Here is a 46,996-nt window from a genome sequence, read left to right as displayed (position 1 = left end):
TCGGCGTTGGCTGGATACCAAGCGCTTCCAACTGACACGCTTTCTCCGCTTCATCCGGCGCGAACTGGAAGCGATCTATGACGTAGTCAACGTCATTCACTCTACCGTCGCCCCGCGCTTATAAATTTTGGATCTACTGAGGCTAGTAAGATGACGAAAACGACGGAAAACCGCCCAAGGAGAAGGAATTGGTGACACAATTCTTTCCCATTCGGCTGAAGTCATTGTGCGGCGCTGCTGAATTAACATTCGTTTTCGCCAGTGGACATGCCATTCTCTCAGACCGTCAACGCGTCCTAATATATGACTTGATTCACCGCGTGTACACAAGGCATAAAGAGACATCATAAGATCATAGGCGATAATGAATGGGGCATACCACCATAGTTGCGGAGACGGATAGTTTTTCAAGATCATTGCAATCTTGTTGCGCCCAAGGAGGCGCCATTTCCCCGAGATAGCATCTCTCGTCGAACTTGAGTGGTAGTGATAGACCACCGCAGTTGGGACATATCGGCAATGCCATCCCCTCAAGCGTCCCCGCCATGCTAGGTCTACGTCGTCATGGTATGCGAAGAAATCTTCATCGAATAGTCCAACATCTTCAAGCATATCGCGACTGTAGAGCGCGGCACCTCCGCATGGACCAAAAACTTCAAATGGTTCGGATCCATTCGCCCGATCTTCATCGCCGCCCATACGGTCCCAAGCTATTCCGCATTTATCTATAGAGATGCCGGTCGAATTGATGATCTTTCTTTGTTCAGCGAAGATCATCTTTGATGCCCACATGCCAATATACGGTTCCTTTTGGGCTGTTCTCATTAGACATTCCAACCAATCGGTGGCAACTTCCGTGTCATTATTTAGTGTGACGACATAGGGAGAGCAGGTTGAGATAATTCCTTGATTGGTGGCACGGCCAAAGCCGAAATTGCACGGATTACAAATGACCCGAACGCTTGGGAAATTAGCAGATATCCATTCAGTCGTTCCATCTGTGGACCCATTGTCAACGACAACCGTCTCGAATTCCCGAAAGGTCTGGGCACACACAGTTGGCAAGCATTTCTGGAGCCATTTCTTGCCATTCCAAGTTGGAATAACAATGGAAACTAGGGTGTTGTTTGGCAAGCATTTGCCTTTTTGGCACGTGGTCATGGATCATCGCTTGTGGGGTTACCACAAAGCCATCACGGTCAGCGAGCAGTGTTCTACGCATTAGGCCGTGAGGTGAAGTTCCGGCGTGGATTGCTTAAGCCGAAAATGCTTTTAGCAAATCCAGTATGGATTTGAGATAATGTGGCAATCCACTACGTACGGAAGGCCGCAATATCATTTCGCGCACAGCCAGCTTATCGGATTCTAGAACAAACGAAGCATGTAGCCGAAGCCAACTTCCGTGGCGGCAACAACATCATAACATCATACGCGTGCGCAACGAGTTGAAGAGAATCTGGTAACCTGTAGTACGAAATTTAATGATGAATGTCCATTCACTTTCCGTAAAGTTTATCCCAAGAAAATATCCCAAATTGTGGGCGAGGCAGGGCTCGAACCCGCGACCTTCTGAATGTAAGTCAGACGCTCTGACCAGCTGAGCTACTCGCCCGAATGATTCACCAGAGCTATTATAGCAAAGATTGGCGCGCCGCGTAGTTTCGGCGCATGGCTGCCCACTCGCCTCGCCACCAAGGCGTAACGCCCCCGCCTGTGCAGCCTTGGCGGTGTGAGGCTACCTGGTCTGGGGCACGCCCATCCGTGCGCAATCGCAACGCGCCTTCCCCGCGCGCACGTTTCCGGGGATTCCAGCCAACGTGCGCCTGTCCGCACATGCCGTTTCGGCAAAACGGCGCCGGCGCGCTCGCAAAGTCAGCGGGGCACGTTCACTCCGCCATTCGCCAGCATGCGTGCGGCTGGCTATAATCGAAGGACATGTTGTGACAATCCACCGGCTGAACACAGGAAACCCATGAACACACATTCCTTTGCGGCTGAATCGTCCGCGCCCGGCCTGCCCGGAGCTGAACGACACGCGCAGCTTCTCGCGGCGTGTCCGCGCCTGGAGCCAATCTTCCGGCGCTACGCCGAGCGCCAGCAAATGCCTGGTGTCGCGTATGGCGTGATCGTGGATGGCGAGCTCGTCTTCACGCACGGCTTCGGCGTGCGCGACGTGACCACGCCGGCGCCGCCGGATGCGGACAGCGTGTATCGCATTGCCTCGATGACCAAGAGCTTCGCGGCGCTGGCGATCATCAAGCTGCGCGACGCGGGGTCGCTGCAACTCGCCGCGCCGGCGGCGACCTATGTGCCGGAACTTGCCAGCCTGCGCTATCCCACGGCCGACTCGGCACCACTCACTGTGCAACAACTGTTGACGATGTCGGCCGGTTGGCCGCAAGACGACCCGTGGGCGGACCGGCAATTGTACATTGGCGACGATGATCTCAGCCGGCTCTTCCGCGACGGTGTGACGTTTTCCAATCCGCCGGGCGTCGTCTTTGAGTACTCCAACTACGCCTACATTGTGCTGGGGCGCATCATCGCCAACGTCGCCGGCGTGTCCGCGCTGGACTACATCACACGCGAGATCCTCCAGCCGCTCGGCATGACGGCGACCACATGGCAGCCGGCCACGGTGCCGGCCGCGCACCGGGCGCCCGGCTATCGCTGGGAAGATGAACAGTGGAAGGCCGAGCCGTTGCTACCATCCGGCGGCGATGTCGCCGCGTTTGCGGGCATCAGCAGCTCGGTGCGCGATCTGGCGCGCTGGGTCGCGCTGTTCCAGTCCGCCTGGCCCGCGCGCGACGAGCCGGAAACGGGCCTTGTGCGGCGCAGTTCGCTGCGCGAGATGCAGCAGGTCTGGCGCATGTACCGGCCGGTGATCACGGAGCGCGAGCTTGGCGTGTCGTCGCTGTTCAGTGCGGGCGGCTATGGCTATGGTCTTTCAATCGCGCACAACGGGCGCTATGAGAGCGTGGGGCACGGGGGCGGGGTGCCGGGCTTCGGCTCGCATATGCGCTGGGCGCCTGCCTACGGCGTCGGCATCGTCGCGCTTGCCAATGTTACCTACGCCAATGTCCACGCGGCATGTGCCGACGCGCTCGACGAGTTGCTGCAGGCTAGCCAGGCGCAACCACGCCCGCCTCATCCGAGTGACGCACTGCTTGAAGCGCACGCGCAGGTCATCTGCTTGTTGACGGCATGGGATGACGGGCTGGCCGACACGCTCTTCGCCGGCAATTTCTTCCTTGATAGCGACCGGCCGCACTGGCAGCGCCGGTTGGACGAATTGCGGCGCGACCATGGCGCACTGCACCCCGACGGCGTATTCGAAGTCGAGAACAGCCTGCGCGGACGCTGGCGGATGGCCGGTGAGCGCGGCTGGTGCTGGGTGTTCATCACCCTGTCGCCCACCGTGCCGCCGCGCGTGCAGCACTTGCAGCTCACATCCACCCTGCCGCCGTCGCCGGCCATGCAGTCGGCCGCCGCGCGGCTGGCTGCGCTGGTCAGCAAACCGACGCGCAGCGCATGGCAGCGCCTGGTGGCGCGCGACGCCAACCGCGAGGCGTTATGGGAGCGGGTGCGCCTGGCACACGTGGTGTGCGGCGCCTGCACGGCGGGCGAACTACTGGCCGGTGATGGCGCGGCCTCGGCTACGTTTCGCTTTGTGGGCGAGAAATGCATGTCGGAGGTCGAGTTGACGCTGGATGCAGAAAGTAGCAGGCTGCGCGACGCCGTTTTCCGTGCAGGCCGTTGAACGGGAACGGGAAGGCACGCATACAGAGATATTGGCGCGTCCCCGTCCTTTAGCGCCTTTCGGACACCGATATGCCGGACATTTCCGTGCGCAGACTAATCGATGCCGACCGCGCCGCAGTGTGCGATCTCATCACGCGGCGCTGGGGCGCGGAGACCGTCGTGGCGCACGGGCGCACATACCGCCCGCATATGCTCGACGGCTTCGCGGCTGTGCTTGCCGGTGAAATCGTCGGGCTGCTGACGTTCACTGTGGACGGTGACGCCTGTGAGATCGTCACGCTCGACAGCCTGCGCCAGGGCGCGGGCGTCGGCACAGCGCTCATCGCGGCCATGCGAGACGAAGCGCAACGGCGCGGCTGCCGCCGGCTGTGGCTGATCACGACCAATGATAACCTGCGCGCGCTCCGCTTCTACCAGAAGCGCGGCTTCGTGCTGGCCGTCCTGCACCGCGATGCCGTGACGGCGGCGCGGCGGCTGAAGCCGGAGATCCCGCTGCTCGGCAACGACGGCATCCCGCTCCGCGACGAAATCGAGCTCGAACTCATCCTCGTGTAAAATCAGCGCATGGTCAAACGGAATCCGGCCGACGAAAAGAAGCGCGTGCAGGCGATCCTGCGCCGCCTCCGCAAAGCGTATCCCGACGCGCAGTGCGCGCTGAACCATCGCAGCGCGTTTGAACTGCTCGTCGCGACGATCCTCTCCGCGCAGTGCACCGACGCGACGGTGAACAAGGTGACGCCCGCGCTCTTTGCGCACTGCCCGACGCCGGCCGCGTTGGCCGCCGCGCCGCGCGCGGATGTGGAGGCGCTGGTCAGATCAACCGGGTTCTTCCGCAATAAGGCCAGGAACATCCAGGGCGCGGCTCACGTACTCGTGGAGGAGTTCGGCGGCGAGGTGCCGCAGGGCATGGACGACCTGCTCAGCCTGCCGGGCGTGGCGCGCAAGACTGCCAACGTCGTGCGCGGCGTCTGCTTCGGCCTGGCCGATGGCGTCGTGGTGGACACGCATGTGCGCCGTATCAGCCAGCGGCTTGGTCTCACGAAGCAAGAAGATCCGGTCAAGATCGAGCAGGATTTGATGACCGTCCTACCGAAAACGCGCTGGATCGCGTTCAGCCACGAAGTCATCTGGCACGGACGGCGCATCTGCGATGCGAGGAAGCCGCTCTGCGAGCAGTGCTCACTCTTTGACCTGTGTCCGAGCGGGACGAAACTGCTGAAGGCACGAAGGTAACGCAGCGCGCGTGGAACGAAAGAACAATGGCGGCATCTCAAGGCGAGATGCCGCCGTTATCTGTATTTCGTAGTCCAGACCGCGGCTCAGCGCCGCCTGCCACGCCCGAATATGGCTACCACGGCGAGCGCCGCCAGGGCCAGCGCCGCGCCGCCCTTATCGTCGAGGCCGGTGAAGCCCGCCGGTTGCTGTTGCGCCGGCGCCGAGACGGCGCTGAACGACTCCAGCGTGACCGCTGTGGGCAGCGACCCGGCGAAGACCTGTGCGTTCTCCGTCGCCGTTGGAATCACGACGCCGTTGCGATTGGACAGCGTGACCGCCGTCAGCGTGAGCGGGATCAGTCCCGTGGTGCGCACCCGGAAGTTGATGTGCGCCAGCACCCCGGAACCGCTGACCGGGAGCGACGGGTTGAATTGCGTGACCGCAAACCGGACGGTGCCGGCGCTATTGTCCGCGCGGTTCACGATCACAAAACTGCCGCCCGCGCCGGAGGTCAGCAGCGGGCCGGGCGTGATGCTCGTGATCGTCAGGCTCGTGTCTTCGACCGCGACCGACGCCGGCGGGAAGGTCAGCGTAAAGTCCGCGCCGTACAGATCCACCACATCGTCAATCCGCACATCGACGCTGAACGCACCCGTCGTCACGATTTGGCGCGCCGGGGAGACGCGCGTCGTGGTCGCGGCCTGGGCGGCCGCCGGCCGCGCCTGCGCGGCCAGCAGGCCGCTCAGGCCCGCCGCCAGGAGCGCGCCAAGGCACAGCCACGCCAGCGCGCGCCGTACCGGCCTCATCGCACGCGAGCCAAGCGACCGCCAACGAGTCTCGTTCGTATGTTTCGTCATCGTATGCCACCTCGCTAATGGTTCTACCACGGTTGCGGCGCCGCGCGCCCGTAGTTGCCGCCGGCCAGCACCAGGTCGAAAATGTTGACCACGCCGTCTGCATTGATGTCGCTGCTGCCATCAGCCCCGCAGACGGTCGGCGGCCCGCCGTAGGCCCCGCCCATGCAGGCGAGGTCCAGGATGCTAACCAGGCCGTCGTTGGTGGCGTCGCCGGCGTCGAGCGTCGTCGCGCCGGTCGTGTAGACGCCGCCGGCCGCCACGGCGATGCCGCTGCCGGGTACGGCCGCGCCCAGTTGGTGCGACAGGTACAGCGCGTGCGCGGCGACCAGGCGGTAGACCGAGCCGCCCGTGTCCACCGGCACGACCGCCGTGAATACGCCGGTCAGCGCGTCGAACGGCGTAACGGTCGGCGCAAACACACCGGCGTTGTCGATCAGCGTGACCGTGCCGGTTGTGATCGGCGTCGCGCGCCCCTGCAGGGCTACCACGCCGCCCACGATAGCCGTGCCCTCGACGGTCGTCACTACGCCGCCGCTGCTGAGATGCGCGATCGCAAAGCCGTTGCGGTCGCTCAGGTAGTCAGCGGCATAGGTCAGCGGCACAACCCCGCGTGCCAGCCCGGTGAACGTAATGCGCGCCACAGCGCCGCCGCCGCTGACGGGGGCCGCCGGCGACAGGCGGGTGACCGCGAAGCGGCACTGGCCGCCCGTGCAGGCCGCGTGCCAGCCGCCCGGCACAAACGCCTGGCTCGTGGTGTCCACGAACTCGTTGACAAACGCGCCTTCGGCGCTAACTTTCGAGGCGTCGTAGCCGACCGCCAGTTGGTAGCCGTACAAGTTGCTAATGTCATTTAACGTGATCGTCACGACAGCCGTCGAGCCGACCTGGACTGTTTGTGCGGCCGGCGCGAGCAACAGATGCGCGCCGGTCGCTGCTCCGGCAGGCCGGCCCGGCTGCACGGCGATGGCCAGCGCCAGCGCCGCGCCGAGCAGGCTGCCGAGCGCCATGCGTAGCGCTCTGCGAGCACGACTCCCGGTGGAATACCCCTGCTGTTTCATGGCATTCATAGCCGCGGCCGCCGCAAGATAACGACCCCCGCACCCGCGATCGCCAGCGCCCCAACCACCCCGGCCACAGCGATGCCGACCAGTGCCGAATCGTCGGATAGTTGGGCGGCAGGCGTGCTCTGAGCGACGACTGTCGCTGCTGGCGTCACGCCAGCGGTGGTCACCGCGGCGCGCGGGGGCGTCGGCGAAGGCACAGACGAGGGTGCGGCGGTCGGCGTGGCCGTCGCTTGTGCCGTGGGCGTCGGCGTTGGCGGTTTGGGCTGCACCACGACGATATTGCCCGCCTGCCCGCGCACCGGCAGTTTGCGCCCGGTGCGGTCGGCGATTTCGACAAAGCTGATGGTGAACGCCGTTTGCTTGCCCAGCGCTTTGCCCCGCACCAGCACGCTCACCACGATGCCGCGCCCGCTGACTGGCGGCGACGGGTTCACCTGTGTCGTGACGTACTGCAGGGTGCCCGTCACGTTCTCCGCAGTGTTGCGCACGAGGAAGTCCGGCTTGATGAACGTGCCCGGCGTCATCTGGACGCCGTCTTTCGATGGATCGGCATCCACCACCTCGATGACCGCCGGGTCGAACTTGGCGCGCACATCGATGCCGTAGACGTCCTGCGCGTCTTCCAGCACGATGTTCAGCGTTTCCTGCTGCCCCAGCCCCACCTCCAGCGTCGGCGGGTCGGGGCGCGCCGTCGCGCCGCCCTGCGCCTGCATCGGTGCGACGGTGGCCAGCGCGATCAGCGCGGCCGCCAGCATGAGCCAGAAACTCCGATACCTTTGCAATGTCGTCCCTCGGACTGCCGGGATAGCGGCGCCGCCGGCCGGCGGCGCCGCACTACCACGCCCTATGATACCATCACGATCTGCCTACCACGGCTGCGGCGCGGCCAGGCCGTAGTTGCCGCCCGCCAGCACCAGGTCCAGAATATTGACGACGCCATCGGCGTTAATGTCGCTGCTGCCGGTTGTGCCGCACAGCGTCGGCGCGCCGCCAAATGCGCCGCCGATGCACGTCAGATCCGTCACATCAATCGCACCGTCGTTGGTCGCGTCGCCGCCCTTGAGCAGCGTCGCGGCGACTGTGGCGCTCCCGCCCGGCGTGACCATCGGTCCGCCGGCGGTCAACGTGTTGTGCAGGTACAGGCTGTGGTTGGCCGCCAGGTTGTACGTCGTGCCGCCGGCCTGCGCGGGCACCGTGACCGTGTAGTTGCCGGTCAACGGCCCGTAGGTGGCGACGACCGGCGGGAAGAACGCCGAGGCGTCGGTGAGCGTCACGGTGCCCGTCGCGTCAAGCGGCGCCGCGCGCCCCTGCAGGTTCACCATGCCGTACACCGTGCCGTAGCCGTACACGATCAGGGTCGCGCCGGTGCTGCTGTGCGCTATCGCATTGCCGTTCTTGTCGGACAGGATATCTCCGCTGAACGCCAGCGGCACGGTGCCCGGCGTCAGGCCCGTATAAGTGACGGACGCCAGCATGCCCGAACCGGTGCGCGCCAACTGCGGATCGACGTGCGAAACGGCGAACTTGCAGGCCGTGCCGCTGGAGCAGTCCTTGTTCCATGCGGTCGGGATAAACGCCGGGGGCAGCGTCGTGAAGAAGCCGTTGTAGAACGCCGCCACGGCCGACACATTGGCCGTATGGCTTGTCGAGAACTGGTAGCCGTACAGGTTGTTGATCGATGCAACGTTCAAGCCAAACGTCGCCGTGCCGCCGACCGGGATGGCCGTCGCGCTCGGCGACATGTAGAGGCCGGCGTTGGAAGACGATTCAAAGTCGTAGGTTGTCTCGGCGCCGCTGACGCCGATGATCAGCTTATCGGCATAGCCCTCAAAGCCGGGCGCCGGGCCGCCCGCCTTCAGATGCGTGTAGCCGCCGGCGCGGATGCCGCCGTTCGGGAAGTTCGACAGTACCTGCGCCCAGGTGCATGGCGAAGCTTGCAGGCAGGGCGCGGCGGCCGCGTTGCTGCCCCACCACTTACCTGTCATAGCGTCCCACGTCTGCCAGGTGTTTTGCAGCACCGTGCCGCCGGCCGCCATGTACGGCTCAAAGACCATGCGCCCCTTCCAGCCGGTGTCCAGATCGTCCAGGTTATTGTCGAAGTCGAATTGAAGCGCGACGGCCAGGTTGTTGCCCGCATCGACCGACGCGCGATAGGTCGCGTATTGCAGCGTCGTAAGCGTGCTGAACTTCGTGTTAGCATACGCCATCGTACTGATCGTCTCGCGCGCGGTCGCGTCGAGCACGAAGTGCACGCTGCCCGCGCCCGATGGCGGCGTGCCGGGGCCAATCATGAAGTTGGCCACGCCAACACCGGCAACCCCGTCGTCGCTGAAGACCCACCCGTTCATCGCCGCGGGTGAGACAGTGATGGTGGTCGCCGCGTGCGCCACTGGCGGCGTGCTGAATGACGCCAGCAATACCAGCAGCACGAGCATACTGGCCGCCACGGTGAATTTCTTATTGGGTCGCATAGGTCTCCTCATACGCTGGTGTCGGTGGGTGGGCCCCCTGCCAAAGGCCCACCCCGATCATCACTCCGGCAAACTACCACGCCTGGTTCGACGTCTTGCCGTAGTTGCCGCCCGCCAGCACCAGGTCCAGAATGTTGACGAGCCCGTCCGCATTGATGTCGCTGCTGCCCTGCCCGCTGCACGTCCCCGGCGCGGCGCCGAAGTCGCCGCCGATGCACGTCAGGTCGGCCAAGCCAATCGCGCCGTCATTGGTCGCGTCGCCGCCCCACAGCGTGGTCGTCGCCTGCGGGAAGCTGCCGCCCGCCGTCAACGCCACGCCAGTATTGAGATTGCTCAAGTACAGACCGTGCGACGCGACGGCGTCAAACGCTGAACTGCCCGCGTAGAACAGCACCGGGGTGGACCACGCGCCCGTAGCGGCATCGAACGCCACCGTCACCGGCGGCGCGTAGCCCTGCTGGTCGTAGAGCGTGACCGTGCCCGCGTCGGTCGGCGTGGTGCGGCCCTGCAACTGCACGACGCCGCTCACCGTCGCGCTGTTCATGACCGTGATGAAGCCGGTGTTAGCGCTGTGCATGATCGGCGTCGCGCCGTAGTCCGAGAGGATGTCGCTGCCGAACGTCAGCGGCACCTCACCGCCCGCCACGCCGGTGAAAACGATCTTGGCCAGCGCGCCCGAACCGCTGACCGCCGCGTGCGGGCTAATGCCTGCGACCGCGAACTTGCAGACGCCCGCCGCGCACGCAGCGCTCCATGTGGGCGGAATTGAGGCGTTCGTCGCTGTATCGTACAAGTCGTTCTCAAACGATCCGACCGCGGAGACTTTGGCCGAGTCGTAGTTCACCGTGAACTGGTACCCCGCCAGGTTCGTCACCGCGCTGATGTCGATGTACACGGTAACATTGCTGCTAACGGCGACGCTCGTCGCCAACTGCCGGAAGGTCAACTGCGCCTGATTGGTCAGCGTAGCCAGCCCGATCGCGTAGCTGCCGCCCGCCGAGTAAAACACTTTCCAGGTGCCATCAAGCACAGCGGCGGCGTAGTCGGTCGAGTCGTAACCCGCCTCCCAGCCGGTCGCCGATGGGCTGATGATCGCGTTGGCGTCCTTGGTCCACGGTCCGGTGGTACCAGCGGCGGTGGCGTGTCCAATCAGCCAGCGCCCGCCGTTGTTGCCGGAGTAGAACATCTCGTACGCGCCGCCGTTCTGCACGACGTAGGGCGCATACACCTCGTTCTGGTCCCACAGGCCAGCGGTGCCGACCATGGCCGGGCCGGCATCCTTCGTCCACGTGAAGCCGTCGGGCGACGTGGCGTGCCCGATGCGGAAGTACGGCCAGCGCGCGGTGCCGGAGTACCACATGTGGTACGTGCCGCCGACGTTCAGCACCGACGGATCGCGCACGTACTGCGAATCCCACGCCGACGGGCTGCCCTTGGTCAGCACGGGGTTGCTGGCATACTTGGTCCACGTCAGCCCGTCGGTCGAGGTCGCGTAGCCGATCGAGTTGGTGCCGGCGGCGTTGCGGCCCATGTACCACATCCGGTAGTCGGACGCGCCGTTCTTCACCACGCTGGCCGTGACCGCGCGCGCGTCATCCCACGCGCTGGCCGTGCCGCGCGCCAGCACCGGCGCGCCGCCGTTGCCGCACGCCCACGTCAGGCCGCCATCGGTGGTTGTCGCGACGTAAATATCCGAGCCGTTGGCGCGGCCGCTGAAGTACATCTTATAGTTGCCCGCGCTCTCAACCACGATGGCGGGTTTGAAATGTTCGCCGGTATAGCACAGCGTCCCATTTACCACTGGGCCGGTCCCGTATTTCACCCACGATAGGTTGGCCGGAAGCGCAGCACTGACGCCGGAAGCGGAGATCAGCAGGCTCGCCAGCAGGGCGAATGCAAGTGCGCCAATCAATCGAGATTTCATGCTTTTGCCTTTCCAGGCTCTTCGGGTCTTCTAAACCCGAAGGGTCTGACACATTGGGTTTGTCGCTGACGCTACGGTGTCCAGGTCGAGGCGGTTAGCCCGTAGTTGCCGCCCGCCAGCACCAGGTCGAAGACGTTGACGAAGCCGTCGCCGTTGACGTCCGCGCCGGTGTCCGGCGTGATGCTCGTGCCGAATGCGCCGCCGATGGCGGCCAGGTCCGCGATGTCGATCTTGTCGTCGCCATTCACATCGCCGCCGGCCAGCGTTGGCGCCGTGCCGAGCGCGTTGATGGTGAGCGTGCCGGCCACGACGACGGCGCCGGCTTTGGTCGCCGGCAGGTACGCGCGCCGGTAGGCCGTGGCGCTGTACGTCCCGTTCGGGATGCCGCTGCCGGGCGTCGTCTTGAGCCGCACGTAATGACCGTTGACGTCGGTCGCCAGCCCGATGGGACCATAAGCCATGCACGCGCCGCCCGTGCAGGTCAGCACGACGGTCGCGTCGTTCCAGCCGGCGGGCGCGGTCGCGCCCTGCACGCGCCCTTGCAGTTTCAGGTAACCGTCCACCGCGCTGGTCGCCGCCGTGCAGGTCACCAGATCGCCGGTCAGCCCGGCGACAATTTCAAAGCCGTTGACGTCCGACAGTTTGGCGCCGGTGCCGGCCGTGTAGTCATAGCCCAATCCGCCGGTGCCCGCTGCGACGCACGTGTACTTCCAGGTGGCGATGCTCTGACCCGTAAGCGTTGCCGCCGTGGGATGGTTGTACGGCGCGCCCGCCAGCATCGTGCCCGCCAGCATCGTCTGATTAGGCGTCGGATGCGAGAAGCTCGCCGCGCGGAAATCCCAGAACCACCCGCCGGTACTGTTGTAACTCGAACCGGCCGGCGTGAACGTCATCAGACTGCTGGCGTGATTGACGACCAACTGCGCGCCATACAGCCCGGCTGCCGTCACCTGCGTGTCCAGCGTCGCGACCTCGCCGATTTCGTGTGTCGAGGCGGTGGCGCTCGACGCCAGCGCAAGGGCATACGGTGCGGTCGTCACGACGCCGCTGATGCCGTTGTTGCCGCCGCCCGGCCCGGCCGCGCTGCCCCACCAGTTGCGCGCCGCATCGACCGTCGCGCCGGCGGCGTTGTCGATACCTGTCGTCGTGTTGCCGGAGATATTGTTGTAGCGCAGGCTGAGGCTGACCGTCTTGCCGTTCTTCTGCTCGGTCTGCACGCCCACCGCATTATTGACGATCGCGTTGTTGTAGAGGAAAGCGCTATTCGTCCCGTCGCCGTAGCCGACCTGATCGGTCGTGATGAAGACGCCGACGCTGCCCGCCAGGCCCTGCCCGTCCACCGTGTTGTTGGTGAACGTGGTCGGCACGGCGGGACCGGCCGTGAAGCTGGAACTGTTGCCGAACGACGCCAGCCCGACGGCGCAGTTCACAATCTTGTTCGATTCGATCACCGGCGCGATGTAGGCGACGAAATCCCAGATGCCGTAGCCGTTCGCCATGCAGTTGCTGACCGTGTTGCCACTGATGCGGTCGGCCGTGCCGCCGCCGTCGCCGGCATTGTCGCTGTGCACGCCGCTGGCCGAGTTGACGACGACGTTGCCGAGGAACTGCGTGCCCTTCGAATGATTGGCGGCAATCGCGTCGTTAGCATCGACAACGATGTTGCGCTCGTAGATGCCCGCGCCGCCGAAGTTGAACATGCCGATCGAGGCCGGATCGGCCTGCACGTTCTGCACAATGTTGTCGCGGAAGTTAAATGTGCCGCCGCTCGAGGCGTACATGCCGCGCAGGTAGATGTTCTTGACCGTGACGTTCGACACGACCAGGTTGGTATACACCCCTAACGCGTGATTGGTGATGATGCCGTTGCGCGCATCGAGGTCGGCGCCGCCGGCCATGATCCCGCTGGCCAGCGCCGGGTTGTCGCCGTCGAGTGTGAAGCCGTTAATCGTGACGTTGTCGGCCTGCACGAGGATGATGTTGCTGGCTGCGCCGCCGCACAGCGAACTGCCGGCGCACGGGTTCGCGGCGGAGAGCGCCGGCTTGATAATCGACACGCCCTGGCCGGCGCCGTTGATGGTCAGCGGCTTGGTGATCGTCAGGTTCTCGATGAACGTGCCGGGCCGGGCCACAATCGTGTCGCCGCTGCTTGCGGCGTCGATCGCCGCCTGGATCGTCCGGCACAGGCGCAGTGTCGCGCACTGCGTGTTGTCGGGCAGGGCAGGATTGACCGTGTAGGTCGAAGCGGCCTGCACCGGCGCGGCCGTCGCCAGCAGGAGCAAAAACGCGCCGATGAGCCAGATTCGCGTGGGACGCATGCCAGATTCCTTTCGCCATGGCGGCGGGACGGCTCGGCATGGCCGGGCCGTCCCGCCGTGTAGTCCGGGTCGAAGCTTACGGCCAAACCGATGCCGTGCTGCCGTAGTTGCCGCCGGCCAGCACGAGGTCGAAGACGTTGACGAAGCCGTCGCCGTTGACGTCGGCGCCGGTGTCCGGCGTGACGCTCGTGCCGAACGCGCCGCCCAGCGCGGTCAGGTCGGCGATGTCGACGAGGTTGTCGCTCGTCACGTCGCCGCCGAGCAGCGTCGGCACGGGCGCGGTGCTGACGACGTTTGCGCCGGCGACGATCGTGACCGCCGCCTTCGTCGCGGGCAGGTAGGCGCGCCGCACGACGCTGGCGCTGTACGTGCCGAGCGCGACGCCGGTGCCGGGACCGGCCTTGACGATCGCGTACGCGCCGTTGATATCGGTCGCCGGGAAGTAGTACGGCCCGGAGCCGATGCACGCGCCGCCGGTGCAGGTCAGCGCCACGACCGCCCCGTTCCAGCCGGCGGGCGTGGCCGTGCCCTGCACGCGCCCTTGCAGGGCGATGCTGCCGCTGGTCGAGTCGGCTGTCGCGGCAACGCAGGTGACCGAGTCGCCAATCAGCGCAGACGGTAGACTCAAGCCGTTGATGTCGGACAGCAAGGTGCCGGTGCCGGCCGTGTTGTCGTACATCAGCGTGCCGGTGCCGGCTGCGGCGCAGGCGTACTTCCAGGTGGCGATGCTCTGCCCGCTCAGATTCGCGCCGACCGTGTGCAGCATGTCGCGCCGCATCGTGCCGGACAGCGCCGTCTGGTTCACGGTCGGGTGGCTGAAGTTCTGGGCCAGGAAGTCCCAGAACCAGCCGCCGACGTTGTTTGCGCTGGAGCCTGCCGCGAATGTCATCAAGCTGTTGTCGTGATTGACGACCAACTGCGCGCCGTACAGGCCGTTGGCCGTGACATTGCTGTCCAGCGTACCCGTCTCACCCAGTTCATGTGTCGAGGCGGTCGTGGACGCGGAGAGCGCCTTCGCGAACGGGAGGGTGGTGACCGGGCCGTTCACGCCGTTGTTGGTTCCACCGGGGCCCGTGTCGCTGCCCCACCAGTTGGTAGTCGCGTTGACCGGAGTAGCGGTGTTGTTGTTCACGCCGAACGCGCTGTTGCCGGAAATGTTGCTGTAGTTGACGGACGCCGTGCCGCCACTGACGGCCAATCCGGTGCCGTTGCCTGTCAACTGGGTATACAGGATCGATGCAGAGCCTGCCATGACACTGACGCCCGTGCCAAAGCCCGTGATGAAGTTGCTGCCAGCCGGCGTGCCGACTGTGGACACCGAGGCGCTCCGCATCTCGATGCCTTCACCCCCGCCGACGCCGCTCAAGCGGTTGTTGATGAACGTGTAATTCTCGTTCAAGCCGAGCTTAAAGCCGCGGAACACGCTGGTCAACACGTTGTGCTTCATCAGCAAGGGCTGGACGCCGCTAACGTCCATCGGCCCAAAGCCCAGTCCCGCGCCCTGCACCGTGTTGTTGCTGTACGTCACGGTCGTCGAGCCGCTGGAATGCGAGGTCGGACGGAAGGCGATCTGGCGGTTCAGGGCCGGATCGTTGCCGCCCGCCAGGTTGATAAACTGGTTGTTGCTGACGGTGATGTTGCTGCTGTGCGCGTGCCCGTTTTCCCAGATGCCGATGATGCGCGACGGGTTGGCCGACTGCGCGTTCAGCACGCGGATCGTGTTGCGATCGATGAGCAGACCGTCATAGACGTTACCGCCGCTCGTGTTGGACTGCATGGCGATGTTGGACGAGAACAGCGAGCCGCCCGCCAGGCCATAGGTCCACCAATCAGCCGGCGCGCCGGAATCGCTGACGCCGTTGCCGGGGATGTCGATCGTGTTGTACGCAATCGTCTGATTGGCACCGAACGAGTAATGGATGCCGATGTTCTGGTTGATGTCGGCCGGCGCATCCACCGAATTCAGGTCGGTCGCGATGCGGATATAGTTGTGCTTGATCTTGACGCCGTTGAAGGCCGTCGTGCCGCCCGCGCCGTAGAACATGCCGATGCTCAGATCGAAGTCCAGGATGCGCAGATTGGAGATCGTCCAGTTCTGGTTAGGCCCGCCTTCGAAGTCGAGGAAGCCTTCCAGGTTGACGGCCGGTAGATCGCCCGGACCCTGGATGGTTGCGGCGCCGAGGTAATCGGCAGTCAGCACGACGTTGTTGCGACCGGCCGGCACGACGATCTCGTAGTCGTCAGCATTGCTGGCGATACCATCGCTGCCCTTGGCCCACGACGCCGCGGCGTTGACTTCGGTCCAATCAAATGTGCCGATCAATTTAATCGTGTCGCCATTGGCCACGGACTGGATAGCGTTGTTGATGCGCGTGTAGTCGTTGTCGGCGGCGCTCGGCGCGCCGCCCGTCTCGCTGAAGGCGCGCACGACGATCAGCGGTCCAGCGGCGCGCGCCGATTGCGGCGCGGCCAGCGAACCGGCCATCAGCGTCACAAACAATGCGAGACCGACCAGCGTAAGAATCTTGTGTGTCATGAATGGCTCCTTGTCACGAGTTGCAACATTGGCGATGAAATGGAACGTTCGTGGAGGTGTGCAGCGTGATCTCCTTTCGTTATGTGCCGCTGCGGTTGCGGCGGCGCACGGCAAACAGCAGGAACGCAAGCGCGCCGAGGAACGCCAATGCGCCCACGCCCGCGGCCAGCATCGCCGTCGATGGGCCGGTCGAGGCCGGGCTGGCCGCCGGCGCGGCGGGCGCGTTGGCGGGGGCGCTGCCCGTCGCCGGTTGCGCGACGACCGGCGCCTTGACCTCCGGCGCTTTCGCGTCGGCCGATACGCCGATCGCGCCGTCGCCGGCCAGCGCCTTGATCTCTTTCGCCTCGCGCGTGGCCAAAATCACCTTGTCCCACGCCAGCGCGCTGGTCCCGTTCGCCTTGGCGCGAAACGTGATGGTCGCCAGCACGCCGCCCCCGCTGAGCGGCGGCGCCGGATTCAGCAGCGTCACGGCGTAGTCCACTTTGCCCGCCGAGTTGTCGGCCCGGTTGGCGGCGACAAAACTATCCTTCAGCCAGTCGCCGGGCTTGATCTGCACGTCGGCTTTGGACGGGTCGGCGTCCACCACTTCCACCACCGCGGGATCAAAGCGCAGGTGCAACTCTGCACCGTATAGGTTTTCTACATTCTCGGCGCGGATGGCCAGCGTCGCCTGCTCGCCGACGCGCATGCCGACCGACGGCGGGTCAGTGCGCACCGTGGCCTGCCCGTCGGCGGCGCGCGCGCTGGTCGGGCCCCAGCTCAACGCGGCCCAGAGCGCGAGCGCCCACAGGGCTTGCTTCAGCATTTGCCTATGATTCCAGTGCACAAACACCTCCAGTTGAGAAGTCAATCGCCCCATGGTTGCACTACGGGCTTGCCGATATTGCCGCTGATCAGTATCAGGTCGAGGATATTCACCTCGCCGTCGCCGTTCACGTCGGCGCGCGGGTCGAACCCGCTGGCGCGTCCGACCTGCCCGGCCACCAGTGCCACGTCGGCGAGCGAGAGCGTCCCCGATCCGCTGATGGCGCCGCGCAGCAGCTTGACCGGCGGCAGTTGTGTATCCTGGCCGGGGCGCACCACGACGCCGGTCCGCTGTGCGCCGTAAAAACCGCTGGTGCGCGCCGTCAGCGTGTACGTGCCGGGCGGTAAGGCCAGTTGGAAATCACCGGCGTTCGTGACGGTAGCGCTGAAGCCCCCCGGCGCCGCCGACAGGCTGATGGCGCTTGCCGCTCTCCAGCCTTGCAGCGCAATCCGCCCGCTGACCGTGCCGCCTGGTTCAACGGTGCTGGCCGGCGTGGGTGTCGCTGCCGGCAGCGGCGACCTGGTGGCGGCAGCCGGCGTGAATAGCGTGGCCGGAGGCACAGGCGTAGCCGTGAGCGTGACGACGGGTGATGGCGCGGATCCCGGCTCGGTCACGATCGGCGACGGCCTGGCGCGCGCCGTCAAGCTGGGGAGCGGCGCACTCCATGAGTCGGTGATAACCGCCGCCACCCGCACGCCGGCGCCAGTGGGTCCCGGCGTGCCGGCCGCGCGCACGTCCACCCGCAGCGCCAGCCACAGCAGGCACGCTGCCGCCAATCCGAGCAGCGCCAGCCAGCTCCGGCGCGCGTATCGCCTATCGCGTGCGTTGTGAATTGTCTGCATGGCGACCTGTCTGCGGGTGTGTGCGCCTGAAGCGCAACTACGTTCGCGCGTCGGTTCGTTGACCGTTGCGGTAACGTGTGCTGACCATTTGCCATCGCTCATGCCCATCGCCCTGTCCGCACTGCCCCACGCTGAGCCGCTCGGCCGGGCCAGGTCAAGACGTCGAGTTGCGCGGCCACCGCTTGCCCGTCGAACGGTTGCAGGTAGCACGCATCGACGCCCGTTTCGATCACCCGCTGGCGGTCGGCTTCGCGCACCGAGTTGGCCAGCGCGATGATCGGCACACTCGAGAGGCTACGCAGCGCCTGCAGCGATGCCGCCCATTCGTTGGCCTGCGGATTGTCCACCACCATCAACACGGCATCGGGCTGCAAGTCATAAGCCTGGCGGATAGCGCTTCGGGGATCGGGAGTGGCAAACAACTCGTAGTCTTGCGGGCCTAGTTGACTGAATACATCGAGCATTAGTGATGGTTCATGACAGATGAGCAATACCCTGCGCCGGGATGCCATGTCTTGCCTCCGTGCAGCCATTGATCAGTTTGTGTGCCGGACATCGTGCTGACTATGAGCAATTGGCGAGTGGTACCTTTGTGCTATTGACGCCCGCCGAGGTACGGTCACACCATATCATGGAACCTGGTTAAGGATCAAGAAGATGTTGGTTAACGTAAGGTTAATCGTAATATTCGTGCTGGAACGGGTGTTGAAAAACAAATCGCCGGTCAGCGATTCCTGCTGACCGGCGGGAATGGACAGTCGGAGGCTATCTATCGGCGAGGTGTGAGTCCGGTGCGGGCATAAACGAATAACCGTAGGCGCGATGCGTTACCACGTATTGTGGATGAGTTGGATCAACCTCGATTTTGTCGCGCAGATGGTGGATATATACCTTGAGGAGAGCACCTTGGTCTATGTAGTCAAGACCCAGCCCCTCAATCAGCAGGCGCTTGTGAGACACAGTCTCACCCGTATGGTGCACGAGGCATGCTAAAACGCTGAACTCGTTATGCGGCAGCCTAAATAGCTCGCCTTTGCAGCGTACGGTACGATTTTGCAGGTCGATCTGGAGGTAGCCGTCGCCATAATCCGGCATATTACGGACCACTTTGTCGGATTCGCGCAGGTGCGAACGTATGCGTGCAAGCAACTCGAGCCCGCTGAGCGGTTTGACCATGTAGTCGTCCGCGCCGAGGTCGAGCCCCTTGACTTTGTCCAGTTCGCCATCGCGTCCGGTCAGCATGATGATGGTGCCATCATAAAAGTCGCGCAATTTGCGGCAGACTTCCCATCCGTCCAGTGTGGGCATATTGATGTCCAGCAGGACGACGTCGGGACGAAACTCGAACGCCCTGCGCAGAGACTCGCTGCTATCCAGCACCGACGCGACTGCATAGCCCTCGGCTTGCAGAAGGTCCGTAACGAGTTTCACGATTTCGGCATCGTCATCAATTAAGAGAACCCGTGTCATGCTCGCTCTCCATGGACACCTAGTACGGCAACGCACGATGGTAACGGTTCAGGCATCAGATTGCCAAACGTGTCCGTGAACATAATTTCCGATAGACACTGCAGAAGAACTGGCTTCAACACAACCATGAATGACCAAGACTGTTTCAGTTCGATTATGTCCCCATACCTGGTGGTAAGTGCGGTTGTCGCCCCCTCATCCCCTGGCCCCTTCTCCCCCGCGCGCGGGGGAGAAGGGGAAAAGGTGATTGGGGCGAGGGCGGCGATTGCTATACAGTGCTGACGCATACAACAATCGCTTGGGGACATACTCATCACAAAACGGTATAATCCATACCGGCTGGCATCAATTCGGCCGGCCAGTCACATCGTCTGGGGTGCACGGTCTTGAACTGCTGCACGAGCCGGTCCGCCAAGCGCCGGATCGGATAACGAAACTGGAAGAACGGTTCAACCAGACCTCTCAGGCGGCGATCTCCGGGTGTGTCAACCGGCTGATCGCCGATTCAATCTGCCGCCCATCGTAAGGCCGCATCACATACAATGTGGCGCCATGCGCCAGCGCCCAATCGGCATCGCTCTGACGGCTGACCAGCGCCGCGATCGGCACGGCGGATACGGCGTGCAGCGAGTCCAGTGCCGCGTGCCAGTCGCCGGGCGGCGCATCCTGGGCGGCGATCAGCACGGCGTCAGGGCGCAGTTCGTACGCCTGGCGGCTGGTCGCGGAATAGTCCGGGGTGGCAAACACATCATACGCGCGCGGCGCGCCAAACGCGTGCACATCCAGCAACAATCGTGGGTCGTGACTGACCAACAGCACCCGTAGCCGGCTCATAGGTCCCCATCGGCAAGCGGTTCTGCCACGTCTCGCGAGATCGATCGCTACCCTCGCCTACCAATCTACTCCGAAAAGACGTTACAAATCAAGAGCGGAATTGTTAACGCCACATTACAGTTGCATAGTGCAATAGTGGGGCTGGGTGGTAGATGGGAAGCAAAAAACGCCCAAACGGGCGTTTAGAGTGGTGACATAACGCGACTTCTTAACCGTTGACTGGTGGTCCAAATGAGTACCCGGCATAACGGTGAGTTAGCACATAATGTGGGTGCGCCGGGTCGTCTTCCAGCCGTTCGCGCAGGCGGTGTACATACACGCGCAGGTAGTCATACTGGCCGGCATAATCCGCGCCCCACGCATCCAGCAACAGGCGATCCCGCGTGACCACCTCGCCGCGATGTCGCACCAGGCAGGTCAGCAGGTCGAACTCGCTCGTAGACAGGGTCAGCCGCGCCCCGTTACGCAACACGATGCGTCGCTGCAGGTCGATGATAAGCGCGGCGTCCTGGTAGTCCATCGAATTGAGCGGCGTGCGCGCGGCGCTGCGCAGGCGGGCACGAATGCGCGCTCGCAGTTCGTCGCGGCTGAACGGCTTGACCATGTAGTCGTCCGCGCCGAGGTCCAGTCCTTTCACTTTGTCCGTCTCGCTGTCGCGCGCGGTCAACATCACGATGACGCCGTCGTAGTACTCGCGCAGCGTCTTGCAGACGTCCCAGCCATCCATACCCGGCATGCCGATATCCAGCAGCACGAGATCGGGGCGATACTCGAATGCAGCCCGCAGCGCCTGGCGGCCGTTGGTGGCCGTGATGACCTCGTAGCTGCTGTCAAGCAGGTAGTCGGATATCAGCCGCACGATATCCGCATCGTCGTCAACGACCAGGATTCGCGTCATGTTCGCCCTCCGCCAGCGTGTACGCCGGCAGCGTGAAGAAGAATGCCGACCCGACGCCTTCCTCGCTCTCCACCCAGATGCGGCCGCCGTGCGCCTCGACCAGCCCGCGCGTGATGTACAGGCCCAGTCCGGAGCCGTAGGTCGGCCGCGTGTTTTCGCGCGGCACGCGGTAGAAGCGGTCAAAGATGCGCTCGCGGGCGACCGCGGGTATACCCTCCCCGCGGTCGCTGATGCCGACCAGCGCGCAGCCGTCGGCCTGTGCGCCCATGCGAATCGTGAGCGGCGAACCCGGCGGCGAGTACTGGATGGCGTTGTTGACCAGGTTGGTGAGGACTTCGTGCATGCGAAACGAGTCTGCGTACACGAGCGGCGTGTCGGCCGCCAGCTCCAGCGCAAACCGCTCGGCCTGGCCGGTCTCGCGCGCAACCTGGCGCGCGAGCGGCGGCAACGCCACCGGCTGGCGCTGCAACACCAGGCGGCCGCCCTGGATGCGCGCCGCTTGCAGGATGTTGGCGATCAGCTGCTCGAGTAGCGTGACGTCGGCGATAATGGCGTGGAAGTCGTCCCGGTCGTGCATCGGTCCGGCCGCTGAGCCGGCGACCTTTTCGACGCGCAGCCGTATGCGTGTGAGCGGCGTACGCAGTTCGTGCGACACGCTGCTGACGATGTCGGAGCGCAAGTTGTCGACCTGTGCGCGCTCGGTCACGTCCCACAACGCGATCAGCACACTGCGCGCCTCGCCGGAGGGCGTGCCGGCCAGCGGCGCCAGCGACACGGTCAATGTCCGGTTCGCCGGGAGCGCATGCCGCAGCGACAGCCACTGCTCGCCCGGCGACAGGTTCTGCCGCCGCTCGGCGGCGCGTGCCACGAGCGCGGCCAGCGAACCGCCGCCCTGCACGACCAGAAAGTCGTCGCATGAGCGCCCCGCCATCGCGGCCGGGTCGGTGGCGAGCAGTACCGAGGCTTTGGCGTTGAGCGACAGGATGCGCCCGCCGCAATCCACGGCGATCACGCCATCGGCGATCTGCTCGAGCGCATTGGACAGTTGCCGCTGCTCGCTCTTCAGTTGCTCGAACAACTGCGCGTTCTGGATGATAGCCGCCAGTTGCACCGCCAGCGCCTCGGCCAGCGCGATGTCGTTGGCATCGAATGCGCGCAACTCGCGCCGCTCCAGGTTCAGCGCCCCGATCACCCGCTCGCCCAGTAGAATCGGCACGGCCAGCTCCGACGCCGTCGGGAAGCGGCCGTAGGCCGGGCGGTAATATGGATCGACGCTCGTATCGGGCGCGTAGTAGGCGCTGCGTGTGAGCACGGCGTGGGTGGTGATGCGTTGCTCATCCAGCGGCAGCCGAAAGCCGAAGGTTTGCAGTACGTATCCCGGCTGGTCGCTGCTGCTGGCCCGGTAGCTCAACGAGGCGTCGTCGACCAACGCGATATCCACATAGGGATAGCCGAACGCCTGGCGGATCTGGTCGGCGACGGCCTGCAGCTTTTCATCGAGCGAACCGTCGATCTTCAGGCTATGGTTTACCTCATCAAAGAAACGCAACTGGCGCAGGATCTGGCTCGCCTTGACGTACAGCTTGTTGTTCTGCTCCGCCTTGTCGCGCGCCTCGCGGAACAGGCGGGCGTTGGCAATGGCGACGGCGGCCTGGTTCGCAAACAACGACAGCAGTTGGGCGTCGGCATCGGTGAACAGGCCGACCTGCTCGTTGTGCGACAGGGTCATCACGCCAATCAACTCCTGCCGGAAGATCAGCGGGACAGAGATGATCGAGCGCAATCCGGACGATTCAAAAATCGCGGAACGGCCGGGCCACGCCTGGTAATCGGCAACCATCAGCGGCTGGCCCGTCTGGAAGACGACTCCTGATGCGCCTTCGCCAGGCTTCAACTGGGCGCCGATATTTCGCGGGCTCGCCGCGGATTCCAGTCGCAGCACTTCCGCGTCGGCATCCCACAGGTAGATGCCGCCGCTGGTTCCGCCCAGTAACTGCATTGAGCGCGTGACCAATTGCCTCAGCAGCACAGGCAATTCCAGTTCGCCCGCGACCTCGGCGCTCGTATGCTGGATCGCTTCCAGTTGCGCCAGGCTGCGCTGCGCGATTTCATGCGCCTGCGCATTGCGTACCATCGTGCCGGCGTACGGCGCCGCCGCTTCCAGCAATTGCACATCGGCCGCGCTAAAGAAAGCGGGTTGGTCGCCCAGCGCTGTGATGGCGCCCACGACCTGCCCGCCCGCAATCAGCGGCACGACCGCTTCGGATCGAATCAATGGCAGCAAGGGTGAAGGCGTATGCAGCGGATCCTGGGATACGTCGGGGACGGCGAGGATGCGGCGCTGGCGAACGGCGCGCGCCATCAGGCTCGGTCCGTCCAGCCGGTGCCGGCGTTGCGCGAGGAAGGTATCGTCCCAGAAGCCGTATGGCGTGTCGCTGGCATGGAAGGCCAGTTCGGCGCCGCTCACGAGCGCAATGCTGACCGCGTAACAGTGGAGCGCGGCGCGCAATTCCTGCGCAATCGTCTTAAGCCTGGCGCGCAGGTCGAGCGACGATGCGACCAGCAGCGCGAGGCGATTGACCAACTCCAGCCGCTCAATGTACGCGCGGTCGGGCATCGGTGCCGAAAGGTCGGGGTTATTCATGCGTTTGCCTGGTTCGGACACGGGCGATATTTTTCGTACGCGTTGGCGGCTCGGCACGCCCGCCGGGCGGATGCAGACGAGCCGGCAGTCAGCGCCGGCTCGGGTGAGTATCGCCTGCGGGGCGGCGACTGCGCGGCGCTACATCTGATCGGGCGCGTCCATGCCGAGCAGATGCAGGGTGCGCGCCAGCACCTGTTTGGCCGCCTTCACCAGCTTCATACGCGCTTTGCTCAGTGCCTCGTCCACCGACTCACCGGGCAGCACGCGGCACTGCTTGTAGAACGAGTGGAAGGTCGCGGCCAGGTCCTGCGCGTAGTGCGTCAGCAGGTGCGGCGTCAGGTTGCGCGCCGCCAATTCGATCTGCTCCGGCAGTTCCAGCATCTTGCGGATCAGCGCCTGCTCGGCCGGGTGCGACAGCCGCGCCGTGTCGCCGTCGTCGAACAACTGGCCGCGTTCGGCGGCCGTGCGCAGGATGCTGGCGATGCGCGCATGCGCGTACTGCACGTAGTAGACCGGGTTCTGGTCCGACTGCTCGACCGCCAGTGCCAGGTCGAACTCGATGACGTTGTCGGCGCTGCGCGTCAGCAGCATGAAGCGCATGGCGTCCTTGCCGACGTCGCGCAGCACGTCCTTCAGCGCGACGAAGTCGCCCTTGCGCTTAGACATGCGCACCTGCTCGCCGCTCTTCATGATGTTGACGAACTGGTAGATGATAATGTCGATTTCGCCGGGAATGCCGAGCGCGCGCTTGGCCGCCTTCACGCGCGGCACATCGGCGTGATGGTCGCTGCCCCAGACGTACACGACCTTGTCGAACTGGCGTTCGACAAACTTGTTCCACATGTACGCGATGTCCGACGCAAAGTAGGTCGGCCGCTCGCTCGGCTCCGCGACGACGCTCGCAGAGCGGACGATCACGGCGTCTTTGTCCTCGCCGAACTCCTGCGCCGCGAACCAGATGGCGCCGTCCTTCTCCAACAGCAGGGCGCGCGTCTCCAGCAGCTTGTAGATCGTGTCGAAGGTGCCGTTGGTATACAAGCTGCGCTCTGAAAACCAGACATTGAAGCGCACGCCCATCTCCGCCAGCGTGCGGCGCGCCTCCGCGATCACCGCGTCCGTGCCGAGTTGGCCGAGCGCGCGCGTGGCCTCGTCGGGCGGCATCTGCAGGTACTTCTCGCCGTCGCGCGCGATGATCTCTTTGACGTAGTCTTTGATGTACTCGCCCTGGTAGCCGCCTTCGGGAAACGGCACGTCGAACCCGAGCGCCTGCTGGTAGCGCGCGTACATCGTGCCGCCGAACTTGCGGATCTGCGACCCGGCGTCGTTGACGTAGAACTCGCGCTCGACGTCGTAGCCGGCGGCTGCCAGAATCGAGGCGACGGTGTCGCCGATGACCGCGTTGCGCGCGCCGCCCATGTGCAGCGGTCCGGTCGGGTTGGCGCTGACGAACTCGACTTGCGCGCGCTTGCCGCCGCCGAGTGTGATGTTGCCGAACGTTTCGCCGGCCTGCAGGATGCCGTCCACCTGTCGCGCCAGGAACGCCGCGTCGAGGTGCATATTAAGGAAGCCGGGCGCGACCGCCTCTGACCGGGCGATCATGCTGCCGGACGGCACGTGGGCCGCGATCGCCTGCGCGATCTTGAGCGGCGCCATCCGGGCCTCTTTGGCAAGTTTCATGGCGACCGTCGTCGAGTAGTCGCCGTGGCCCGCTTCGCGCGGGCGCTCGACGTCGACGACCGGCATGGCAAATGCCGGCAGCGCGCCGGCCGCCTGCGCCGCCGCAATGGACTGGGCTATGACTTGTGCGAGTTCGTGTTTGAGCATGAGCAGAGTTTACCACAAGTGGTCACACTGCATGGATTTAATCTCTCTGCGAACATCTCGTACCTCTTGAAACGTGCTTGACAGGTTGACAGATTGGTCTATACTGGCTGCAAGCGCTTCGAATCCACATCGCAACCTTGGGCCAGGTGCCCCGAATCAGCAGCCATCTTGGAACGAAAGATCACCAGCGGAGGATGAGTGAATGCCAAAACCACAAGTAGTTGAAGAACATGGACTGCCAAGCTTGTCACTTGTGTTCGGCTATATTGCTGTTAAGGAACTTCAACGGCTAGATGACCGTGTGCGTGTCTTAGCTAGACTCGGCTATGGCAATGCTGAGATTGCCACGATTTGCAGCACTACGCCAGCTGCCGTAAGAACACTCAAGTCTGTAGCGAAACGGAAAACCAACAAGAAGCCCACCGGGAGAAAAACGTGAACGAAGACACTACTATTCGCTTAATGTTAGGGTATCTGTGCATTGCCAGCGAAGCGGAAGCAAGCTTAGTGCGGAAAATCCAGATACTGGACCGCTTCGAATTGAAGGATGCAGAGATCTCAAAGATAGCCGATTGCTCCGTTCAGTCCGTTCGCGACGCTCGATTCAAGGGCAAGAAGAAGTCAAATGCCAAAAAGAAGTCAGCATAAACGAATTGTTAAGATACCCGTTGCCTACATGGAGGCGATTGATTTAGGCAACGTGCTTTTTCCATCGTTGTATCAGTTTGAGAATGGCTTAAGACTTGCAGTTCATAGCCATCTCACAACCTGTTACGGGATTGATTGGTGGGAAATATCGCTCAAAACACAGCTTCCTACGATATGGAGCTACGCCGATCAGCAGAACAAACGGCGCGATGCCATGCCGTGGATTGGCGATTCCCGACGAGTTCAAGTCCTCCCGGTACACCTCGTGACATTAGGACATCTGGAGGAGATCGTCAAGAAATACAGGTCGGATTGTATTCCGCAACTCTTTCCAACAATTGAGTTTTTTCTCGGGCACATGGAGGTAGTGAAGAGGGTTCGAAATCTCTATACGCATATGTTCCCGTGCATTACGAAAAATGACTGCGATGTGGCAAAAAGGGAAATCCTTACTCTTGCGAGCCACATAAACGCCCGGCTATGAATCCACTACGACATCGCCCATCAAAATCGCCAGCTTAAGCCAGTCTTCAGAATTCTGCACCAGCCCTATCCAACAAGCTGCATCGATATCTCTTTCGGTGCCTTGTAAGTGCGTGTCATTGATCTACTTGGCACCAGTGCATCATCCGCGCACGTGATTACCGTCTAACACCCCGCACCCTTGATGCTCGTCGTCAGCGTGGGCGCGCTGAAGATGCCGCGCACCGCGGCGCGGATCGCGTTCACGTCCGGCGCGATGATCCACCACTTCTGCGGCGAATAGGTCACGCGCCCGAACCGTTCGTTGACTGCCAACCCGTGCGCGTCGCTCAGCTTGAGTTCGGTGCCGAGCTTCGCCAGCGCCGGAATCAGCGAAAGCGGCAGGTCGGTGCTCACGAGCGTGCGCGTCTGGTCCCACAGCGCCGGGATGCGCGGGAACGTCTCCGGCGACAGCAGTTTCTCGCGCACGCCGAGCATCACCTTCATCTGCCGCTTCATGCGGTCGCTGACGCTGGAGCTCAGCCGCGAGCGCGCGTAGTCGAGCGCCATCTGGCCGGTGAACTTCACGCGCCCGGCCGGTACCTTCAGCGTGCGCACGCCGCCGGGGATACTGCTGTCCTGGTAATACTCGGTGAACGGGCAGTCCACGTCCAGCGTGACGCCGCCCAGTGTGTCGATCGCCTTGACCACGCCGCCGAACTCGATCCGCACATAGTAGTCGATCGGCACGCCGAGCAGGCTCCCGACGACCTGCTTGAGCGTGGCGGTGCCCGCACCGTAGTCGACCGTGTTGATCTTGGTCGCGCCCTTTGGCGTGTTGACCCACAGATCGCGGTGAATGCTGACGACGCCCGCCTGCTTGCTCTGCGGGTCGAGCATGACGACCATGATCGTGTCGGTGCGCCAGTTGGTCTGCGTTGGCCGCCGGTCGCTGCCGAGCAGCATGATATTGACTGTCTTGGGCAGTGGCGCAACGACTGCCGCGGCGGCCGGTGTAGCGACTGGCGTTGGCCGGGGCGTGGCCGTTGCCAGGGGACGTGGCGTTGGGACGGCAGTGGCGTCAGGCTGCGCCAGTGGGATAGTCGTGGCAACTGGCTGCAACGCCTCGGCAGTCGCAGTCGTCGTCGCGGCGGGCGCGACCGGTTCGGCGGGCGCGGGCGTCAGCACGTCGCCGGGCGGCATCTCGTCATCGGGGTCGTCCGGCACACCAGCCATCGGGGGTGTGTTCTCGTCGGCGGCCACATCGGCAACATCGCCGACGGAATACGAATTGACGGCGCGGACCGGCACCGGCAGCGTGACAGCGGCGGCAATGAGAATCGATAGCCCAAGCGCGGCGCTGAGCAGGGCGGCCAGCAGGAGGATATGGAGTCTCATAACATGGCGAGAGGGCTCTGGTGCGCGGCCAGGAACTCCAGCACGATCCGATTGAACGCGTCCGGCGCTTCCATCGGCGACATGTGCCCCACGCCGGGGATGATGATCTTGCGCGCATGCCCACGCGTGGCCAGCAGATCCGCGATGGTGTGGAAGTCCGGCAGGTCGCGCTCGCCGAGCACCATCAGGGCCGGCATGCTGATCGCTTCCAGCCGCTTGAACGCATGGCTTGAGCGCCCACCGTCGTCGTGCAGAAAGTGAAAGCCGGAGTAGTCGGCGACCATCTGCGCCAGCGCAGCGGCGACCGCCGGCTGTTCGTTGGCCGGCGCAAACAGCGGGTGCGCCAGCCAGAGCCGCTTGGCGGCGTTCACGTTGCCCGTCGCCTCCATCGCCTGCCAACGCGCCCGCCAGTCATCCGACCAGCGATAGCCGCTCAATGCCGAGTCAACGGCGATTAGCGTCTGTGTCGCCTGCGGGTAATCCAGCGCGAAATCGACCGCCAGCATGCCGCCCATCGACAGGCCGAGGATATGCGCGCGCGCGATGCCGAGGTAAGCCATCAGCGCCATCTGGTCGTCGGTACGCGCATACGGCGACCCGTCCGGCGCAGCCGAGCGGCCGTAGCCGCGCACATCGTAGCGCACGACGCGGTAGCGCTGCGCGAAGACCGCGAATTGCGCGTCCCACATGCGCGTGTCGAGCGAGAGGCCGTGCACCAGCAGCAGCGGCTCGCCGTGCCCGGCGGCCTCGTAATACAGTCGCGTGCCGTTGACGGCGGCGAGACCAGACTCGATGTTCATTGCTTCTTCTTAATCCTCGCGAGCGTTTTATCGGCCGTCAGTTCGCGCAGGGCATCTGAGGCAATCCAGTGTGCCGCTTTGGAATCCATCCGGGCCATCTCGCGCGCGGCGGCGACCGCGGCTTTGTTCAGCCGCGCGTTGCGCTTGCCGATGTTCCGCAGCGCCCAGTTGACCGCCTTCTTCACGAAGTTGCGATCATCGGTCGCCGCCGCCTTGATCAGCGGCAGCAGTGCGAGGAACGCCGCGTCGGTCGCCTGCTTGTCATGTACTGCCAGTCCGGCGATGAGCGCGAACGCGCCGCGTCGCATGTATTCTTCCTTGCGCGAACTCCACTGGCGCGCCTTGTCGTAGGCAAACGGGGTGAGGTCGAACAGCCCGGTGCAGCACCCGTCGCAGATGTCCCACGAGTCGAACTCCCTGGCCCACTGATCCATCTGCCGCGCGGTCACCTGCGCCGGGTCGTCAATGATCGCGGCGAGCATGCGCGCCTCGTGGACGCCGGACTTCCACAGCGCGAGCGCCAGCGCGTGGTCTTTGCGGTACGGCCGGCCCAGCTTGCGCAGCGTCGTCACGGATACGCCCAGCGCGTGCGCGGTGTTGATCCCGAAGCGCGCCATGCCGGCGCGGTTGGCTTCGCTCGAAAGCGCGCGGAGTTCGTTCATGACGTCTGCGACGTGCGTCATCAGCGGCCTCGTTCGGATTCCAGCACTTTCTCAGCCAGCCAGACATTGATGAGCGTTTCAGTCGACACGCCCTGCTGTCGCGCACGGGCGGCGATCTTCTTGGCCAGTTGCGGTTCGAGCGCGGCAAGGTATTTGCGTCGCTTGATATCTACGTCAATCTGCGCTTCGTTGGTCTGGTCCCAATAGTCAGCCAGATCATGGCTATCCCAAAACTCGGACGCCTCCGCGATGGTTGCGAACTGCTCGGGGATAGCATCTTTTTTCTTACTTGCCATGTCGCCTTTATCCGTCAATTGACTGGTAGGGACGGGTCTCTGACCCGTCCGCGCGGACAGGTCAAAGACTTGTCCCTACGCTTCCGCCATCGCAGTGCTCACGCATCCTCCAACTCATCCCAGCTTGGCCCGGCCTTCACCTCGACCTCCAGCGGCACATCGAGCTCGTATGCGCCCGACATGATCTCGCGCGCCAGCGCGGCGACCGCCTTCACCTCTTTGTCCGGCGCCTCGAAGACCAGTTCATCGTGTACCTGCAAGATCATGCGGCTCTTCAGCTTGCGCTTGGCCAGGGCGTCGGCGATCCGCAGCATCGCGATCTTCATGATGTCGGCGCTGGTGCCCTGCACCGGCGCGTTGATCGCCATGCGCTCGGCGGCGGCGCGCATGTTGTAGTTGCCCGCGCGTGATTGCAGTTCCGGGAAGTAGCGGCGGCGGCCCAGCAGCGTCTCAACGTAGCCGATCGTGCGCGCCTTCTCCTTGGTGTCGTCCAGGTACTGCTTGACGCCCGGGTACTTCTCGAAGTAGCTGCGGATGAACTGGTCGGCCTCTTTCTGCGAGAGGTCGGTCTGCGCCGCCAACCCGAACGCGCTGATGCCATACACGATCGCATAGTTGGTCGTCTTGGCGATCGCGCGCATGTTCTTGGTCACTTCGCCGACCGGCACGCCGAAGATCGCGGCGGCTGTGGCGATGTGCACGTCTTCCTGGTTCTGGAACGCCTCCAGCAGGCGCGGGTCGCGCGACATGTGCGCCAGAATGCGCAGCTCGACCTGCGAGTAGTCGGCCTTGATCAGCTTGTGCCCCTTCGGCGCGATGAACGCGCGGCGCACCTTGCGCCCCAGTTCCGTGCGAATTGGGATGTTCTGCAGGTTTGGGTCGCTGCTGCTGATGCGGCCGGTGACCGCGCCGGTTTGGTTGTACGAGGTGTGCAGACGGCCGTCCTTCTGGCTGACCAGCACAGGCAGCGCCTCGACATACGTGGACTGCAACTTGTCCAGTTGCCGGTACTCCAGCAGCAGATCGACGACCGCGTGCGCGCCGCGCAGTTGCTCCAGCACTTCGACGGCGGTCGAGTAGCCGCCCTGCTTGGTCTTGCGCGAGCCGCTCGCGTCGAGTTGCAACTCCTCGAACAGCACCTTGCCGAGTTGCTGGGTCGAGTTCAGGTTGAACTCGTGCCCGACGCTGCGGTAGATGTCGCGCTGGATCTGGTCGAGCCGCTTTTCGAGCTCGTCCTTCATCGCCGCCAGGTACGCCGTGTCGAGCGTGACGCCTGCGCGCTCCATGGCGATCAGCACCGGCACCAGCGGCATCTCCAGCGTTGTAAACAGTTCCCAGGCGTTGCGCGCTTTCAGGTCGGGCGTCAGCCGGTTGACGAGCGCATACGTCACGTTGGCGTCATCGCAGGCATAAGTCGCGACCTGGCTGATCGGCACCGCGCCGATGGTGATCTGCTCTTTGCCCTTGCCGATCAGCGTCGTGATCTCGGTCATCTCGCGGCCGAGCCGGTTGAAGCCGAGCGCCTTGAGGCCGAGTTGCCGCGAACCGGGGTCGATCAGGAACGCGGCGACCATCGTGTCGTACGCGATGCCGTCGAGCGGCAGGCCCGCTTCGGCCAGCACGAGCGCGTCGAAGTTGATGTTGTGCCCGTACTTCTTGATCTTCGGGTCGGCGAAGACCGGCCCCAATAGTTCGCGCGCCTCGTCGAGCGGCATGTTGCGAAAATCGTCATCGCTTTCGCCATCCAGCGTGAGCAATTCCTGCTGCGGCCGCGCGTGCCCGACCGGGATGTACCATGCCTGCCCCTCGCGGACGGAGAGCGAGATGCCGACCAGTTCGCACTCGAACGCGTTGGGGCTGGTCGTCTCAGTGTCAATTGCGAACGCCTTCGCTTTCTTCAGTTGCGTGACGACCTTCTTCAGCGTTTTCGCATCGCGCACGGTGGCATAGTCGTTCGCCGCCGGCATCGCCCCCGGCGTCGTCGCCATCTCCGCTTCGTCTTTTGCCTCACCCTTCGTCGGCTCTTCCGCGCTTACGGCTTGGGGCTTGGGATTTGGAGTTTGGGATTTCTCCGTTGGCAGTTTCTCAAGGAAGCTGCGGAACTCCAGTTCGCGGAACAGCGCCCGCACTGCTTCCATGTCGTAACTGCCGGGGCGGCAGGCGGCCAGATCAAGCGTGAGCGGCGCATTGGTCACGATCTGCGCCAGCTTGTGCGAGAGCCGCGCCTGCGTTTCGTTGGCCGCCAGCGCTTCCTTGGCGCGTTTGGGCGTCACCTCGTCGAGGTGTTTGTAGACGCCGTCGAGCGTATCGTACTTCTGCAGCAGGTCGGTCGCCGTCTTCTCGCCGATGCCCGGCACGCCGGGGATGTTGTCGGAGGTGTCGCCCTTGAGCCCGCGATAGTCCACCAACTGGCGCGGGGCCAGCCCGTAGCGCTCTTTGACCGCCGCCTCGTCGTACTCGGCCAGGTCGCCGAACTGCCGGCGCGAAACGACCACCGTCGTGTGTGCGTCCACCAGTTGAAACGCGTCGGTATCGCCGGTGTAGATGACGGTGTCGGCGCCCTGCTTCGCCGCCAGCCGCGCCGCCGTGCCGAGCACGTCGTCGGCCTCGTAGCCGTCGAGCGTCAGCACCGGCAGGCCGAAGGCGCGCACGACCGCGTCGATGCGCGCGATCTGGTACGCCAGGTCGTCGGGCATGCGCTCGCGATGCCCCTTGTAGTCCGTGAACAGGTCGTCGCGGAACGTCCGGCCGACGTCGAACGCGACGGCGAGGTAGTCCGGCTGCTCCTCGCGCATGATCTTGAGCAGCGTGCTGACGAAGCCGTAGACGGCGTTCGTTAGTTCGCCCTTCGTCGTCTGCATGGACGGCGGCAGGGCGTGGTAGGCGCGGTAGGCGAGCGAGTGCCCGTCAATTAACACGAGTTTTGGCATGCCGTGATTTTATGCCCGCTGTGGACAAAGAGCAAGAGGAGGCAGGCGCCAGCCGGCAGTCAACAGTGAACGGTGAACAGTGAACAGTGGGCGTGTAGCCGCGACCGGTGGTCGCGGGGGCCGTGTCCGGCGCTGGAAATGCAGAGGCGGGATGGGTATAATTCAAGGCAAGGTCATGAAAGTCCAATACATCATCCCCAATGTTCAAATGCCATTTTCGACGAGATCGACCGGGTGCTGGCGACACACTACGGGTTCACGGCGGAGGAGTTGGACTTCATCATCAACTCCGACATCGCGCGGTGTGCGTACCGGATGGGGTGGGAGGCGGAGGAGGAGTGACAACGGATGCTAGTCGGTGGCTTTGCGCCACCGACCGATAGACGCACTCTGGCTTGAGGCCATGGTGCAGCGACGGACAAACGGACGGGACGGCGACTCGCGCCGCGGCATCAAGGTGTGACGCAGCGGAGTAGGGCAACCCGGCTGATGGAAGCGTCAGCACTGGCATAGGAGGCACCGAGAATGAAGTTGGGCAAAGTTGAAACAATCGAGCCACGCGGCCTTTGGCCTGACGAGGCAAAGGATTTCACGCCATGGCTGGCGAGCGCAGACGGGTTGGAATTGCTAGCTGAGACCATCAATGAAGGGGAGCTTGAGCTGGTTGAGACTGAAAAGAACGTGGGGCTTTTCAAAGCAGACATCCTGTGCCGCGTGACAGGCGAAGAGGACCATTTAGTGGTCATCGAGAATCAATTTGAGCCGACCGACCATGACCATCTCGGCAAGTTGATTACGTATGCCTCGGGCCTCAAGGCCAAGACCGTCGTATGGATATCTGAGGAATTCAGGGACGAGCATCGGCAGGCGATTGATTGGTTGAATGAGAACCAGATCGTCAGATTCTTCGGACTGGAAGTGTTTGGCATCAAGATCGCCGACTCGCCACCTGCGCCGCAATTCAAAGTGGTCAGCAGTCCGAATGTGTGGGCACAGGCTGTGCAGGAATCAAAGGATGTAGGCGCGACGTCAACCGAACTCGACCAGCAACAATTCTGGGAAGAAGTGCGTGAAACTATCAAGGTGAGTAATCCTTCCCTACGTTTGCAGAAGCCGCAGCCTCAGGCATGGTATCCGATTGCCATCGGCAGAGCCAATATGCACCTGTCACTCACCGTCAACACACGGGTTGAGCGAGTCGGCTGCGAGCTGTATTTGCAGGGGGCGCAAGCGAAGCAAGCATTTGATCTATTGGAGAAAGAGAAAGCAGCCATCGAGAAGGAATTGGGCTATGATGTTGAATGGCAACGCCTTGAAGGAAAGACCGCATGCAGAATTGTCGCATACAAGGATGGCTCCATCTACGATGCCGTTCAACGGCAAGAGTTGAAATCGTGGCTGACATCAGCGGCAGAACAGTTTTACAAAGTATTCGCGCTGAGGGTGAAAGCGCTAAAGCTGACAGCGGATAGCGGGAGTTAAGTGGCAGGACGCGCTTTGACTGGCCCTGTGCGGCAAAGCTTGCGCCTCGCTCCGCGCTTGCAGCGCGGGCACAGGAAAGACGCCAGGGCGCATCGCCCGGACGAACAGACAGAGGAAACGGATAAGCGGTATAGACGAACCGTCCCGGCACGAGGCGGACAACTGGAGACGGACCATAGGAGGCAGACCATGGACAAGCGGTTGATGTTTACGATTGCAGGCGGTGTGTTTCTTGGGCTATGCGCGTGTGTTGTAGTCATCGTAGTCGTTTTGGTCAGTGGCGGCCTTTTGGGAGCAGTGGTGCCGAAGACTTACTCCGTGCGGTACTCGGTTGAGAACGTCTCGCGGGGCGCGCTCATCGAATACGATGACGACGTGGTGGGAAAACTTCGGGGCACGGTGGGCGTGGACGGAGACAAATTCGGCACGGGGCATAGCTACCAAACGGCACGCTTTACGATCACCAGCAGCAACAAGAGTGACCGGCCGTGGTGTCATATCAGCGCCCACTTACCAGGCCAAATCTTGGCGGCAGCGGGCGTGGATGAGTTCGGTACGGGACCGACGGTGACGTGCGTGCTGCGGCTGCCATGAGGCCGCGATAGACTGACAGGGCGTGCTGCCGATCACGACGTAGTGGCATGATGACGAACGCGGTGCGGGAGACTAAGTAAGGATGTATGCGGCATGAACATCGGCAACGGACGAGGCCCAAATGGACAAACGGACGTTGGCGAATGGCTTGGGTAACTGAGAATGCGCGCAGCGGATCAGGAATTGACCACAGCGTTTGAGCAGATCAAGGCGAGGAACCGGGCGGCGTATCTTCGACAACATCGAGCGCGTGCTGGCGACACACTACGGGTTCAATGGTGAGGAGTTGGACTTCATCATCAATTACGACATCAAGTACCGGATGGGGCGGGAGGAGTAGTTTGGACCGCGAATGACGCGAAACGGCGCGAGAGACGCGAAAGGGGATGCGCGTTGTCGCGGGGGCGCGTGCGTGTGCGGGGCGTGCCTTCGCGGTTTTCGCGTGCTTTCGCGCCCTTCGTGTTCCAAAGGGTTCGCGTCCCAGACGCTCTCCCTCACGGCACAATCTGAAACGGCGTGCGCCCGCGCAGCCGATAGACCGTGAAGCCACGGCGATCGAGTGTGAACACCTGCGCCGTGTCCAATTCCTCGCCCAGCGCGACTAACGTCGCATCAGCGAAATCCATCGGCAGGTCCTGATACTTCTTCATCAGTACGGCCACGCGCGCCAGGCTCTGTCGCGATGACGGCGCCAGTAGAAACGCGCCACGCGCAAAGAACTCGAGGCACACCCGCTGGCCTTCCCAGCGCGGCCCCACCAGAACCAGGGTTTCGGTCAGGACCGCCTCGCTCGTGACGATCGGCCCGGACCACGCCTCCAGTGCCGCGACGCAATCGGCGTGCCGCGTCTCGCTGCGATCCACCAGCGCAACGAACGCGCCCGTATCGAGCAGCAGTTCACTGGCCACGCTTGAGCCGTTTCACCAGGTATTCGCGGTGCCGCTGGCCCAGATCGGGCGTCCCGCTTTCGACGCTGCCGAGCAGATCGCGCACCCGCTCAATAGGGCGGTCGTCCGTCTCAACGGAGAGGTATTGCTCCAGCGCGATGCGGACGACCGCCGAGCGCTTGCGTCGTTGCTGCTTGGCGGCGCGGGCGAGCCGCACAGCCAGTTCAGCCGGCAGTCGCAACGTCAATTGGTTTTCCATAACATCCTGTACTCCTTTGCATGTCATTGTAATGCAAAGAGGTGCCGTGATCAAACCCGAAGCCCCCGCCTTCAGGGCCATTCCGTGGTCGTGGTGCATGATGAAAAAGCGACGGCGCGGGGCGAGTCGCGGACGGGGTCGAGGCGCGCGCATTTGCCTGCCCTTCGACGGCGTCCTGTGCCGCTCAGGGCACGGTCGCACGCTTTGTCAAGGTACTTTTGAATCGCCCTGAGTGATCGGCCAGGGCCACCGAACCTGGAAGTGCGTTTGGCGCGAAGTATACCAAAATAACGGACGTTGATTGGCGTGCAGGCGCATGCGGATTCGCTATCCAGCAATCAGGCGGAACGCAAATCCGGCCAGCCCACCGCCGAGAATCAGCCACGTCGAGTTGACGCGGAAACGCACGAGCAGGATGGCGGCTGCCACGGCCAGCACAATCGTCAGCCAGTCCACAATCGCCGCCTGCGCCAGTTGCACCGCCACTGCGGCCATGAGTCCGAGTGCGCCGGCGTTGACGCCGTCCAGCAGGGCGCCGGCCAGCGCCGAGCGCCGCATGCGCGGGATCAACGGCTGGGTCAGCGCGACGAAGATGAACGAGGGCAGGAAGATCGCGACTGTCGCCGCGAAGGCGCCAGGCAGATCGAGCACCAGGTAGCCGATAAATGTCGCCGTCGTGAACACCGGCCCCGGCGTAAACTGCCCGATGGCGACGGCATCCAGCAGTTGCTGGTTGGTCAGCCAGCCAAGCCGCTCGACGAAGTCGTTGCGCAGGAACGCAAGCAGGACATAGCCGCTGCCGTAGAGCAGCGCGCCGATCTTGAGAAACGTCAGGAACAGCGTGTCGAGCGAGACGGGCACGATCTCGATGGCAACGCGCGCAAGCGCGGGCAGGCCGAACAGAACGAGCGCCGGTGTCGTGCCGCCACTCCACGCCCGCCGCGCACCCCAGCGGGCCAGCATCACGGCCGCGCCGCCGAACAACAGGACCAGCTCGTTGATGCCGAGGAAATACAGCACGCATACGGCCACGCCGATAGCCGCCAGCAACGGGGTTTTCATTGCGCGCGGCGCAAGCCCCCAGATCGCCTGCGCGATCACGGCGATGATGACCGGCTTGATGCCGTACAGCAGTGAACTGGCGGCCGGCGTCGTGCCGTATTGCTTGTATAGCCAGGCGCAGGCCAGTACGATCAGCGTCGCGGGCAGAATGAAGCAAAGCCCGGCCGCGACCAGGCCGCGCCAGCCGGCCCGGCGATAGCCGATGTATATGGCGACTTCGGTCGAGGTCGGGCCGGGGATCAGGTTGGCCGCGCCAATCCGGTCGAGGAACTCGTCTTCGCTCATCCAGCGGCGGCGGGTAACGACCTCATCGCGGAAGATAGCGAGATGCGCGGCCGGGCCGCCGAACGCCGTCAGGCCGAGGCGCAGAAACAGCGCGATCACCTCGCGCAGCGGCGATGTGGGCGTGGGCTCGCTCATAGCGTAACGCTCCCGGCCGGGCTTGCGCCTACGGCTTGCGGGCGGCCTGCGCTAGTTTGTAACGGAAGTCGCAGAACGTTCCACCCTGCATGATCGTCTGCGTGCGCGTCAACTCCACGTCGGGGTTGAAACCCTCGATCAGCGAGAAGTCGCGGTTGCAGGAGAGCATGAAGCCGAGTTCCGGGATGCCGAGCGCGCGGTACATCTCGGCGTAGCGGCAGCGCGTGACATTGTACTCGTAGCGGCCGTCATCCTGGGCCAGCACGTCGATTTCGAGCGCGTTGCCCTGCCGCCAGGCGCTGCCGGTGCCGGCGAACGTGGTCAGCGAATTGTCGCCGGTCGCGGCGGCGCGCTGCGCGCCCTGCTCGCGGGCAATGCGGATGATCGTGTCGCGCACGATCTGCACGACGCGCTCGCGCCCGAACTCCGCGCCAAGCGCGTCCACCAGCGGCGCGACGATGCGCGCTTCGATCTCGCGGCGCTTGAGCACGCCGATCTCGTTCAGGGTATCGGGCGGCAATGCGGACGAATTAGACATACGGACCTTTCTGTAAATTACAGGCAGCGCAGGCGACTCTCACACGGGCGGCGGCTGCCATCGGTCGACTCCCCGGGCGCTCACGCCGGTTGCGCGGGCGACCAGTAGTAGTCTTCGAGATTATAGATGTGCTCGAAGCCCATGCGCCGGTAGACGTTGAAGCCCTGGTGCGATGACTGCAAGATCGCGGCTCGGTAGCCAAGCGCGCGCGCGTCGGTCAGCGGCGCGCCCGTGACCGCCGCGCCAATGCCGAGACGGCGCGCGGTCGGGATCGTCGCGACCATTTGGACACTCGCCACACCCGCGCCAACAAACAGCGCCGCCGTGCCGACCGGTTCGCCATTCAAGAAGGCATGGTAGTAGCGCATCGGCAGATCAAGACCCATGCCGATCACCAGATCAGCCACGTGCGGTTCCCAGTCTGGTGGGAGCTCATATCCCAGCACGAATGTGTGCGCCCAGGCGCGCATCTCGTCGGTCGTGCGGATGGTGCGAATGTCGAGGCCGGATACCGGTGAGGGCTCAACCAGTTGGGCGAGGTCGGCCGCCATGCCCGGTGTATCGGTATCCAGCGCAAAGCCATGTGCAATCAGCAGGCCATGCCATGCCGATGGGTCGAGGCCTTCAGCGATCCACCAGGTTATGGCTGGTACTCCCTGCGCGCTGAAGTATGTTTGCGCTGAGCGAATCTGTTGCTCGGCGCCGGCGTCAGGCTGTCGTGTGACCAGCACACCATTGAACCACGGGTAGGGCATGGGCGCACGCCAGCGCACAAAGCCGTCGCCCTCGAAGTACTCAGTCGCCGGGGCGCGGCCCACTTGGCGAAAATATGCCTCCATATTCAAGCGCGAGGCGCGGATTAGGGCGGGGCGGGACAGGTCGGTCAATATCTCGGTCAAGGTTGTGGCTCCTCCGTCGTCGCGAGCGGCGAGTTGCGTGCGGATGCCGTCGTCATGACACTCTGTGGTCAACCGATCAACTTCGCCTTGCGGAACCGTTGGTAGCCGCGCTTGGTCAGTGCGGCCAGTTCCTTGAACAGTGCGGGGTCAGCGCGCTTGAAGTTGAAACACGACTTACCCTGCATGTGCTTCTTCAGTTCGGGCGAGAGATCGTCGAGCAGGTCGGGGCAGGCGTACACGGGCATCAAGTGATACGAGACATACGCCTTGCCCTTGCGCACGGCGCCGAACCAGATCTCGCGTCCCTTGCTGGCTTCGTTGGCCGGGCCGGTGAGACTGTAGCTAATGCGCGCATCGGTTTTGGCCGTGAGCGATCCCTTTGCGTAAAGGCTCAAGATGGCCGCCAGTTGCCGATAGACAGTGTCGAAATCGGTCGGAGCGAGAGTCGTTGGCCGGGGCATGATTATCTCCTTTGTTGCGCTTCAACGCAGGTCTCGCACATCGATATCGTAGGCCCGAAACTGGTTCGTACTCACAGGGCCGATTTGCGCCTGTTCGGCGAACGAGATGCGTATGGTCTCGATACGCGACTTGCCGGTGAACCGTGCGTTCACAAAGCCGGCAATCTCCCGTGCTTTGGCGCGCTGCTCGGCATCGGGCAGTCCGCTGAACGGCGAGTTGATCAAAGTCACGACCAGCACCCGGCTGTTCATCAGGTTAACTGATACAGCCTGCGCACCGTACTCCTGAGTCACACGTTGCTGGAGCTCGATCATGCTCGCCATGTCACCCTGGAACTGCTCAAAGGCCGAGCGCCAGTCAGGGTTGTTCGCAAGCTGCCAGCCCAGCGCCGCGGCGCAGGCGATGCCGCCGCAGGTCAGAATGGCGCACACGCCCAGGACGATGGCAAGGATCTTCCGGTTCACGTGTCGCTCCTGTGTGCCAGGCTGAAATGAATCGTTCACTGGCGTCCAGAAATAGTGGACGGTGCCGAAAGCGCTCTCGCAATTGGATCGCCGTGCGTTCGAACTACAATCGACCAAAGTGAGCTTACGGCTCAATCGCCTGCAAGACCGTCATCAGCCGGTCGTAATCGTTCTTGAGCAGACTGGCCACCTCGCGGCCGGCGCGCGCCAGCCAGTCCCCGTCGTCGCCGCGCGCCGCGTATACGGCGCGCACGTTGGCTGCAATCAACTGGTCGGGCGACAGGTCGCCCATGCTGTTCAGCAGCAGGCGCAGGTAGCCGAGCGACTCGCTGAAACGCGCCACCGTTTCGGGCGGGCAGGCGTGCACCGAGTAGTGCAGCGGCGGCGGCTGCGGGGGCAGGCGCTGCCAGATGCGGCCGCCCGGCTCCTGCCAGCCGGCCAGCGCCGCGCTGAACTCCGTGCGCAGGATACGGTTCAACTCCGGTGACTGCCGGTACAGCTCGGCATCGGCGACGGTGTCGCTGCCCCGGCGCACGGCCCGCCGGCCCGGATCGAAGCCGGCGGTGCGCCCGAACGAGACGACGGCGTACAGCGTGCGGCCGTCGCGGCTCTGCATCTCGCACAGCGAGCCGAGCGCGGGCGCCTGGTTCAATTCGACGCTTTCCGCGACGACGGCCGTGGAACTGGTTTCGATGATTTCGCCGATGCGTGTCATGGCATGCGCCCCGCTACTTGTCGTACTGGCCGGTCAGCTTCTTCTGCCACTTGGCGACCGTGCTGAAACCGTGCACCCAGGCGGGCGACACGCTGCCGTGCCAGGTCAAGCGCGGCAGGGCGGCCAGGAACGACGGCGCGTCGGCGACCGACTCGATCTCGACGGTCGCGCGGCCGACTTCGCGCGCGATGTGCGCGTCGCTGCCGCAGACGGCCGGCTTGCCGATGTGCTGCGCGAACTTCTGCGCGTACTCGTTTTCGACCGTCTTGAGCACGCGCGCGTTCATCACTTCGAGCATGTCGGCCTGATCGGCCACACGGTACAGCGCCTTGCGCGTGATGACCGACTTGCGCAGCGAATCAAATGGGTGCGGGATGTTGACAAGCCCGCCCTGCGCGCGGATGCGGCGGATGGTTTCCTCCGGCGTGAGCTTCGGCGGGATCCACTCTTTAAGGAAGTAGCCAATGATCTCGCCCTCGCTGGTGCGCACCTCCTCGCCGATGATGACGGGGAACGGCGCGCGCTTCGCCAGTTCGAGCGCGCCGTCGATCTTGTTGTGATCGGTGATGGCAATGGCGTCGAGCCCGGCTTCCTTCACGCGCCGGATGATCGCGTCGTAGCTCATCAGCGAGTCTTTGGATACGAGCGTGTGACAGTGCAGTTCGACCTTCATGGGTGTTGGCGTCCTCTCCCGCGTTAATGGCGCGCCGTGCCGGCCTGCTGTTTGACGGCCGCCTCGACGAACGCGCGGAATAGCGGGTGCGGACGGTCGAGGCGCGTCTTGAACTCGGGGTGGAACTGGCTGCCGACCATGAACGGGTGCTCGCGCAGCTCGCCGATTTCCACCAACCGCCCGTCGGGCGACAGACCGCTGAACTGCATGCCCGCGCCGGACAGTGTCTCGCGGAATTCGTTGTTGATCTCCCAGCGATGCCGGTGCCGCTCGCTGATCGCGGCCTGGCCGTAGGCCGCCGCCGCGCGCGTCCCCGGCTGCAAATCGCACGGGTATGCGCCCAGCCGCATCGTGCCGCCCATCTCGTTGACGCCGACCTGATCGGGCATGAGCGCGACGACCGGGTTGGGCGTGCGCTCGTCAAACTCGGTCGAGTTGACTGCATCGGTGCCAAGCGCGTGGCGGGCCAGCTCGATGGTCATGACTTGCAGGCCGAGGCAGAGCCCCAGGTACGGCACCTTGCGCTCGCGCGCGAACCGCGCCGCCCGGATTTTACCCTCGATGCCGCGATAGCCGAAGCCGCCCGGCACCACGATGCCATCCACGCCGCGCAGGCGCTCGGATGGATCCGTGTGCTCCAGGTCCTCGGATTGCACCCAGAGGATTTCCACATCGCGTGAATTATGCAGGCTTGCGTGCACCAGCGCCTCGCGCACGCTGGTGTACGCGTCCGCCAGTTCCACGTACTTGCCGACGATGGCGACCCTCGCCTTCTCCTTTGGCGTCTTGAGTCCCTGCACCAGTTCGCGCCACTGGTCGAGATTGGCCTCCCGCTTCGGCAGGCGCAGCCGCTCGACGACGTACTCGCCGAGGCCGCTCGCTTCCAGCATCAGCGGCACCTCGTAGATGGACTGCGCCGTGATCAGCGGCACCACCGCGCGGCGCTCGACGTCGCAGAAGAGCGACACCTTGTCCTTGATGCCGTCCGACACCGGAAAATCCGAGCGCAGCACGATGACGTCCGGCTGGATGCCGAGCGCGCGCAGGTCGCGCACGGAGTGCTGCGTCGGCTTGGTCTTGAGTTCGCCGGTCGAGCCGAGGTACGGCAGCAGCGTGACGTGGATATAGAGCACGTTCTCGCGGCCGATTTCATGGCGCATCTGCCGGATCGCTTCGAGAAACGGCTGCCCCTCGATGTCGCCCACCGTGCCGCCGACCTCAACCAGCACGACCTGCGCCTCGGTCACCTTGCCGACGGCGGTGATGCGGCGCTTGATTTCGGAGGTGATGTGTGGAACAGTCTGAATCGTCTTGCCGAGGTAGTCGCCGCGCCGCTCGCGCGCGATGACCTCCTGGTAGATCTGGCCGGTCGTGACGTTGTTGACCTTACCCATGTTCTCGTCGGTGAAGCGCTCGTAGTGACCGAGGTCGAGATCGGTCTCCGCGCCGTCTTCGGTCACGAACACTTCGCCGTGCTCGTAGGGGTTGAGCGTGCCCGGGTCCACGTTAATATACGGGTCGAGCTTCTGGATCGAGACTTTGACGCCGCGCGCCTTGAGCAGTCGCCCGATGGACGCGGCGGAGATGCCTTTGCCGAGCGACGAAACGACGCCGCCGGTCACGAAGATGTATTGGGTCATTAATGCTCCGTTGAGTGTGAAGCGATGGCAGCATGACAAGGTGACCGGGTGACAAGGTGCCGCCGCAACAAAGCGGCTTGTTCACCATGTCACCGAGTCACCGTGTCATCTTGTCATCCTGTCAGGTTTTCGGCTTGGCAGTCGCCTGGTTCTGCGCCTTAATGCGTTCCCACGCGGCCCGCACCTGGTGCATTTCGTCCGATGTGGGCGAGTGCTCGCCGTAATGGACGCGCACGTACGCGTCAGTGATCAGGCGTTCCTCCGCCTCAGTCGCGGCCCATGCGGCGCGCAAGTCGGTGACGAATTCATAAGGCGTTTCGGCGTCCTGGCGCGGGAAACCCCGGCGCGCGGCAAGTCGCACCAGGCTGGCGTAGATGCGCCGGATCGACTCCACATTGTCCGCGCCAAAATCGAATGACGGCGGTCGCAGCCAGTCGCGCAGCCGGCGAAACGGGTTCAGGTCCAGGCTGACCGGCACGCTCTCGCGCACCTCGTTGCCGGTGCGCGCCGGCCGCCCGCGCAGGCGGTTCAGCGACAGCGCCAGCATGATGAGCATACCGATAAACAGCCCGGCCGCGCAAGCGGTGCGCAATGGGTCAAGATAGGCGGCCAGCGCGTTCAGATCGTTGCTCTGCTGCAATACCTCGAATGGCGGCGGAGCGGCCGGCTTGAATCCGTCGAACGGGCTGCCGCGCCCGCCCAGGCCGCTCAAAACCATGGAGATCAGTCCAAACAGCAACTCAACGATCAACGCGGCGACGAACAGCAGCGCATACAGAAAGACGAACAGCAGCGGCGACAGCGGGCTCAGCCAGCGTGCAATCATCGCGATGCCCTGCGGCGACAGTGCCACGCCCAGCAGCGCGCCCAGGGCCAGCACCGCCAGCCCGGAGCCGGCCAGGATCGCCAGCCACGGCCCCTTGAGCGGCAGCGATACCTGCGAATCGGTGCGCCCCATGTCTTCCTGCCGCGCCAGCGCCACGGCCAGCAATGCGCACATGAAGTAGGTCGTGAGCATGCCGGTCATGTCGATGCGCCCGGACCAGGTGTTGATGAGCGCCAGCAGGGAAATCAGCAGGACGCCGCCCCGGAAGCGGAACCCGACGCTCTCGAAGTCGAACGACGCCTGCGACAGCGCCAGCCCGCGCCACCAGGCAAACATGCCGCACAGCGCCATCAAACCGGTTGCCGAGAAGGCGATAAAGAAGCGCCCCAGCGCCGACACGGTTTCGCCGAGCCATGCCAGGTCGAGCAGGCCGGCCTGCGGGTACAGCGTCCCGCGGATGCCGAGCAACACCGACGCCGCGGCCAGCGCGATGATGCCGGCCTGCTGCGGCCGTTTCTCCAGGCGCATGTTCAAGAGCAGGCGCGAGCCGTACAGCGCCAGCAGGAAAAGCCCGCCGTAGACGAATGGCGACAGCATGGTCTGGTCTTGCGTGAGCGCCAGCACCGCGATAGCAAAGTAGCCGTACGTCCAACTGATCTCGAAGACAGCCGAGAGCAGCAGCACGAGCTCGAAGCGCGGGTTGATATAGTCCCGCCAGTTGATGGCAGAGGTTGCGGTCATCGCGTGCAAGGTTTCAGGGATCAGGTTTCAGGGATCAGGGAGCAGGGATCGGGTGTCGCGTGACCATCATTCGCTCGTCTGCCTACTGGTTACTGGCGCCTCGCCACTGTTCACGGTTCACCGTTCACTGCTCACTGTCTTCCAACTCCGCCCACACGCCGGGGTCTTCCACGTCGATCAGATCGGGGTCGAGGTGGTGCACGATGATGCCCTCGATCGTTTCGCCGTTGAAGGTGCTATCCAGCGAGACGAGCGCCACGCGGCGCCCGGCGTCGCGCAGCCGCACCAGGCTGCCCAGCAGCGCATCGTTGACAACGCACGACACGACGACCATCGTCGCGCCCCACGCCAGCCGCGACGATTCGACGAGCAGCATCTGGCTGAAGTTGGCGGTCGAAAACCCGGTGATCGCCGCCAGCGCTTCCAGGATCTTGAGCAACTGGTTGGGGCCGCGGCCCGGCATGACCTTGAGCGACTGGTCGGAGTGGGGCACGCTGCCGTTGGCGATCAGCCCCACGGCGAAGCGCTGCCGCACGGCGTGGTCGGCGATCGACCCGGCGACCGTGATCATGCGCTCCAGCAGAGCCGTGTCGGTGCCGTGCCAGTGCTTCTCAAACGTGCTGACGTTGAGGAACACCGCCAGTTGCGGCACCACCGACGGTTCCAGCACCCGCACCTGCAACTGGCTATGACGCGCCGTGGCCTTCCAGTGAATACGCCGGAACGGGTCGTCGGGGTGGTAGTCACGGACGCCGACGGTGCGCGACGGGTCCTCGAACAGCGTCTGCCGCGCGCGACGCTCGCCGAACGGGTGCTTGCCGGGGAAGCCGAGCTCCGGCAGCGGGATCAGGCGCGGGTAGACGATCAGCCGGGTGAGCGTGGCGATCGTGATGCCGCTGCTGAACAGGCCGAAGATGTCCCCCGAGCGCACGCGCACCGGGCCGAGGAAGTAGAAACCGCGATGGCGGCAGTGGACCGGGTAGCGCCAGGTGACCCGCTCGAACCAGCGTGCGGCTGTGAGATGCGCCAGCGAGTCGAGCATCTGCTGATCCGATGCGCCGAGACGCGCGTTCTGCACGTCGAGCTTGTTCGGCACGCGGTCATCCATATAGACCCAGGCCAGCGGCACGAATTTCCGGTTGGTCAGGCTGATGGCGAGCTCGACCGTCTCGCCGGCGAACGCGCGTGACTCGGAGAAGCGCCGCTCGTACTCCACCTCGGCCAACGCGAGCCGGTTCCACGCCCATGAAATCCCGACGATCACGAAGAGCAGAGCAGCCAACAGCGACAGCGAGTTCTGGCGCGCGAGCAACCCGGCGACTACCAGCAGCACAGCCAGACCGATCCACGACTCGTTGAACATCGCCGTGCGCTGCTCGCCGGCGCGCTTCATGACCCATGCGAGGCGGTCGCTCTGCCCCATGCTCCGCGCGACTTTCTGGAGAGGTGTTTCGGCGTCGGGCTGGGGGACGCTCATAGCCTACTGCTCGACCGGCACCGGCACGGTGTTGACGATCTCACGCAGGATCTCGGCGGAGGTGCGGCCGCGCAGGCGCGTCTGCGGGCTGATGATGACGCGGTGCGTCAACACGTACGGGGCCATATACTTCACGTCGTCGGGAATGACATAGTCGCGCCCGCGCAGGGCGGCCAGCGTCTGGGTGGTGCGGTGCAGCGCCAGCGAGCCGCGCGGGCTGGCGCCGAGCTCCACGGCCGGGTGGTCGCGGGTGGCGCGCACGATCGCCACAATGTAATGGCGCACCGACTCCTCGACGCGCACACGGCGCGCCTCAGCCTGCAGTTGCTGCAACTCGGCGGCATCGGTGACGGCGGCCAACGTGTCGAGCGGGTTGCTCTGCTCGAAGCGGGTGACCATCGCGTTTTCCTCGGCCTCGCTCGGGTAGCCGAGCTTGATCTGCAGGAGGAAGCGGTCCACTTGCGCCTCGGGCAGCGGGAACGTGCCTTCCAGCTCGATCGGGTTCTGCGTGGCCAGCACCACGAACGGGCGCGGCAGCGGCCGCGTTTCGCCGTCCACCGTGATCTGCCGCTCTTCCATCGCTTCCAGCAGCGCCGACTGGGTGCGCGGCGTGGCGCGGTTGATCTCGTCGGCCAGCACGATCTGCGCCATGATCGGCCCGGCGCGGAACTGGAACTCGGACAACTTCTGGTTGTAGAACGAGATGCCGGTCACGTCCGATGGCAACAGATCCGGCGTGAACTGGATGCGCCGGTATGAGCAGCCCGACGATCGGGCAATCGCCTTGGCGAGCGTGGTCTTGCCGATGCCCGGCACGTCCTCGATCAAGACGTGGCCCTCGCACAGCATGGCGATTAGAATCAATTCAATGACCGGGCGCTTGCCGACGATCACCCGCTCGACGTTGGCGATTATGCGCTCGGCCTGTGGCTGGATCATGCGCGGTAACCTCTTCAACACACGTGGCTGCGCGAAAGTATAACACAAAAAGGACAACGGCCAACTTCCAAATCCCAAACGCCAAACCCCAATCCCCAATCCCAACAGTCGAACTCCAGACTCAGTAGATCCAAAATTCATAAGCGCGGGGCGACGGTAGCGTGAATGACGTTGACGACGCCATAGATCGCTTCCAGTTCGCGCCGGATGAACCGGAGAAAGCGTGTCAGTTGGAAGCGCTTGGTATCGAGCCAACGC

Annotated in this window: 43 protein-coding genes and 1 tRNA gene; 9 read left to right on the top strand and 35 right to left on the bottom strand. The window is 64.0% G+C overall.

The features are described 5' to 3' along the window. Positions 1–96: 96 nt before the first annotated feature. Together HZB53_15330 and HZB53_15325 are read right to left on the bottom strand one after the other, a co-directional pair. The gene (locus HZB53_15330) at positions 97–1,134 is read right to left on the bottom strand and encodes a glycosyltransferase family 2 protein (GenBank protein MBI5879021.1); all 1,038 of its coding nucleotides are present in this window, start codon (positions 1,132–1,134) and stop codon (positions 97–99) included. A 404-nt stretch (positions 1,135–1,538) separates the two neighbouring features. Beyond that, positions 1,539–1,612: transfer RNA gene (locus HZB53_15325), tRNA-Val, on the bottom strand. 360 nt (positions 1,613–1,972) lie between these two features. On the opposite strand from HZB53_15325, the gene HZB53_15320 reads away from it, so the two are divergent. From HZB53_15320 to nth, 3 genes are all read left to right on the top strand, one after another. Then, positions 1,973–3,760 (top strand): beta-lactamase family protein, encoded by a 1,788-nt coding sequence (locus tag HZB53_15320; GenBank protein MBI5879020.1) that lies wholly within the window; start codon positions 1,973–1,975, stop codon positions 3,758–3,760. Between the two features lie 71 nt (positions 3,761–3,831). After that, positions 3,832–4,317: a GNAT family N-acetyltransferase gene (locus HZB53_15315; protein ID MBI5879019.1), complete on the top strand. Its 486-nt coding sequence runs from the start codon at positions 3,832–3,834 to the stop codon at positions 4,315–4,317. A 9-nt stretch (positions 4,318–4,326) separates the two neighbouring features. Next, positions 4,327–4,995, top strand: a complete 669-nt coding sequence (gene nth / locus HZB53_15310; GenBank protein ID MBI5879018.1) for an endonuclease III — start codon at positions 4,327–4,329, stop codon at positions 4,993–4,995. Between the two features lie 86 nt (positions 4,996–5,081). Here nth and HZB53_15305 read toward each other — a convergent pair whose 3' ends face one another. The 15 genes from HZB53_15305 to HZB53_15235 form a co-directional block, all read right to left on the bottom strand. After that, positions 5,082–5,834 carry a hypothetical protein gene (locus HZB53_15305; GenBank protein MBI5879017.1) on the bottom strand — a complete coding sequence of 251 codons (753 nt, stop codon included), beginning with the start codon at positions 5,832–5,834 and terminating at the stop codon, positions 5,082–5,084. Positions 5,835–5,857: 23 nt separating this feature from the next. Continuing rightward, complete coding sequence (locus HZB53_15300; protein MBI5879016.1) at positions 5,858–6,841, bottom strand: hypothetical protein; 984 nt, start codon at positions 6,839–6,841, stop codon at positions 5,858–5,860. 56 nt (positions 6,842–6,897) lie between these two features. After that, complete coding sequence (locus HZB53_15295) at positions 6,898–7,653, bottom strand: hypothetical protein (GenBank protein MBI5879015.1); 756 nt, start codon at positions 7,651–7,653, stop codon at positions 6,898–6,900. Positions 7,654–7,764: 111 nt separating this feature from the next. Next, on the bottom strand, positions 7,765–9,369 hold the full coding sequence (locus HZB53_15290; protein ID MBI5879014.1) for a hypothetical protein: 1,605 nt from the start codon (positions 9,367–9,369) through the stop codon (positions 7,765–7,767). 73 nt (positions 9,370–9,442) lie between these two features. Next, positions 9,443–11,293 carry a family 43 glycosylhydrolase gene (locus HZB53_15285; GenBank protein ID MBI5879013.1) on the bottom strand — a complete coding sequence of 617 codons (1,851 nt, stop codon included), beginning with the start codon at positions 11,291–11,293 and terminating at the stop codon, positions 9,443–9,445. 71 nt (positions 11,294–11,364) lie between these two features. Continuing rightward, complete coding sequence (locus HZB53_15280; GenBank protein ID MBI5879012.1) at positions 11,365–13,611, bottom strand: hypothetical protein; 2,247 nt, start codon at positions 13,609–13,611, stop codon at positions 11,365–11,367. 76 nt (positions 13,612–13,687) lie between these two features. Further along, positions 13,688–16,147, bottom strand: a complete 2,460-nt coding sequence (locus tag HZB53_15275; GenBank protein ID MBI5879011.1) for a hypothetical protein — start codon at positions 16,145–16,147, stop codon at positions 13,688–13,690. Positions 16,148–16,226: 79 nt separating this feature from the next. Next, positions 16,227–16,952, bottom strand: a complete 726-nt coding sequence (locus tag HZB53_15270) for a hypothetical protein (GenBank protein ID MBI5879010.1) — start codon at positions 16,950–16,952, stop codon at positions 16,227–16,229. A 41-nt stretch (positions 16,953–16,993) separates the two neighbouring features. Then, entirely contained in the window at positions 16,994–17,794 is an 801-nt protein-coding gene (locus HZB53_15265; GenBank protein ID MBI5879009.1) for a carboxypeptidase regulatory-like domain-containing protein, read from the bottom strand. Between the two features lie 98 nt (positions 17,795–17,892). Further along, positions 17,893–18,258, bottom strand: coding sequence for a response regulator transcription factor (locus HZB53_15260; GenBank protein ID MBI5879008.1), 366 nt, complete (start codon positions 18,256–18,258; stop codon positions 17,893–17,895). Between the two features lie 301 nt (positions 18,259–18,559). Then, on the bottom strand, positions 18,560–19,264 hold the full coding sequence (locus HZB53_15255) for a response regulator transcription factor (GenBank protein ID MBI5879007.1): 705 nt from the start codon (positions 19,262–19,264) through the stop codon (positions 18,560–18,562). 462 nt (positions 19,265–19,726) lie between these two features. After that, complete coding sequence (locus tag HZB53_15250) at positions 19,727–20,098, bottom strand: hypothetical protein (protein ID MBI5879006.1); 372 nt, start codon at positions 20,096–20,098, stop codon at positions 19,727–19,729. Between the two features lie 208 nt (positions 20,099–20,306). After that, on the bottom strand, positions 20,307–20,996 hold the full coding sequence (locus HZB53_15245; protein MBI5879005.1) for a response regulator transcription factor: 690 nt from the start codon (positions 20,994–20,996) through the stop codon (positions 20,307–20,309). Beyond that, the gene (locus HZB53_15240) at positions 20,974–23,640 is read right to left on the bottom strand and encodes a GAF domain-containing protein (GenBank protein MBI5879004.1); all 2,667 of its coding nucleotides are present in this window, start codon (positions 23,638–23,640) and stop codon (positions 20,974–20,976) included. The genes HZB53_15245 and HZB53_15240 overlap by 23 nt, the downstream gene beginning before the upstream one ends. Positions 23,641–23,778: 138 nt before the next feature. Continuing rightward, the gene (locus tag HZB53_15235; GenBank protein MBI5879003.1) at positions 23,779–25,464 is read right to left on the bottom strand and encodes an arginine--tRNA ligase; all 1,686 of its coding nucleotides are present in this window, start codon (positions 25,462–25,464) and stop codon (positions 23,779–23,781) included. A 202-nt stretch (positions 25,465–25,666) separates the two neighbouring features. Between HZB53_15235 and HZB53_15230 the strand changes: the two genes are divergently transcribed. From HZB53_15230 to HZB53_15220, 3 genes are read left to right on the top strand one after another with little or no spacing between them, the layout of a single operon-like run. After that, on the top strand, positions 25,667–25,903 hold the full coding sequence (locus HZB53_15230) for a hypothetical protein (protein MBI5879002.1): 237 nt from the start codon (positions 25,667–25,669) through the stop codon (positions 25,901–25,903). Further along, entirely contained in the window at positions 25,900–26,112 is a 213-nt protein-coding gene (locus tag HZB53_15225) for a hypothetical protein (GenBank protein MBI5879001.1), read from the top strand. Before HZB53_15230 ends, HZB53_15225 begins: the two co-directional genes overlap by 4 nt. Beyond that, a complete protein-coding gene (locus HZB53_15220) occupies positions 26,090–26,596 on the top strand; it encodes a hypothetical protein (GenBank protein MBI5879000.1) in 507 nt (168 codons plus the stop codon). The genes HZB53_15225 and HZB53_15220 overlap by 23 nt, the downstream gene beginning before the upstream one ends. Before the next feature lie 164 nt (positions 26,597–26,760). On the opposite strand, the gene HZB53_15215 is transcribed toward HZB53_15220, so the two are convergent. The 5 genes from HZB53_15215 to polA all read right to left on the bottom strand — a co-directional run bounded on the left by HZB53_15215 (position 26,761) and on the right by polA (position 32,660). Continuing rightward, on the bottom strand, positions 26,761–27,972 hold the full coding sequence (locus HZB53_15215) for an LCP family protein (protein ID MBI5878999.1): 1,212 nt from the start codon (positions 27,970–27,972) through the stop codon (positions 26,761–26,763). Continuing rightward, positions 27,969–28,772: an alpha/beta hydrolase gene (locus HZB53_15210; GenBank protein MBI5878998.1), complete on the bottom strand. Its 804-nt coding sequence runs from the start codon at positions 28,770–28,772 to the stop codon at positions 27,969–27,971. The genes HZB53_15215 and HZB53_15210 overlap by 4 nt, the downstream gene beginning before the upstream one ends. Further along, positions 28,769–29,455 (bottom strand): DNA alkylation repair protein, encoded by a 687-nt coding sequence (locus HZB53_15205; GenBank protein ID MBI5878997.1) that lies wholly within the window; start codon positions 29,453–29,455, stop codon positions 28,769–28,771. The genes HZB53_15210 and HZB53_15205 overlap by 4 nt, the downstream gene beginning before the upstream one ends. Beyond that, the gene (locus tag HZB53_15200; GenBank protein ID MBI5878996.1) at positions 29,455–29,730 is read right to left on the bottom strand and encodes a hypothetical protein; all 276 of its coding nucleotides are present in this window, start codon (positions 29,728–29,730) and stop codon (positions 29,455–29,457) included. Before HZB53_15200 ends, HZB53_15205 begins: the two co-directional genes overlap by 1 nt. 98 nt (positions 29,731–29,828) lie before the next feature. Beyond that, positions 29,829–32,660, bottom strand: a complete 2,832-nt coding sequence (gene polA, locus HZB53_15195; GenBank protein ID MBI5878995.1) for a DNA polymerase I — start codon at positions 32,658–32,660, stop codon at positions 29,829–29,831. 525 nt (positions 32,661–33,185) lie between these two features. Here polA and HZB53_15190 point away from each other — a divergent pair. The 3 genes from HZB53_15190 (at position 33,186) to HZB53_15180 (ending at position 35,076) form a co-directional block, all read left to right on the top strand. Continuing rightward, the gene (locus HZB53_15190) at positions 33,186–34,142 is read left to right on the top strand and encodes a DUF4268 domain-containing protein (GenBank protein ID MBI5878994.1); all 957 of its coding nucleotides are present in this window, start codon (positions 33,186–33,188) and stop codon (positions 34,140–34,142) included. A 189-nt stretch (positions 34,143–34,331) separates the two neighbouring features. Then, positions 34,332–34,736 (top strand): hypothetical protein, encoded by a 405-nt coding sequence (locus tag HZB53_15185; GenBank protein ID MBI5878993.1) that lies wholly within the window; start codon positions 34,332–34,334, stop codon positions 34,734–34,736. 196 nt (positions 34,737–34,932) lie between these two features. Next, positions 34,933–35,076 (top strand): hypothetical protein, encoded by a 144-nt coding sequence (locus tag HZB53_15180; GenBank protein MBI5878992.1) that lies wholly within the window; start codon positions 34,933–34,935, stop codon positions 35,074–35,076. 154 nt (positions 35,077–35,230) lie between these two features. Here the strand turns inward: HZB53_15180 and HZB53_15175 are convergent, their stop codons facing one another. From HZB53_15175 to HZB53_15115, 13 genes are all read right to left on the bottom strand, one after another. Next, positions 35,231–35,644: a PIN domain-containing protein gene (locus HZB53_15175; protein ID MBI5878991.1), complete on the bottom strand. Its 414-nt coding sequence runs from the start codon at positions 35,642–35,644 to the stop codon at positions 35,231–35,233. Continuing rightward, a complete protein-coding gene (locus tag HZB53_15170; GenBank protein MBI5878990.1) occupies positions 35,634–35,882 on the bottom strand; it encodes a ribbon-helix-helix protein, CopG family in 249 nt (82 codons plus the stop codon). The genes HZB53_15175 and HZB53_15170 overlap by 11 nt, the downstream gene beginning before the upstream one ends. Before the next feature lie 327 nt (positions 35,883–36,209). Continuing rightward, positions 36,210–37,364 carry a chromate efflux transporter gene (gene chrA / locus HZB53_15165; GenBank protein MBI5878989.1) on the bottom strand — a complete coding sequence of 385 codons (1,155 nt, stop codon included), beginning with the start codon at positions 37,362–37,364 and terminating at the stop codon, positions 36,210–36,212. A gap of 28 nt (positions 37,365–37,392) precedes the next feature. Then, positions 37,393–37,854 carry an L-2-amino-thiazoline-4-carboxylic acid hydrolase gene (locus HZB53_15160; GenBank protein ID MBI5878988.1) on the bottom strand — a complete coding sequence of 154 codons (462 nt, stop codon included), beginning with the start codon at positions 37,852–37,854 and terminating at the stop codon, positions 37,393–37,395. A 128-nt stretch (positions 37,855–37,982) separates the two neighbouring features. Beyond that, on the bottom strand, positions 37,983–38,801 hold the full coding sequence (locus HZB53_15155; protein MBI5878987.1) for a GNAT family N-acetyltransferase: 819 nt from the start codon (positions 38,799–38,801) through the stop codon (positions 37,983–37,985). Between the two features lie 68 nt (positions 38,802–38,869). After that, positions 38,870–39,262, bottom strand: coding sequence for a hypothetical protein (locus HZB53_15150; protein ID MBI5878986.1), 393 nt, complete (start codon positions 39,260–39,262; stop codon positions 38,870–38,872). Between the two features lie 21 nt (positions 39,263–39,283). After that, a complete protein-coding gene (locus tag HZB53_15145) occupies positions 39,284–39,727 on the bottom strand; it encodes a hypothetical protein (protein MBI5878985.1) in 444 nt (147 codons plus the stop codon). Between the two features lie 124 nt (positions 39,728–39,851). Further along, on the bottom strand, positions 39,852–40,442 hold the full coding sequence (locus tag HZB53_15140) for a hypothetical protein (GenBank protein ID MBI5878984.1): 591 nt from the start codon (positions 40,440–40,442) through the stop codon (positions 39,852–39,854). Positions 40,443–40,455: 13 nt separating this feature from the next. Further along, on the bottom strand, positions 40,456–41,115 hold the full coding sequence (locus tag HZB53_15135; GenBank protein ID MBI5878983.1) for a PHP domain-containing protein: 660 nt from the start codon (positions 41,113–41,115) through the stop codon (positions 40,456–40,458). A gap of 23 nt (positions 41,116–41,138) precedes the next feature. Continuing rightward, a complete protein-coding gene (locus HZB53_15130) occupies positions 41,139–42,755 on the bottom strand; it encodes a CTP synthase (protein ID MBI5878982.1) in 1,617 nt (538 codons plus the stop codon). Between the two features lie 121 nt (positions 42,756–42,876). Continuing rightward, entirely contained in the window at positions 42,877–44,322 is a 1,446-nt protein-coding gene (locus tag HZB53_15125; GenBank protein MBI5878981.1) for a DUF4129 domain-containing protein, read from the bottom strand. Positions 44,323–44,446: 124 nt separating this feature from the next. Next, on the bottom strand, positions 44,447–45,799 hold the full coding sequence (locus HZB53_15120; protein ID MBI5878980.1) for a DUF58 domain-containing protein: 1,353 nt from the start codon (positions 45,797–45,799) through the stop codon (positions 44,447–44,449). A 3-nt stretch (positions 45,800–45,802) separates the two neighbouring features. Next, positions 45,803–46,738, bottom strand: a complete 936-nt coding sequence (locus HZB53_15115) for a MoxR family ATPase (protein MBI5878979.1) — start codon at positions 46,736–46,738, stop codon at positions 45,803–45,805. Between the last annotated feature and the right edge of the window lie 258 nt (positions 46,739–46,996).

This window comes from Chloroflexota bacterium, assembly GCA_016235055.1.
Lineage (GTDB): Bacteria > Chloroflexota > Anaerolineae > JACRMK01 > JACRMK01 > JACRMK01.
The sequence above is the reverse complement of the archived record's forward strand: the minus strand, read 5'-3'. Positions and strand labels throughout refer to the sequence as shown.

Excerpts from the sequence above, each read along its gene's own strand:
- HZB53_15235 (MBI5879003.1), bottom strand. The coding sequence starts at position 25,464 with ATGCTCAAACACGAACTCGCACAAGTCATAGCCCAGTCCATTGCGGCG.
- HZB53_15205 (MBI5878997.1), bottom strand. The coding sequence starts at position 29,455 with ATGACGCACGTCGCAGACGTCATGAACGAACTCCGCGCGCTTTCGAGC.
- HZB53_15275 (MBI5879011.1), bottom strand. The coding sequence starts at position 16,147 with ATGACACACAAGATTCTTACGCTGGTCGGTCTCGCATTGTTTGTGACG.
- HZB53_15220 (MBI5879000.1), top strand. The coding sequence starts at position 26,090 with ATGCCAAAAAGAAGTCAGCATAAACGAATTGTTAAGATACCCGTTGCC.
- HZB53_15215 (MBI5878999.1), bottom strand. The coding sequence starts at position 27,972 with ATGAGACTCCATATCCTCCTGCTGGCCGCCCTGCTCAGCGCCGCGCTT.
- HZB53_15185 (MBI5878993.1), top strand. The coding sequence starts at position 34,332 with ATGGACAAGCGGTTGATGTTTACGATTGCAGGCGGTGTGTTTCTTGGG.
- HZB53_15285 (MBI5879013.1), bottom strand. The coding sequence starts at position 11,293 with ATGAAATCTCGATTGATTGGCGCACTTGCATTCGCCCTGCTGGCGAGC.
- HZB53_15315 (MBI5879019.1), top strand. The coding sequence starts at position 3,832 with ATGCCGGACATTTCCGTGCGCAGACTAATCGATGCCGACCGCGCCGCA.
- HZB53_15300 (MBI5879016.1), bottom strand. The coding sequence starts at position 6,841 with ATGGCGCTCGGCAGCCTGCTCGGCGCGGCGCTGGCGCTGGCCATCGCC.
- HZB53_15200 (MBI5878996.1), bottom strand. The coding sequence starts at position 29,730 with ATGGCAAGTAAGAAAAAAGATGCTATCCCCGAGCAGTTCGCAACCATC.
- HZB53_15140 (MBI5878984.1), bottom strand. The coding sequence starts at position 40,442 with ATGACACGCATCGGCGAAATCATCGAAACCAGTTCCACGGCCGTCGTC.
- HZB53_15295 (MBI5879015.1), bottom strand. The coding sequence starts at position 7,653 with ATGCTGGCGGCCGCGCTGATCGCGCTGGCCACCGTCGCACCGATGCAG.
- HZB53_15255 (MBI5879007.1), bottom strand. The coding sequence starts at position 19,264 with ATGACACGGGTTCTCTTAATTGATGACGATGCCGAAATCGTGAAACTC.
- HZB53_15260 (MBI5879008.1), bottom strand. The coding sequence starts at position 18,258 with ATGCTCGATGTATTCAGTCAACTAGGCCCGCAAGACTACGAGTTGTTT.
- HZB53_15305 (MBI5879017.1), bottom strand. The coding sequence starts at position 5,834 with ATGACGAAACATACGAACGAGACTCGTTGGCGGTCGCTTGGCTCGCGT.
- HZB53_15230 (MBI5879002.1), top strand. The coding sequence starts at position 25,667 with ATGCCAAAACCACAAGTAGTTGAAGAACATGGACTGCCAAGCTTGTCA.
- HZB53_15265 (MBI5879009.1), bottom strand. The coding sequence starts at position 17,794 with ATGCAGACAATTCACAACGCACGCGATAGGCGATACGCGCGCCGGAGC.
- HZB53_15120 (MBI5878980.1), bottom strand. The coding sequence starts at position 45,799 with ATGAGCGTCCCCCAGCCCGACGCCGAAACACCTCTCCAGAAAGTCGCG.
- HZB53_15135 (MBI5878983.1), bottom strand. The coding sequence starts at position 41,115 with ATGAAGGTCGAACTGCACTGTCACACGCTCGTATCCAAAGACTCGCTG.
- HZB53_15280 (MBI5879012.1), bottom strand. The coding sequence starts at position 13,611 with ATGCGTCCCACGCGAATCTGGCTCATCGGCGCGTTTTTGCTCCTGCTG.
- HZB53_15125 (MBI5878981.1), bottom strand. The coding sequence starts at position 44,322 with ATGACCGCAACCTCTGCCATCAACTGGCGGGACTATATCAACCCGCGC.
- HZB53_15115 (MBI5878979.1), bottom strand. The coding sequence starts at position 46,738 with ATGATCCAGCCACAGGCCGAGCGCATAATCGCCAACGTCGAGCGGGTG.
- HZB53_15130 (MBI5878982.1), bottom strand. The coding sequence starts at position 42,755 with ATGACCCAATACATCTTCGTGACCGGCGGCGTCGTTTCGTCGCTCGGC.
- HZB53_15245 (MBI5879005.1), bottom strand. The coding sequence starts at position 20,996 with ATGACGCGAATCCTGGTCGTTGACGACGATGCGGATATCGTGCGGCTG.
- HZB53_15250 (MBI5879006.1), bottom strand. The coding sequence starts at position 20,098 with ATGAGCCGGCTACGGGTGCTGTTGGTCAGTCACGACCCACGATTGTTG.
- HZB53_15240 (MBI5879004.1), bottom strand. The coding sequence starts at position 23,640 with ATGAATAACCCCGACCTTTCGGCACCGATGCCCGACCGCGCGTACATT.
- HZB53_15210 (MBI5878998.1), bottom strand. The coding sequence starts at position 28,772 with ATGAACATCGAGTCTGGTCTCGCCGCCGTCAACGGCACGCGACTGTAT.
- HZB53_15190 (MBI5878994.1), top strand. The coding sequence starts at position 33,186 with ATGAAGTTGGGCAAAGTTGAAACAATCGAGCCACGCGGCCTTTGGCCT.
- polA (MBI5878995.1), bottom strand. The coding sequence starts at position 32,660 with ATGCCAAAACTCGTGTTAATTGACGGGCACTCGCTCGCCTACCGCGCC.
- HZB53_15290 (MBI5879014.1), bottom strand. The coding sequence starts at position 9,369 with ATGCGACCCAATAAGAAATTCACCGTGGCGGCCAGTATGCTCGTGCTG.
- HZB53_15320 (MBI5879020.1), top strand. The coding sequence starts at position 1,973 with ATGAACACACATTCCTTTGCGGCTGAATCGTCCGCGCCCGGCCTGCCC.
- HZB53_15170 (MBI5878990.1), bottom strand. The coding sequence starts at position 35,882 with ATGGAAAACCAATTGACGTTGCGACTGCCGGCTGAACTGGCTGTGCGG.
- HZB53_15270 (MBI5879010.1), bottom strand. The coding sequence starts at position 16,952 with ATGCTGAAGCAAGCCCTGTGGGCGCTCGCGCTCTGGGCCGCGTTGAGC.
- nth (MBI5879018.1), top strand. The coding sequence starts at position 4,327 with ATGGTCAAACGGAATCCGGCCGACGAAAAGAAGCGCGTGCAGGCGATC.
- chrA (MBI5878989.1), bottom strand. The coding sequence starts at position 37,364 with ATGAGCGAGCCCACGCCCACATCGCCGCTGCGCGAGGTGATCGCGCTG.
- HZB53_15150 (MBI5878986.1), bottom strand. The coding sequence starts at position 39,262 with ATGCCCCGGCCAACGACTCTCGCTCCGACCGATTTCGACACTGTCTAT.